The sequence below is a fragment of the Planotetraspora thailandica genome, from assembly GCF_016863335.1.
Taxonomy (GTDB): Bacteria; Actinomycetota; Actinomycetes; order Streptosporangiales; family Streptosporangiaceae; genus Planotetraspora; species Planotetraspora thailandica.
In genome coordinates, this window is sequence record NZ_BOOR01000041.1 from 1 (window position 1) to 52,512 (window position 52,512).

Annotated in this window: 43 protein-coding genes; 25 read left to right on the forward strand and 18 right to left on the reverse strand. The window is 71.3% G+C overall.

What is annotated here, in order from left to right; all coding sequences use genetic code 11:
* Nucleotides 1–332: 332 nt before the first annotated feature.
* Nucleotides 333–2,081 carry an alkaline phosphatase D family protein gene (locus tag Pth03_RS25585; RefSeq protein ID WP_373318594.1) on the forward strand — a complete coding sequence of 583 codons (1,749 nt, stop codon included), beginning with the start codon at nucleotides 333–335 and terminating at the stop codon, nucleotides 2,079–2,081.
* On the opposite strand, the gene Pth03_RS25590 is transcribed toward Pth03_RS25585, so the two are convergent.
* Both Pth03_RS25590 and Pth03_RS25595 read right to left on the reverse strand, forming a co-directional pair.
* Nucleotides 2,038–2,346 (reverse strand): anti-sigma factor family protein, encoded by a 309-nt coding sequence (locus Pth03_RS25590; RefSeq protein ID WP_203946932.1) that lies wholly within the window; start codon nucleotides 2,344–2,346, stop codon nucleotides 2,038–2,040. The two genes, Pth03_RS25585 and Pth03_RS25590, sit on opposite strands and share 44 nt — an antisense overlap.
* Nucleotides 2,343–3,014: an RNA polymerase sigma factor gene (locus Pth03_RS25595; protein ID WP_203946933.1), complete on the reverse strand. Its 672-nt coding sequence runs from the start codon at nucleotides 3,012–3,014 to the stop codon at nucleotides 2,343–2,345. The genes Pth03_RS25590 and Pth03_RS25595 overlap by 4 nt, the downstream gene beginning before the upstream one ends.
* Nucleotides 3,015–3,144: 130 nt before the next feature.
* On the opposite strand from Pth03_RS25595, the gene egtA reads away from it, so the two are divergent.
* From egtA to Pth03_RS25625, 6 genes are all read left to right on the forward strand, one after another.
* Complete coding sequence (gene egtA / locus Pth03_RS25600; RefSeq protein WP_203946934.1) at nucleotides 3,145–4,368, forward strand: ergothioneine biosynthesis glutamate--cysteine ligase EgtA; 1,224 nt, start codon at nucleotides 3,145–3,147, stop codon at nucleotides 4,366–4,368.
* Nucleotides 4,365–5,699 carry an ergothioneine biosynthesis protein EgtB gene (gene egtB, locus Pth03_RS25605; protein ID WP_239119358.1) on the forward strand — a complete coding sequence of 445 codons (1,335 nt, stop codon included), beginning with the start codon at nucleotides 4,365–4,367 and terminating at the stop codon, nucleotides 5,697–5,699. The genes egtA and egtB overlap by 4 nt, the downstream gene beginning before the upstream one ends.
* A complete protein-coding gene (gene egtC, locus Pth03_RS25610) occupies nucleotides 5,699–6,457 on the forward strand; it encodes an ergothioneine biosynthesis protein EgtC (RefSeq protein WP_203946935.1) in 759 nt (252 codons plus the stop codon). The genes egtB and egtC overlap by 1 nt, the downstream gene beginning before the upstream one ends.
* A complete protein-coding gene (egtD, locus tag Pth03_RS25615; protein ID WP_239119359.1) occupies nucleotides 6,454–7,425 on the forward strand; it encodes an L-histidine N(alpha)-methyltransferase in 972 nt (323 codons plus the stop codon). The genes egtC and egtD overlap by 4 nt, the downstream gene beginning before the upstream one ends.
* A gap of 250 nt (nucleotides 7,426–7,675) precedes the next feature.
* Nucleotides 7,676–9,964: a peptidoglycan recognition protein family protein gene (locus Pth03_RS25620; RefSeq protein ID WP_203946936.1), complete on the forward strand. Its 2,289-nt coding sequence runs from the start codon at nucleotides 7,676–7,678 to the stop codon at nucleotides 9,962–9,964.
* 157 nt (nucleotides 9,965–10,121) lie between these two features.
* Entirely contained in the window at nucleotides 10,122–11,156 is a 1,035-nt protein-coding gene (locus tag Pth03_RS25625; protein WP_203946937.1) for a serine hydrolase, read from the forward strand.
* Nucleotides 11,157–11,160: 4 nt separating this feature from the next.
* Here Pth03_RS25625 and Pth03_RS25630 read toward each other — a convergent pair whose 3' ends face one another.
* Nucleotides 11,161–13,149: a LamG-like jellyroll fold domain-containing protein gene (locus Pth03_RS25630; RefSeq protein WP_203946938.1), complete on the reverse strand. Its 1,989-nt coding sequence runs from the start codon at nucleotides 13,147–13,149 to the stop codon at nucleotides 11,161–11,163.
* Between the two features lie 122 nt (nucleotides 13,150–13,271).
* The gene (locus tag Pth03_RS25635; RefSeq protein ID WP_203946939.1) at nucleotides 13,272–15,236 is read right to left on the reverse strand and encodes a S41 family peptidase; all 1,965 of its coding nucleotides are present in this window, start codon (nucleotides 15,234–15,236) and stop codon (nucleotides 13,272–13,274) included.
* Nucleotides 15,237–15,428: 192 nt separating this feature from the next.
* On the opposite strand from Pth03_RS25635, the gene Pth03_RS25640 reads away from it, so the two are divergent.
* The 3 genes from Pth03_RS25640 (at nucleotide 15,429) to Pth03_RS25650 (ending at nucleotide 20,629) form a co-directional block, all read left to right on the forward strand.
* Nucleotides 15,429–16,535 (forward strand): F420-dependent hydroxymycolic acid dehydrogenase, encoded by a 1,107-nt coding sequence (locus tag Pth03_RS25640; protein WP_203946940.1) that lies wholly within the window; start codon nucleotides 15,429–15,431, stop codon nucleotides 16,533–16,535.
* A 719-nt stretch (nucleotides 16,536–17,254) separates the two neighbouring features.
* The gene (locus Pth03_RS25645; RefSeq protein ID WP_203946941.1) at nucleotides 17,255–18,337 is read left to right on the forward strand and encodes a sensor histidine kinase; all 1,083 of its coding nucleotides are present in this window, start codon (nucleotides 17,255–17,257) and stop codon (nucleotides 18,335–18,337) included.
* A gap of 444 nt (nucleotides 18,338–18,781) precedes the next feature.
* Nucleotides 18,782–20,629 carry an AMP-dependent synthetase/ligase gene (locus tag Pth03_RS25650; RefSeq protein ID WP_203946942.1) on the forward strand — a complete coding sequence of 616 codons (1,848 nt, stop codon included), beginning with the start codon at nucleotides 18,782–18,784 and terminating at the stop codon, nucleotides 20,627–20,629.
* 107 nt (nucleotides 20,630–20,736) lie between these two features.
* Here Pth03_RS25650 and pgm read toward each other — a convergent pair whose 3' ends face one another.
* A complete protein-coding gene (pgm, locus tag Pth03_RS25655; RefSeq protein ID WP_203946943.1) occupies nucleotides 20,737–22,377 on the reverse strand; it encodes a phosphoglucomutase (alpha-D-glucose-1,6-bisphosphate-dependent) in 1,641 nt (546 codons plus the stop codon).
* Nucleotides 22,378–22,532: 155 nt separating this feature from the next.
* Here pgm and Pth03_RS25660 point away from each other — a divergent pair, with 155 nt between their 5' ends.
* Entirely contained in the window at nucleotides 22,533–23,483 is a 951-nt protein-coding gene (locus Pth03_RS25660; RefSeq protein WP_239119360.1) for an MBL fold metallo-hydrolase, read from the forward strand.
* Between the two features lie 9 nt (nucleotides 23,484–23,492).
* Here Pth03_RS25660 and Pth03_RS25665 read toward each other — a convergent pair whose 3' ends face one another.
* From Pth03_RS25665 to Pth03_RS25675, 3 genes are all read right to left on the reverse strand, one after another.
* Entirely contained in the window at nucleotides 23,493–24,296 is an 804-nt protein-coding gene (locus tag Pth03_RS25665; RefSeq protein ID WP_203946945.1) for an SAM-dependent methyltransferase, read from the reverse strand.
* Nucleotides 24,297–24,369: 73 nt separating this feature from the next.
* Entirely contained in the window at nucleotides 24,370–25,410 is a 1,041-nt protein-coding gene (locus tag Pth03_RS25670) for a sensor histidine kinase (protein WP_203946946.1), read from the reverse strand.
* A 314-nt stretch (nucleotides 25,411–25,724) separates the two neighbouring features.
* Nucleotides 25,725–26,687 (reverse strand): glycosyltransferase, encoded by a 963-nt coding sequence (locus tag Pth03_RS25675; protein ID WP_203946947.1) that lies wholly within the window; start codon nucleotides 26,685–26,687, stop codon nucleotides 25,725–25,727.
* A gap of 354 nt (nucleotides 26,688–27,041) precedes the next feature.
* Here Pth03_RS25675 and Pth03_RS25685 point away from each other — a divergent pair, with 354 nt between their 5' ends.
* The 4 genes from Pth03_RS25685 to Pth03_RS25700 are packed head-to-tail and all read left to right on the forward strand — an operon-like array spanning nucleotide 27,042 to nucleotide 30,157.
* Nucleotides 27,042–28,052 carry a glycosyltransferase family 9 protein gene (locus tag Pth03_RS25685; protein WP_239119361.1) on the forward strand — a complete coding sequence of 337 codons (1,011 nt, stop codon included), beginning with the start codon at nucleotides 27,042–27,044 and terminating at the stop codon, nucleotides 28,050–28,052.
* Between the two features lie 35 nt (nucleotides 28,053–28,087).
* On the forward strand, nucleotides 28,088–28,540 hold the full coding sequence (locus Pth03_RS25690) for a MarR family transcriptional regulator (RefSeq protein ID WP_239119362.1): 453 nt from the start codon (nucleotides 28,088–28,090) through the stop codon (nucleotides 28,538–28,540).
* Nucleotides 28,537–29,367 (forward strand): ABC transporter ATP-binding protein, encoded by an 831-nt coding sequence (locus Pth03_RS25695; RefSeq protein ID WP_203946949.1) that lies wholly within the window; start codon nucleotides 28,537–28,539, stop codon nucleotides 29,365–29,367. Before Pth03_RS25690 ends, Pth03_RS25695 begins: the two co-directional genes overlap by 4 nt.
* On the forward strand, nucleotides 29,327–30,157 hold the full coding sequence (locus Pth03_RS25700) for an ABC transporter permease (RefSeq protein ID WP_203946950.1): 831 nt from the start codon (nucleotides 29,327–29,329) through the stop codon (nucleotides 30,155–30,157). The genes Pth03_RS25695 and Pth03_RS25700 overlap by 41 nt, the downstream gene beginning before the upstream one ends.
* Before the next feature lie 8 nt (nucleotides 30,158–30,165).
* On the opposite strand, the gene Pth03_RS25705 is transcribed toward Pth03_RS25700, so the two are convergent.
* Together Pth03_RS25705 and Pth03_RS25710 are read right to left on the reverse strand one after the other, a co-directional pair.
* Nucleotides 30,166–30,795 (reverse strand): TetR/AcrR family transcriptional regulator, encoded by a 630-nt coding sequence (locus tag Pth03_RS25705; protein WP_203946951.1) that lies wholly within the window; start codon nucleotides 30,793–30,795, stop codon nucleotides 30,166–30,168.
* 44 nt (nucleotides 30,796–30,839) lie between these two features.
* On the reverse strand, nucleotides 30,840–32,297 hold the full coding sequence (locus Pth03_RS25710) for an aldehyde dehydrogenase family protein (protein WP_239119363.1): 1,458 nt from the start codon (nucleotides 32,295–32,297) through the stop codon (nucleotides 30,840–30,842).
* 154 nt (nucleotides 32,298–32,451) lie between these two features.
* Between Pth03_RS25710 and Pth03_RS25715 the strand changes: the two genes are divergently transcribed.
* A complete protein-coding gene (locus tag Pth03_RS25715; RefSeq protein WP_203946952.1) occupies nucleotides 32,452–33,342 on the forward strand; it encodes a DMT family transporter in 891 nt (296 codons plus the stop codon).
* On the opposite strand, the gene Pth03_RS25720 is transcribed toward Pth03_RS25715, so the two are convergent.
* Nucleotides 33,296–34,372, reverse strand: a complete 1,077-nt coding sequence (locus Pth03_RS25720) for an MGDG synthase family glycosyltransferase (protein ID WP_239119364.1) — start codon at nucleotides 34,370–34,372, stop codon at nucleotides 33,296–33,298. The genes Pth03_RS25715 and Pth03_RS25720 overlap by 47 nt on opposite strands.
* Before the next feature lie 29 nt (nucleotides 34,373–34,401).
* On the opposite strand from Pth03_RS25720, the gene Pth03_RS25725 reads away from it, so the two are divergent.
* The 8 genes from Pth03_RS25725 to hpnH all read left to right on the forward strand — a co-directional run bounded on the left by Pth03_RS25725 (nucleotide 34,402) and on the right by hpnH (nucleotide 43,070).
* A complete protein-coding gene (locus Pth03_RS25725; protein WP_203946953.1) occupies nucleotides 34,402–35,115 on the forward strand; it encodes a polysaccharide deacetylase family protein in 714 nt (237 codons plus the stop codon).
* 322 nt (nucleotides 35,116–35,437) lie between these two features.
* Complete coding sequence (gene hpnC / locus Pth03_RS25730) at nucleotides 35,438–36,319, forward strand: squalene synthase HpnC (protein ID WP_239119365.1); 882 nt, start codon at nucleotides 35,438–35,440, stop codon at nucleotides 36,317–36,319.
* A 4-nt stretch (nucleotides 36,320–36,323) separates the two neighbouring features.
* Nucleotides 36,324–37,172 carry a phytoene/squalene synthase family protein gene (locus Pth03_RS25735; protein WP_203946955.1) on the forward strand — a complete coding sequence of 283 codons (849 nt, stop codon included), beginning with the start codon at nucleotides 36,324–36,326 and terminating at the stop codon, nucleotides 37,170–37,172.
* Entirely contained in the window at nucleotides 37,169–38,524 is a 1,356-nt protein-coding gene (hpnE, locus tag Pth03_RS25740) for a hydroxysqualene dehydroxylase HpnE (RefSeq protein ID WP_203946956.1), read from the forward strand. Before Pth03_RS25735 ends, hpnE begins: the two co-directional genes overlap by 4 nt.
* Nucleotides 38,521–39,534, forward strand: coding sequence for a polyprenyl synthetase family protein (locus Pth03_RS25745; protein ID WP_203946957.1), 1,014 nt, complete (start codon nucleotides 38,521–38,523; stop codon nucleotides 39,532–39,534). The genes hpnE and Pth03_RS25745 overlap by 4 nt, the downstream gene beginning before the upstream one ends.
* A gap of 1 nt (nucleotide 39,535) precedes the next feature.
* Nucleotides 39,536–41,434 carry a squalene--hopene cyclase gene (gene shc, locus Pth03_RS25750; RefSeq protein ID WP_203946958.1) on the forward strand — a complete coding sequence of 633 codons (1,899 nt, stop codon included), beginning with the start codon at nucleotides 39,536–39,538 and terminating at the stop codon, nucleotides 41,432–41,434.
* Entirely contained in the window at nucleotides 41,431–42,066 is a 636-nt protein-coding gene (locus Pth03_RS25755; RefSeq protein ID WP_203946959.1) for a phosphorylase family protein, read from the forward strand. Before shc ends, Pth03_RS25755 begins: the two co-directional genes overlap by 4 nt.
* Nucleotides 42,066–43,070 carry an adenosyl-hopene transferase HpnH gene (gene hpnH / locus Pth03_RS25760; protein ID WP_203946960.1) on the forward strand — a complete coding sequence of 335 codons (1,005 nt, stop codon included), beginning with the start codon at nucleotides 42,066–42,068 and terminating at the stop codon, nucleotides 43,068–43,070. The genes Pth03_RS25755 and hpnH overlap by 1 nt, the downstream gene beginning before the upstream one ends.
* On the opposite strand, the gene Pth03_RS25765 is transcribed toward hpnH, so the two are convergent.
* The 7 genes from Pth03_RS25765 to Pth03_RS25795 all read right to left on the reverse strand — a co-directional run bounded on the left by Pth03_RS25765 (nucleotide 43,036) and on the right by Pth03_RS25795 (nucleotide 51,070).
* Nucleotides 43,036–43,869, reverse strand: coding sequence for an SDR family NAD(P)-dependent oxidoreductase (locus Pth03_RS25765; RefSeq protein WP_203946961.1), 834 nt, complete (start codon nucleotides 43,867–43,869; stop codon nucleotides 43,036–43,038). The genes hpnH and Pth03_RS25765 overlap by 35 nt on opposite strands.
* A 23-nt stretch (nucleotides 43,870–43,892) precedes the next feature.
* Entirely contained in the window at nucleotides 43,893–44,714 is an 822-nt protein-coding gene (locus Pth03_RS25770) for a carbohydrate ABC transporter permease (RefSeq protein ID WP_203946962.1), read from the reverse strand.
* Nucleotides 44,711–45,676: a carbohydrate ABC transporter permease gene (locus Pth03_RS25775; RefSeq protein WP_203946963.1), complete on the reverse strand. Its 966-nt coding sequence runs from the start codon at nucleotides 45,674–45,676 to the stop codon at nucleotides 44,711–44,713. The genes Pth03_RS25770 and Pth03_RS25775 overlap by 4 nt, the downstream gene beginning before the upstream one ends.
* On the reverse strand, nucleotides 45,673–47,052 hold the full coding sequence (locus Pth03_RS25780; protein ID WP_203946964.1) for an ABC transporter substrate-binding protein: 1,380 nt from the start codon (nucleotides 47,050–47,052) through the stop codon (nucleotides 45,673–45,675). Before Pth03_RS25780 ends, Pth03_RS25775 begins: the two co-directional genes overlap by 4 nt.
* A gap of 26 nt (nucleotides 47,053–47,078) precedes the next feature.
* Nucleotides 47,079–48,146, reverse strand: coding sequence for a glycoside hydrolase family 99 protein (locus Pth03_RS25785; RefSeq protein WP_203946965.1), 1,068 nt, complete (start codon nucleotides 48,144–48,146; stop codon nucleotides 47,079–47,081).
* A gap of 267 nt (nucleotides 48,147–48,413) precedes the next feature.
* Nucleotides 48,414–50,135 (reverse strand): substrate-binding domain-containing protein, encoded by a 1,722-nt coding sequence (locus tag Pth03_RS25790; protein ID WP_203946966.1) that lies wholly within the window; start codon nucleotides 50,133–50,135, stop codon nucleotides 48,414–48,416.
* Between the two features lie 47 nt (nucleotides 50,136–50,182).
* Nucleotides 50,183–51,070: an NAD-dependent epimerase/dehydratase family protein gene (locus tag Pth03_RS25795; RefSeq protein WP_203946967.1), complete on the reverse strand. Its 888-nt coding sequence runs from the start codon at nucleotides 51,068–51,070 to the stop codon at nucleotides 50,183–50,185.
* Nucleotides 51,071–51,283: 213 nt separating this feature from the next.
* Here Pth03_RS25795 and Pth03_RS25800 point away from each other — a divergent pair, with 213 nt between their 5' ends.
* The gene (locus tag Pth03_RS25800) at nucleotides 51,284–52,363 is read left to right on the forward strand and encodes a Gfo/Idh/MocA family protein (RefSeq protein WP_203946968.1); all 1,080 of its coding nucleotides are present in this window, start codon (nucleotides 51,284–51,286) and stop codon (nucleotides 52,361–52,363) included.
* Nucleotides 52,364–52,512: the final 149 nt, after the last annotated feature.

A 52,512-nucleotide genomic window follows, 5' to 3' on the forward strand; every position in this document is an offset into this window, starting at 1 on the left:
CCGGGGACGGGGACCAGGACCGGGGACGGGGACCAGGACCGGGGACGGGGACCAGGACCGGGGACGGGGACCAGGACCGGGGACGCACTACGGATGCCCCATTGAGCCCGTGATCTCCCATGTTTTCACGCAAGCTATATCGCCATAAGAGACAACATTCCCTCCAACGGGCACACAAGGTGTTAGCAGCACATAAACCAATAAAGCCTATTAAAGTGCCAAAAATCCTGGCGCATAATCCAGATACGGCCCACACCTTGACCCATCCCCCTAATGAGCCATAAGGGGAGCGGCAAGACCATCGCCTCTTATATGACCTTTTGAGTTAACCGATGGGTCATGCCGCGCAGTCAGGCTACGGTGGTCCCTCCGGATCGCCCCAAGGAGCACCTGTGCCGCACCTCGATCGACGATCCTTCCTTGTCACCGGCCTCGCCGCGGGAGCGGTGGCGGCCGTTCCCGCGGTCGTCCCAACGGCCGCTTCCGCCGCGACCCCGCAGACCGTCCCGGCCGTCGGGAAGTCGCCTCGCGGACTGACGACCGACCCGTTCACGCTGGGCGTCGCATCGGGCGACCCCGACCCCACCGGCTTCGTGATCTGGACCCGCCTGGCCCAGACGCCGCTCGCGGAGGACGGCATGGGCGGCATGCCCCTGCGACCCTTCCCCGTGCAGTGGCAGGTGTACGGCGACGGGCGCTGCCGCCGCCTCGTGCGCGCGGGGGTGGCGGCGGCCGCGCCCGAGTGGGGCCACAGCGTCCACGTGGAGGTGGACGGCCTGGCCTCCGACCGCGACTACTGGTACCGCTTCCGCGTGGGCCCGTACGTGTCCCCCCTCGGCAGGGCCAGGACGGCGCCGCAGCCGTCGTCCTTCGGCGGCGCCCTGACCATGGCGTTCGTGTCGTGCGCGCAATATGAGCACGGCTACTTCACGTCGTACCGGCGGCTGGCGGAGGACCACCCCGACCTGGTGCTGCATCTGGGCGACTACCAGTACGAGTACACGAGGGACACCTACACCATTCCGGGCGGGAACGTCCGCGACCATGAGGGCCCGGAGACCGAGACTCTGGCCGGATACCGGCAGAGGCACGCCCAGTACAAGGCCGACCTCGATCTGCAGGCCGCGCACGCCGCAGCGCCGTGGCTGGTCGTCTGGGACGACCACGAGCTCGACAACAACTGGGCCGACGAGGTGCCGGAGCGGCCCGACCTGCCCCAGCCGAACTTCCTGGCCCGTCGTGAGGCCGCGTTCCGCGCCTACTACGAGAACATGCCGCTGCGCCGGGCCTCTGTGCCGCGCGGCATCGACATGCAGCTCTACCGGCGGATCCGGTGGGGCCGGATGGCCACCTTCCACATGCTCGACACACGGCAGTACCGCGACGACCAGGGGTGCGGAGACGGCTACGACGACTGCCCGGCGGCGGTCGACCCGGCGCGGTCGATCACCGGGGCCGCGCAGGAGGCCTGGCTACTGGACGGCTTCCGCAAGTCACGCGCCCAGTGGGACATCCTCGGCCAGCAGGTCTTCTTCGCCCAGCGGGACAACAACGCCGGGCCGGCGAAGGTGACCAGCCAGGACGCGTGGGACGGGTACGTCGCCTCGCGCAGCCGCATCACCCAGGGGTGGCTGGACGCCAAGGTGCGCAACGCCGTCGTCCTCACCGGGGACGTGCACGCGCACTGGGCCAGCGACCTCAAGCGTGACTACGACGACCCGACCGGCCCGTCCGTCGGGTCGGAACTGGTCACCACCTCGATCAGCACCGGCGGCGACGGCGCGGACTCCGACCCGGCCGCGCATCCGTACCTGGCGATCAATCCGCATCTGAAGTTCTACAACAACCAGCGCGGATACGTGCTCACCACGATCGAGCGAGACGCCCTGACCGCCGACTTCAAGGTGGTGCCGCGTGTGCAGACGCCCGGGTCCGAGGCGTACACGAAGGCCACGTTCGTCGTGGAGGACCGGGTGCCGGGTGTGCAGCAGACCTATCTGCGCCCGCTCGACCCGGTGCTGATGGCGGCGGCCGGTGTCACGACGAACCTGACAGTGGACCTGGAAACCCTGCGCCCCTGACGTCCTGAGAGCCCTCCGAGGGGGTCTCGTTGGCCGACCGGTCACGGAACGCGGCGAGCAGCGTCGCGGTGGTCCGGTCGGCCAGGCCGGGGCCGGGCAGGCGGCCGAGTTCGGCGATGGTGACGCGGATCTGCCGCAGGTAGACCTCGCAGCCGTCGCAGTCGGCGATGTGGCCGGTGAAGCGGTTCACATTCACGGTGTCGAGCGCCCCGTCAAGGTAGGCGGTGACTTGCTCGACGAACTCGTCGCAGCCCATCGCGCTCATCGTGTCGGCTCCTTGCCGGACGGTGCCGTCATGTACCGGTCCAGGGCGGACCGCAGCGAGGCTCTGGCACGGTGGAGGAGCACCCGCTGATTGGCGGCGGTGATCTCCAGGATCGCGCAGACCTCGTCGCTGGTGTACCCCTGCACATCACGCAACGTGATCACGACGCGCTGCCGGGCGGGCAGGTTGTCGAGCGCCTGGACGATGTGCTCGTGGACCTCGTGGGCGAGGATCTCCCCTTCTGGGGACGGCCACACGACCGGTGGTCGCCGCCTGGCATCAGGATAGGGACTTTCCGGGCCATGGAAGTCGATCGAGAGGCCGGCGTCGTTCTTCTCGGGGGTGAGGCTGGTCATCGGCACCGTGCGCGCGTCGCGTACGCCGCGGGTCTTGGCCTTGTTGATGACGATGCGGTAGATCCACGTGCGCAGCGACGACCGGGCCTCGAACCTGTCGATGCCGCGCAGAACCCCCAGCCACGCCTCCTGGACGACGTCTTCCGCCGCGTGGTCGTCGGCCACGTACGCGCGGGCGACCTGCAGCATCCCCGGCGACCAGGCCGACAGGAGGGCGGCGAACATCTCCTCGTCACCCAGGCGCAGCGCAGCGACCACGACGTCGTCGGCGGGAAGGGCGGGGCCAGGTGACTTCTGGTCGGCCTCGGGCATGTTCGCACTCTAATCGGACGGTCCGACACACTCGGCGCCCCACGGACACCGTTAATTAATCAGAAACCCCCGTAACGCCCGGCGGTCCTCCCGAGACCAAGGGGGCGTGCATCGGGGATCAGGGGACCGCATGGACGTCATCGGGTGTGACGACGCCTTCGAGCACGTCGCCACCACATGCCTGACGGCGAAGCCTCCCGGCACGGTCGGGGTGGAGCTGGAATGGTTCGTTCACGACGAGCGTGATCCGTACGCGGCGGTGGACCCGGGCCGGGTCGCGGCGGCGCTGCCCGCGGAGGCCGAGCTGGCGGGCCGCCTCACCCGTGAGCCGGGGGGCCAGGTCGAGCTCAGCTCGGCGGCGGCGCCCACGCTGGCTGACTGCGTGGCCTCGGCCTCCGCCGACCTGGGAAGGCTGCGGGCCCGTCTCGGAGACGCCGGGCTGCGCCTTGCGGGCGGCGGCACCGACCCGTGCCGTGCCCCCGTGCGGGTGGGCGAGGCTCCGCGGTACGTCGCGATGGAGACCTACTTCGACCGGGCGGGCCCGCACGGGCGCACCATGATGTGCGGCACGGCGTCGGTGCAGGTGTGCCTCGACGCGGGGCTGCGCGGCGACGGCCCGGCGGGGATGGCGCGGCGTTGGCGGGTGGCGCACGCCGTCGGTCCCGTCCTGGTCGGCGCGTTCGCCAGCTCGCCCCGGCACGCGGGCGTGCCGACGGGGTGGAAGTCGACGCGCCAGGCCGTATGGAACCGGCTGGACCGCCGCCGTACGGCCCCTCCTGCGCCGCCGCCCGACGGCGCCGACCCCGCCGAGGCGTGGGCCCGGTACGCGCTGGACGCGCCGGTGATGTGCGTGCGCGGCCCCGGGCCGTGGGAGGTGCCGCGGGGGCTGACGCTGCGCGACTGGCTGTCCGGTGCGGGCCCGCGTCCGGCGACGCGCGACGACGTCGACTATCACCTGACCACCCTGTTCCCGCCCGTACGGCCACGCGGCTGGCTGGAGCTGCGCATGATCGACGCGCAGCACGGCGACGACGGCTGGCTGGTGCCGCTGGCGGTCGCCACGGCGCTGCTCGACGATCCCGCGGCGGCCGAGACCGCGTTGGAGGCGACCGAGGCGTGGGACGCCTTCCAGCCGGAGCCGTGGCGGCGGGCGGCGGCCCTGGGGCTGGACGACCCGGGCCTGGCCCGCGCCGCCGCCGCGTGTTTCGCCGCCGCGCTCGGCGCACTCGCCCGGATGGACGCTCCGCGCGAGGTGCGCGCGGCCGTCGAGCGCTTCACCGACGTCTATGTCAGCCGCGGGCGCTGCCCCGCGGACGAGATCCGCGACCCGATTGGAACGGAGGCCGGAACATGACCGGCGACGAGACCCGTGCAGACATGCCTACGGATATACGCACACACGCCTACGAAAGGCTGACCGCCGCCCGCGACCGCAGCCTCCTGCTCACGTCGTGTGTCGGCGAGGACGACCTGGTCCGCCAGCATTCGGTGCTGATGTCCCCGCTCGTCTGGGACCTGGCGCACGTGGGCAGCCAGGAGGAGTTGTGGCTGCTGCGCGCGGTGGACGGGCAGGAGCCGATGCGCCCGGAGATCGACTCTCTCTACGACGCGTTCGAGCATCCCCGGGCGGAACGGCCCAGCCTGCCCCTGCTCTCCCCCGAGGAGGCCCGGCGGTACATCGCGACCGTCAGGGACCGGGTGGTGGGCCTGCTCGAACGTGCGCCGATCGAAGGCAGCCCCCTGGTCGAGCAGGGTTTCGCGTTCGGGATGATCGCCCAGCACGAGCAGCAGCACGACGAGACGATGCTGGCCACCCACCAGCTGCGTGCCGGTGCGCCGGTGTTGTCGGCGCCGCCGCCCGCCCCGAGCGAGGGCCGATGGCCGCGGGAGGTGCTCGTCCCGGCGGGGCCCTTCACGATGGGGACCTCGACCGAGCCGTGGTCGCTGGACAACGAGCGGCCCGCCCACCAGGTCGACGTGGCCGCGTACTGGATCGACACCGTCCCGGTGAGCAACGCCGCCTACCAGGCGTTCGTCGAGGCGGGCGGGTACGACCGGCCGGAGCTGTGGTCGGACCGGGGCTGGGCCCACCGGCAGGAGGCCGGGCTGACCGCCCCGCGCTTCTGGCGACGGGAGGGCGGCACGTGGGTGAGACGCCGGTTCGGGCACGTCGAGCCGGTGCCGGCGGACGAGCCCGTGGTGCACGTCTGCTGGTACGAGGCCGAGGCGTACGCCGCGTGGGCCGGTCGCCGCCTGCCGACCGAGGCCGAATGGGAGAAGGCTGCCCGGCACGATCCCCGCACCGGCCGCTCCCGGCGTTTCCCCTGGGGCGACGAGGAGCCGTCGGCCGAGCACGCCAACCTGGGCCAGCGCCACCTGCAGGCCGCCCCCGTCGGCGCCTACCCGGCCGGGGCCTCCGCGTACGGGGTGCGCCAGCTCATCGGCGACGTGTGGGAGTGGACCTCCAGCGACTTCCGCGGCTACCCGGGTTTCGCCGCGTTCCCCTACCGGGAGTACTCCGAGGTCTTCTTCGGCGACGAGTACAAAGTGCTGCGCGGCGGCTCGTTCGCCACCGACCCGGTCGCCTGCCGGGGCACCTTCCGCAACTGGGACTACCCGATCAGGCGGCAGATCTTCTCCGGGTTCCGCACTGCGCGCGACGCCGCCCCGGGCGAGGGCGCCTGATGTGCCGTCACGTCGCCTACCTCGGCGACCCCGTCTTCCTGCGCGAGGTCCTGATCGACCCTCCGTACGGCCTGCACCGGCAGGCGTGGGAGCCGCGCAGGCAGCGCCACGGCACCATCAACGCCGACGGCTTCGGCGTCGGGTGGTACGCCGAAGGAGACCCGGCTCCCGCCCGCTACCGCCAGGCGGTGCCGATGTGGACGGACGTCTCGTTTGCCGACGTGGCGCGGGTCACCCGGACGCGCGCCCTGCTCGCCGCGGTGCGCTCGGCGACCGAGGGCACCGCCCCCGACGCGTCGGCCGCCTGCCCGTTCGGCGACGGCCGTCACCTTTTCAGCCACAACGGCGTCGTGGAGGGCTGGCCGGGATCGGCCGCCGACCTGGCCGGCGCGCTTCCGCCCGCGCTGCTGCTGGACCTGCCGGCGCGCACCGACTCCGCCCTGCTGTGGGCGCTGGTCAGGCATCTGCTGGCCGGCGGCGCGAGCATGGCGGCCGCCCTGGCCGGCGCCGTTCGCGAGACCACGGCGCGTACGGCAGGCCGGCTCAACCTGCTGATCACCGACGGCACGTCGATCGCCGCCACGACGTACGGCGACACCCTGTCCTACCGGATGGACGGTTCCTCGGTCGTGGTGGCCTCGGAACCGTACGACGACGAGCCGGGCTGGGTCGACGTGCCCGACAAGAGCCTGCTCGTCGCCCGCCCCGGCGAGGTGTCGGTGCGCCCCCTCGACGCCGCGTCCTTGGAGGAGATGTGACCACGCTGACCATCGAGAACCACCTGGCCGCCGGCCATCTGGAGACGGCGCTGCGCGCCGACGTGCTGAACGGCCTGACGGCGACGCCTAAACGGCTCAAACCCGCCTGGTTCTACGACGCCAGGGGAAGCGAGCTGTTCGAGGAGATCACCCGGCTGCCCGAGTATTACCCGACCCGCGCCGAGCGGGAGATCCTCACCGATCACGCCGGCGAGATCGCCGCCCTGACGGGGGCGCAGACGCTGGTGGAGCTCGGCTCCGGATCGTCGGACAAGACACGGCTGCTGCTGGCCGCGATGCGCTCGGCCGGCACGCTGCGCCGTTATGTGCCGGTCGACGTCAGCGAGAGCGCCCTGGTCGGCGCCGCGCACGCGTTGCGCGCCGACCACCCGGGCCTGGCCGTACACGCCGTCGTCGCCGACTTCGGCGTGCACCTGGGCGTGCTCCCCCGGGGCGGGCGGCGGCTGGTCGCCTTCCTCGGCAGCACGATCGGCAACCTGGTGCCGGAGGAGCGTGCCGCGTTCCTCCACGACCTGTACGGCACGCTGTCGCCCGGCGACGCCCTGCTGCTCGGGACCGACCTGGTCAAGGACCCCGCCGTCCTCGTGGCCGCCTACGACGACGCCGCGGGCGTGACGGCGCGCTTCAACGCCAACGTGCTGAGCGTGCTCAACCGTGAGCTGGGCGCGGACTTCGACCCGGCCGCCTTCGCCCATCACGCGTTGTGGGATCCGGAGCGGGAGTGGATCGAGATGCGGCTGCGCTCGCTGCGGCAGCAGTCCGTGAAACTGCCCGAGGTGGACCTGGTGGTGGGCTTCTCCGAAGGCGAGGAGCTGCGTACGGAGATCTCCGCGAAGTTCCGCCCCGAAGGCGTACGCGCCGAGCTCGCCGCGGGCGGGTTCGACCAGCAGCGGTGGTGGACCGATCGGGCCGGCCGTTTCGGGCTGTCGCTGTCGTTCCGGAGGTGAACGAGCGCCGTCCAGTCAATATCGGCTATGTCACATCTTGAACACGGGGTCCGGTCGCAGGCCTGCCAGAGGGAATCTCCCGGCAGGCCTGCGACCAGGTCTTATTCCGCCACGACGATAAAGGGCTGATCGTCCTGCTCGATTTCATGCCCGCATGACGACCGAAATTTCGTGATAAACCAGGCAAGGCTGGGCGACCCCCCAGCCTTTTCTTTTGCCCCTGCGGTTTGGCTCCCCCGATCGGAGACTCATGAAGAGGCGTGTGATCGTTGCGCTGTGCGCGGCCGCCCCTGTGCTGGCCGGAACAGTAGCCTTCGCGATCATCGAAAACTCCACCGGCACGACGGCGACGCCGTCTCCACCCGATCCGGGGCAGGTGCGCACCCTGGCGCTGCGCGATGTCCCCTCCGGGCAGGGGGGCCGTCCGGTGAAGGGCATTCCGGCGGAGAGCACCAAGTCGTTCAGCCTGCTCGGAGTCTCGTGGAACGACTCCAAGCAGAAGATCGACGGAACGGTGGAGGTCCGGACGCGTGCCGCGGCCACCGGCGCATGGACGGCATGGGCCCCGGTCGAGGCCAATGACGACGACCTGCCCGACCCGGGGACGGAGCGGCGTCTGCGAGGGGCAACGGCTCCCCTGTGGGTAGGCCCCTCGAACGGCGTCGAGGTGCGGGTCACCGGGAAGAGCAACACCCTCCCTCAAGGGCTCCGCGTCGAGCTGGTCGATCCGGGCAACACCACGAAGAAGACCGGCGTGCACGCCGAAGGACAGCCGGGCGCCGACCAACTGGGCGACGTCACCCTCGCGGGAGCGGTCAGCACGACCGACACGACCACGCCCACCGACCCGGGAGCCGGCACCGACCCGGGAACCGGCACCGAGCCGAGCGCCCCCGAGCCGTCGGATTCGGCGACGCCGACCCCCACTGCGTCCGAGTCCGCGACCGCGACTCCCTCCGCGACGCCTTCTGCCTCCGTCACTCCGACCACGCCCTCGGCGACCCCGTCGACGTCTGTCACCCCGACGCCGACGCCGACCCCGACCGCCCCGGTGAGCACCGCACCGCGCCCGTCCATCATCAGCCGGGCCTCATGGGGCGCGAACGAGAAGCTGGTCAAGAACCCGCCCGCAATCGCCCCCGCGGCCAAGGTGGTCTTCGTCCACCACACGGACGGCGTCAACACCTACACCTGTGACCAGTCCCCGGCGATCATCCGGTCGATCATGCTCTACCACATCCAGTCAGAGGGCTGGGACGACATCGGCTACAACTTCCTGGTCGACAAGTGCGGCAAGATCTTCGAGGGCCGCGCCGGAGGCGTCGACAAGGCGGTGGTCGGCGCACACACCCTGGGCTGGAACACCGGCTCCGCTGGGATCGCCGTGCTCGGCAACTTCGTGTCGACCACACCGCCGGCTGCCGCCGTCTCCGCGGTGGCCCGGCTCGCCGCATGGAAGCTGGGTCTGAACCACGTGGACCCGACCGGCAAGACGACGATGACCAACTCTGGCGTCAAAACGTTCTTCAACATCTCCGGGCATCGGGACGGCTTCGCCACGGCGTGCCCCGGCCAGAAGCTCTACGACCTGCTCCCCTCGATCAGGACCACCGCCAAGCAGTGGGTCAGCCCGGCCACGTCGGTCTCCCTGAGCAGCATCAGTGGCTCCACCAAGGTGGGGTCGACGTTCTACACCAAGGGCACGGTCACGCTCGGCTGGGCGTCCAAGACGGCCGCGATCTCGCGGTATGAGGTTTGGGTCGACGACAAACGCGTCGCCAGTCTGAACGCCTCGACAACTTCGCGGAGCCTGACCCTCACCACCGGCTCGCACAAGGTGCAGCTGCGGGCGGTCAACATCAACGGCTCCACGGCGGCCTCGACGACCTACCCGGTCGTCGTGGACAAGACGGCGCCGACCTTCGCCACGGCCCCCTATCTCGCCATCCGGACCGGCACGATCAGCACGAAGGGTGTCATGCCGGTGGGCCTCCATTGGAAGGCCTCCGACAACACGCTGCTGCGCTCGCTCAAGATCACCTCGCCGTCCTCGGCCACGCTGACGACGACCGCGACGTCGTGGTCGTCCACCGCGAAGAACCTGTCGTCGACGGTGTGGTCGGTGGCGGCCGCGGACGCGGCGGGCAACTCCCGGACGTCGCCGATCACGCGAACCGCGGCCGTGGTCGGTGAGACCTCCGCCACACGCACGGGCAAGTGGAGCACGACGACCTCCAGCTCCTACCTCAGCGGCAAGGCCTTCTTCAGCTCCTCGAAGGGCGCCTCGGCGACCTACACCTTCACCGGGCGCTCGGTCGGGCTCATCGTCAAGCGGGCGACGAACGTCGGCGCGTTCAACGTCTACGTCGACGGTGTGAAGACCGCGCTCGTCGACACCAGGGCCTCGTCCACGGTCTACCGCAACATCGTCTGGACGAAGACCTGGACCACGAGCGCCAAGCACACCGTGAAGATCGTCGTCGCGGGAACCTCCGGACGCCCGACCATCGCCACGGACGGCATCGCCTACATCAAGTAGCCGGTGGGGGCATCGTCTGCGCCACGCGGGCGATGCCCCCTTGTCCGGCTTGATAGACGTGAGGTCTCAGTTTCTTCACGTGTTGATGGGACAAAGGCCAGCAAACTTGTAGACGGATCCAAGGTTCAGTCAATATCCGTCTATAAACCTGTTTGGTATGGCATTCGGGCGGCTTCGAGGCGGTGCAGAAGCCGCTCTGCGGCCTCTCCTCCGGCACCGACTGGTCCTCCGTACGGCGGTCGTGGTGGTCGTGGCCGTCTGCGTGGTCGTGAGCACCGTGTGGTTCGCGGCGGCGCGCTCACGGACGACGGGCGCGTCCTCAGCCGCCGCGTTCGTCCCTGTCTCGTCACCGTCCGCCACGCCGAGTCCACCCCCCAGCCCTTCTGCGGTTCCGACTCCCAGCCCGTCGCCGACTCCGAAACCCACCTTCACGAAGTCGGCCCGCAAGAACCTCACCAAGCGCCTCGGGGCATACCTCGACGGCCGATCCGGCGAACTCTCCGTACAGATCGAAGACCTGAAGACCGGCCTCTCGTACGGTTACAACACCAAGCAGCGGCATGCCACCGCCAGCATCGTGAAGGCCGACATCCTCGTGACGCTGCTCCTGCGCGCACAGCGGGACAAGCGCGGGCTCAACGCGAACGAGCGGGCCCTCGCCAAGCGGATGATCACCGCCAGCGACAACGACGCGGCGACGGCGCTCTGGAACGAGGTCGGCGGCTCGGCCGGGGTGGCCGCCGCCAACAAGAAGCTGCGCCTTCGCAACACCGCCCCCGGTCCCGCCGGCTACTGGGGCGCCACCATGACGACGGTGGCCGACCAGATCCGCCTGCTGAAGACGCTCACCTCGGCCAAGAGCCCGGTCAACGCGAAGAATCGTGCGTACGCGCTGGACCTGATGGGCGACGTGCTCTCCTCGCAGGACTGGGGGGTCAGCGCCGCCGGTGGCCGGGGGGACACGACGGCGCTGAAGAACGGCTGGCTCCCCCGCGCCGTCGACGGCGGCCTGTGGACCATCAACAGCATCGGCAGAGTCCGGGGCGACGACCACGACTACCTGATCGCCGTCCTGACCACCCGCGACCACTCCATGGGCGACGGCATCGCCACGGTCGAGCACGTCTCCGAAATGGTCGGCGACGCCCTCTCGAAGGCGATCTCAACGTCGACCGCGCCGAAGAACCCGTGACCTGCTACGGGACGCAGGTCGGAGATCCGGAGTCGTCGGACGGCCGGACCACGAACACGTCCGTGCCGAGCAACTCGCCGCTGATATCCAGCTCTATGCTTCCGGACAGGGGACACGCGCCGTCCTTGACGGCCGACAACGTGTAGTGCCCCTCGGGGAAGCCGGTGAAGTCGTATGCGCCGTCCGGACCGGTGACCATCGACAGACCGCCCGGCTCCAGCGTCACGGTCGCCCCTTCCACCGGAATGAACGTGTCGACGTCCCACACCGTGCCGGACACTCTGATCACGCTCTTCACCGTGTAGTCACCCTGTGTCAGGGGCGATCGCCGGCCTCCGTCGTCCTCGGCCGCGGCGAAGATCGTCCGCCTCCCGGCCGCGCCCGGGTCGATCGTCACCGTCGCCGAGCCTTCAAGGGCACTGATTTCGCGCTCCAGGGCGAGACCGTCCACGGAGTAGCGGAATTTCGTCACGTTCGTGTCGTCCCCCGCGTCGAACCGTACGGTCAACCGTCCGCCTGCCGGCACGGTGCTCCCCTCCGGGAACGAGATCCTCGGTGGGAGGGGCGCCGCGAAAGCAGCCAGATTCGCGGCTGTCTCGGCATAGCCGTACACGCGTACGTCGTCCACGGCACCGCCGAGGAAGCCGGCCGCTGCGCCTGCGGCCTTGGCACGGCCGAGGGCGACCGGCCCGGTGGCGTCGAATCCCCCGGTGAGGGTCGCGGTGGCGCTCTGCTGGACGCCGTTCACGTAAAGGCGCAACTGCCGCGTGGCCGAGTCGTACACGCCTGCCAGGTGCGTCCACCTGCCCGCCTCCGGAGCGGCGTCGGAGGACACGATCGCCGAGGCGGGATCGTCGATGTCGGAGCCGGCCAGCCGGAACGTCCACCGGCCGGTCGAGCCCGAGTAGCCGAGCACGTAGGCGGAGGTGCGGGTGCCGTCCGCGGACACGGCGGCCACGTCGTCGCCGCCGGTGGCGGCCAGCTTCACCCGTGCGGTGACCGTGAAGGTGCGGTCGGTTCGCACGGGCGTCATCGCCTGGGTGTCCGGGTCGGGCGCGAGCACCGGGCCCGACGTGGCGGCGAACGCCGACGTGCCGTTCAGGGAGAGCGCCTCGCCGACGTCCGACCTGCCACCGGTCCTGGTCGCGCCCCCAGACAGCACAGCCGTGTTGCCGTGCCTGACGTCCACGGCGTCGCCCCCAGGCTCCTCGAACGTCCACTCCGCCGCGGCACCGGCCGGTGCCCGGACGCTGAAGGTGTACGTGAAGGGGGTCGACAGCCTGCCGGCCCGGTCCTTGGATCGCACGAACAGTCTGTTGGGGCCGTCGTGCGTTGGCGTCACCGTCACGGATGCGCCGTGGTCGCCGGCGCGCGCAGGGACGGTCTCGCCCCCAACCACTCCCGAGTCAAGGGTGTACGCGTACGCGACCACGTCTTCGGCCTGGGACGCCGGCGGGACGATCTCGAAGACGCCGGCCACGCCGGTCCCGCCGCTCGGGCGGCCGACCGGGTAGTCGTCCGACGTCACCCCGCCCGGCGCGGGCGGCGGGGTCATGTCGACCGTGAACTCGCACCTGTCCGACCACGGGCTGAAGTGTGTGCCGTCGAAGGTGCGCGCCTTCCAGGCGTACGAGGCGCCGTCGGTGAGCCTGTCCGCCGGTATCGTCGCGGAGACCGTGGCCGGATTGCCGGACAACCTCGACACCGTGTCGGTCTCGTTCGGGCTTCCGCCGACCGGCCACCAGGAGAACGTGCTGGTCAGCATCTGCAGCCCGGCGTTCGGATGTGTCTGCACCGCTGCCAGCGTCGGCGTGGTGGTCAGCACATAGGGACGGGAGTCCCCGGTGGCGCAGGGCTTGCCGTTCGAGAGCAGACCGGTCGGCGCCGGTCCACGCTCGACAGCCGCCTGGGCAGGCAGAGCCGTACCGACAAGAAATGCCGCGGCGGCGAGTGCCACGGAAACGCCTGCCAGGCGGTGCCGTAAGAAGCGCATGTCAACCTCTTGACTCGATCATGTAAGGCGAACGCTCTGATCGTAAAGAGGATGATCAACAACACAAAGTGAATATTCCGGAAGCTTCCAGGCATCCCGATCCTTGCCGCACCACCGTCCGGTCAGGAACGGAGACGGCTCATGGCACCGGTCCGCACGACGGTGGGGCGGCCGGTGCCGTCCGCCTTGAACCGCAGGTTCCGCGCGGCGGCGAGTACGGTGCCGTCGAAACCGAGCAGGCGGACCAGCACCTCCGGGGCCCGCGGCAGTGTGAAGGAGACCGTGGTCGTGCCGTCGGCGACGGGGGTGATCGCGACCGGGCGGTCGGCGGCGTAGACGTCGATCCCGGTGAGCGCCCGTGTCGTCAGCGTCAGAGTGAGGCGGGAGCCGTCGACGGCGACGTCGTCCACATCGAGTGTGCGCGGCCTGCCCTCGCGCAGCAGGGCGATCGCGGCCGCCATGAGATCGGCGTTGTCCTCCAGCAGGTCGCGCCTGGTGAGCCGGTGCACGTCGTCGGGCACGACGCCGAAGTCCTCGATGACCTGTCCCTCGCGACGTCCCACCCGGAGCGTACGGCGGATCGACAGGCGGAAGTCGGCGCCGCCGGGCAGCGGCCGGAGTGGACCGCCCGGCCAGTCCCGCGACATGGCGGAATGCGTGCGGACCTCCGCACCACCCGCGCCGGTCGCCGTGTCGACCCCGAGCACCGGGCCGACCCGGTTGTCCTGGAATCCCGCGGCGAAGGTGTCGGTGGCGCTGTAGCAGAGCGCGTCGGTGACCAACACCACCGGCCCGTGGTAGAGCTGGCCCGCCGTGTTGATGAAATCGGCGGGGTCGAGGGGGACGCCGCTGGAATACTGCGCGCCGGTCAGCACCGACTCGGCGATCGAGTCCCGCCACGGCACCATCTCGTCGAGCGCCTCGGCGAAGGCCGCCGTGGTGGGGGTGCACACGAACTGGGCCAGGCCGGGGGCGATCCGGTTGGGCGTGAACATCTGCAGGAGGTATTCGGCCGCGACGACGAACCCGCCGCCGTTGTCGCGGACGTCGACGATCAGGCCGTCCTTCGGCATCAGCTCCAGGAGCCGCGCGACCTCGTCGAGGAAACCGATGATGTCGTCGACGACGTCGCCGTCGGCCTTCAGGTCCTCCACGTGGAAGGAGAAGATCCGCAGGTGGCCGAACTCGCGGCCGTCGCCGGCCCGGACGATCCTGGCCCTGAGCTCGGGCCTCGTGGTGGCGATCTCCTCGCTCCCGGCTCGCGCCGACGCCGCGAACAGCCGCTTGCGCATCCGCTGGGCGAGCGTGGTGCGCAGGTCGAATCCCACCGCCGTGGGCACCGTCCCCGCCGAGGCCGGGCCCACGGCGCTGGGCTCGGCGGCGAGCAACCGGCGCAGGTCGTCGATCGAGTCGAAGACCCGCCACGGGATGCGGACGTCGCGGCCCTCGCCGGCCTGGGTGACGTACCTGAGATCGACCCAGTCCTCGTCGAGCATCGACGACGTGACGAACGGGCGAATCGCCATCGCCTGCAGACCGCGCGCGTCCCGGGCGGCCGAGTTGCCGCCGAACTCCCGCTCGGCGTTCCTCGCCACGGCCATCTCGATCGGCATGCCGTTCCAGTGGGTGACCTCCACGCCGGGGACGAGGTGCTCGTCGCCGGTCAGCTTGCCGTACCGGGCGGTGACGAGGTGGCGGGCCGTCTCGCCGTCCCAGCAGCGCTCGAGGCGGATGCCGAGGAAGGCGACCGGCCCCTGGTACGCCTCCGGCAGGACGTATTCGGTGTGCCCGTCGCGGAGCTGGGTGAAGATCTTGACGAGCTCGGCGTGGAAGGCCGCGTCGGACAGCGTGGGAAGCCGCCCGCGCAGCAGGCGAAGTCGCTGGCCCGGGTCGATGGCGTACATCGCCCGCTTGTGCGGCAGATGCGCGTAGAGGCCCTCGATGACCACGGCGGCCTGGTCGATCAGGAGCCGCCGGTCGGCCAGGGTGAGCGGGCTCGTCTGCACGGCTTTGCGGATCTCCGGCATCTCGTGGACGGCGCCGAGCGTGTGGTCACCGGCCAGGCCGAGCATGGGAATCGATGACATGGCCACCCCCTTTTTCAAGGGAGGCTAGGCCGACGTGTCCCCGCCCGTCCCGGCTACGCCCCGTGACGGACCATGTCATGCCTGATCAGCACCGCGGCATTACCCCAGTGTCTTTTATCACCTTTTATGCCGTTTGTTCGTTTTTCGAGGGGGTATGGGGCGACGATCTCCTGCCAATCCCGGGAGGCATACATGAGCGGAGACGAGCACGGCCTGACCAGGAGGGAGTTCTCCCTGCTCGGGGCCGCGGCGCTCGCCGGCGCGGGCGTCCTGCGCGGCGCGCCTTCGCCTCGGACGCCCGTTCATTCGACGCCGTCGGCCGCACCGGTCGGGTTCATCCTCGGGCACGAGCAGTTCCGCACACAGGACCTCGTGCGCTTCGCCGAGCAGGCCGACCGCGCCGGGTTCGGCTACGTCTGGACGAGCGACCACTCCCACCCCTGGCAGGACAATGAGGGGCACTCCATGTTCCCCTGGCTGACGCTCGCGCTGATCGGCGACCGGACCTCGCGGGTGACCTACGGGACCGGGGTGACCTGCCCGCTCTACCGCCACCACCCCTCGCAGGTGGCTCAGGCCTTCGCCTCGCTCGGCATCCTGACGCCCGGCCGGGTCTTCCTCGGCGTCGGCACCGGGGAGGCGCTCAACGAGCTCGCCACGACCGGGCATTTCGGGCGCTACCCCGAGCGCCACGACCGGCTGATCGAAGCGATCGGGCTCATCCGCAGGCTGTGGACCGGCGAACGGGTGACGCACAAGGGCCGCTACTACCGGACCGACCAGTTCAAGCTATACGACCTGCCCGCGCAGCCGGTGCCGATCTACGTCGCCGCCAGCGGGCCGAAGAGCGCCTATCTGGCCGGGCGGTACGGCGACGGCTGGGTGGTGCAGTCGCACGACATCACCGACAAGCGCATGCGCGACGCGTTCGACCAGGGCGCTCGCGCCGGCGGGAAGGACCCCGACACGATGCCCAAGCTGGCCGAGACCTGGGTCGTGGTCGGCGGGAAGGACGACGCCGAATACGCCGCACGGCAGTGGCGGTTCACCGTACACGGGTTCGGCGACCTGATCTACCAGCCCAATCCGGTGACGATCCAGCGACTGGCGGAGCAAAGGTGGCCGTTGTCCAAGGTGTACGCGAACTGGCCGCGTGGCACGGATCCGCAGGTGCACGTCACGGCCGTGCAGCGCCTGCTCGACGCCGGGGCCACACCTTTCATCCACGCAGGCCAGGCCGACCAGTCCAAGGTGATCGATTTCTACTCCCGCGAGGTGCTCCCCCACGTCCACCGCTGACTCCCCCACCCCCCCTTGGGCGTGATCATGCAGAAGTTCGGGGAAAGGCCCCTTCACCTGCGCGGACCCCGTTCGTGATCATGCAGAAGTTCGGCGATCGGCCATCTGACCTGCCCATTCTCATTTCGTGATCATGCACTAAATATGAAAATCGAACCGTCCTTCCGAGCGATTAGGTTTCGTGATCATGCATGGGGCGCGATCAGTGCACGATCACGACATACATCTCCGCTGCTCAGGTGCCACGTGGGCGAACTTCTGCATGATCACGAAATACGTTTTCCCAGGTCGCGGGGCATGCCACCGAACTTCTGCATGATCACGGCCACCGGGGGGCCCGTGGTCACAATCCGGGGGCCCGTGACCACAACTCGGGGGGCCGTGACCACAACCCGGGGGCCCGTGGTCACAATCCGGGGAGCCCACCCCCTCGCCACTCCTTGGCATCTATGGGCGGGCTGGGGCTTGCATGACTGTGATCGCTAACATGAAAATGGTGCATTGGGGTTGTCTTGCGACTAGGTGTAACGCAACCACCCATAAGTCACATTTAGTCCATACAGTTATGAAATGGACTTCAGCGGATCTTCTGGCCTTCGTGCCCGGCATTCGGTCTCCCTGTGGATCGTTCGCCCGAGCCTGTGCCAGAGCCCGCTTCAGCAGGCGTGCACCACGGCGCTCACGCGGACGCATCGGCACGAAGGACGGTGAACCACCCCATGCTTCGTGTCGCGGTGCGCAGAAGGGGGCAGCGATGTCCCCTGTCGCTGCGGCTTCGCTACACGCTGATCGCCACGTTGTCGTCGTTTCTCGTGCTCACGGGGACGGGCGCGGCCCTCGACCTCGCCGTACGCCACCGCCCGCCGACACCGCCCCTGTTCGCCGACTACTCGCTGGAATTCTGGATCGCCGTGGGAGCCCTCGTGATTTTGTCAGCGGTCACCTGGCTGACCTGGAAGATCGTCGACAGGTCCCTGTGCGCGATGAAGCAGATCCGCGCACGGCTATGCGCGATCACTCCCGACGACCTGAGCCTGCGGCTGCCCCAGCCGCCCGGCCAGGACGAGATCGCTCTGCTCGTGATGTCGGCCAACGACGCCCTCGACCGCATGGAGGGCATCGTCGAGCAGCACCGCCGCTTCACGTCCGACGCCTCCCATGAGTTGCGGCTGCCCATGGCGGGCATGCGCCTGCGACTGGAGGACGCGCTGGCCGACCCGGACGAGGGCAACGCCTACGAGGCCATCCGGGCGGCGCTCACCAGCATGGACCGGCTCCAGGCGATCATCGACGACCTGCTGGTCCTCGCCCGCATCAGCGCGGAGAAGTCCCCCGTGACGGAGGTCGTGGACCTGGACGCCCTGATCGCCGAGTCGGCGGCCGGCCGTACCGGGCGGGTTCCCGTCTCCGTCCACGTGACGGGAGGCGCACAGGTCCACGGGTCGCCGGTGCAGTTCTATCGGATCATGGAGAACCTGCTCAACAACGCGCAACGGCACGCACGGAGCCGGGTCGACATCACCGTGGACGCGGAGGACGAGCAGGTCGTCGTCACGGTGTCCGATGACGGGGACGGCATCGATCCCAAGGATCACGAGCGTGTTTTCGAACGTTTCACCAGGCTTGATTCCGGCAGGTCGCTCGATCCCGGCGGCAGCGGGCTCGGCCTGGCGATCTCACGGGAGATCGCCGAGGCCCACGGGGGCACGCTGCGGTGCGAGGACGCGCAAGAGGGCGCCCGGCTCGTCCTGAGGTTGCGACGCCTCGTGGGCGAGCCGGCCGACCCGGTGGTCGCGGCCTGATCAGACGCAGGCGCCACCGACGTCGCCGAGGCAAACGCCTTTCGACCAATCGGCTGTCCAGCCCGACGGCACGGAAGTGCGGAAGTCGCGCCGGTGGCAGGCGCCGTTCAACACGAGTAACACGGAAATCGCTGCGCCTCAGAAAAGGCGATAAATGCGCATGCCGTCACTTCCCCCAGCCGAAGCCGAACCCTCGCCGATGCCGATTCGCATCAGCCGCATCGCCCGGCTGGGGGGACGAAAGTCCGGGTGCCACGACGCTGACTCCGGCCGCACGGGGGAATCGCACAACGCCGAGTCGGATTCTCCGACGCCGCCAAGAATGGTCTAAACCATATTCGCGCACTCCCGCGAATACGTTCGGGTGAACCTCTTGTAACCCATTTGTGTGCGTGATGCGATACGTCCCAAGTCAGGTGTCGCCCCCCACACAAAGGCTAATTCATGACGAAAGCCGACATACTGCACGAGCGTTCTTCGATCGAGGCGCAAATCCGTGACCACACCCTCTGCACCCGGCTTCAGGACATCGCCGACGCCCATCCCGACGCCCCCGCCTATTCGATGCGGGTCGGCGACGGCTGGGAGACGCTGACCTTCGGCCAGGCCCGGGCCGAGGTGCTCGCGATCGCCTCCGCCTTCGCCGCGCTCGGCCTGGAGGCGGGCGAGACGGTGTGCCTCATGATGGTCAACCGTCCCGAGCACGTGCTGGCCGACCTCGGCGCCGTGCACGCCGGGGCCACCCCCATCTCCGTCTACGCCACGCTCGCCCCCGAGCAGGTCTCCTACATCGCGGCCGACGCGCACGCGAAGATCGCCGTGCTCGGCGGCGCCGCCGAACTCGCCCGCTGGCAGCACACGCTGGAGGTCTCGCCCGATCTGACCAAGGTGATCGTGCTCGACCCGGAGGCGTGCCCCTCGGGCGACCGCTTCCTGACCTGGGACGCGTTCGTCGCCCTGGGCAGGGAGCGGCACGCGGCGGACCCGTCCGTGGCAGAGGACCGCCTGCGTGCCGTACGGCCGGGCGACACGGCGACCGTGCTGTACACCTCGGGCACGACCGGCAACCCCAAAGGTGTGCCGCTGACCCACAGGAACATCTCCTACGAGGTCGCCTCCATCGAGCAGACCTCCAGCCTGCCCGACTTCGGGGCACAGATCTCCTACCTCACCTACGCCCACATCGCCGAGCGGGTGCTGAGCCTCTACCTGCCGCTCTTCAAGGGCTCGCACGTGCACTTCTGCCCCGACCTGACCCAGCTGAGCACGGCGCTGCGCGAGGTGCGGCCCGTGCTGTTCTTCGGCGTCCCGCGGGTCTGGGAGAAGATCATGGCGGGGCTGCTCGCGGTCATGGCGGCCCAGCCGGAGGAGCAGCAGGCGCAGGTCAGGGCCGCGATGGCCGCGGGCGTGGCCTATATCGAGGCGGGCCAGAACGGCGCGACGCCCTCCCCCGAGATCGTCGCGGCCTACGAGAAGGCCGACGCCGCCCTGCTGTCACTGGCCAGGTCGCTGATCGGCTTCGACCGCGCGCTGTGGTTGTCGTCGGGCGCGGCGCCCCTGTCCATCGAGGTGCAGCGCTTCTTCGCCGGGCTCGGCCTGAACATCCTCGAGGTGTACGGCATGACGGAGACCACCGGCGCCTGCACGGTCAACACGCCGAACAGGTACAAGCTCGGCACGGTCGGCCCGGCGCTGCCCGGCATCGAGATCAGGATCGCCGACGACGGCGAGATCCTCATGCGCGGTCCCATCGGGACGGGCGGCTACCTCAACCTGCCGGAGGCCACCGCCGACCTGATCGACGAGGACGGCTGGCTCCACACCGGCGACGTCGGCAGCATCGACGACGACGGGTTCTGCCGGGTCGTCGACCGCAAGAAGGAGCTCATCATCACCTCCGGCGGGGAGAACATCTCCCCCGCCAACATCGAGAACCTCCTCAAGGAGCACCCGCTGGTCGGCCAGGCCCTCGCCTTCGGCGACCGCCGGCCGTACCCGGTCGCGCTGATCACACTGGACGGCGAGGCCGCGCCCGTGTGGGCGCACGCCCGCGGCCTGAGCTTCACCGGCCTGGCCGACCTCGCCGAGCACCCGGAGGTGCTGGCCGCGGTCGAGACCGTGGTCGCCAAGGCCAACGAGCGCCTCGCCCGGGTGCAGCAGATCAAGAGGTGGAAGCTGCTGCCCGTCGAGTGGTCGACCGAGACCGAGGAGCTCACGCCGAAGTTCTCGCTGCGGCGCAGGATCATCCACAGCAAATACTCCGACTCGATCGAACTGCTCTACACGGACTGACCGCCACACCGGGCCGCCGCGAGGCGCAGGCGGCCCGGTGTCCACCGAGGCATGGGCCCGCTCAGGCGAACGCGCGCACGTCGAGGCCCCAGGCGATCAGTGGAGGATCAGCCGGACAGTGCCCCGTCCACCAGCGCGCGCGCCTCCTCCTGGACCCGGGCGAGATGGTCCGGGCCGTTGAACGACTCGGCGTAGATCTTGTACACGTCCTCCGTGCCGGAGGGGCGCGCGGCGAACCACGCGTTCGCCGTGCCCACCTTGAGACCGCCGATGGCCGCTCCATTGCCGGGAGCGGACGTGAGCACCTCCGTGATCGGCTCCCCGGCGAGCGTGCCCGCAGTGACCTGATCCGCGGACAGCCTGCCCAGCACCGCCTTCTGCTCCCGGGTGGCGGGCGCGTCGACCCGGGCGTAGGCGGGGTCGCCGAACCGGGACACCAGATCCTGGTAGTGCTCGCTCGGCGAGCGGCCGGTGACCGCGATGATCTCCGACGCCAGCAGGGCCATGACGATGCCGTCCTTGTCGGTGGTCCACACCGAGCCGTCCCTCCGCAGGAACGAGGCGCCCGCGCTCTCCTCCCCTCCGAAGCCCAGCGAGCCGTCGAGCAGCCCCGAGACGAACCACTTGAAGCCCACCGGCACCTCGACCAGACGCCGGCCCAGGTCGGCCGCGACCCTGTCGATCATGCTGCTGCTGACGAGGGTCTTGCCGACCCCGGCGTCGGCGGCCCAGCCGGGCCTGTTGCCGTACAGGTAGGAGATCGCGACGGCGAGGTAGTGGTTCGGGTTCATGAGGCCGGCGTCGGGGGTGACGATGCCGTGCCTGTCGGCGTCGGCGTCGTTGCCGGTGGCCACGGAGAAGGAGTCGCGCTTGCCGATCAGGGACGCCATCGCGTACGGCGAGGAGCAGTCCATTCTGATCTTGCCGTCCCAGTCGAGGGTCATGAAGCGCCAGCTCGGGTCGACGAGCGGGTTCACCACGGTGAGGTCCAGGCCGTACCGGTCGGCGATCTCGGCCCAGTAGGCGACGCTGGCGCCGCCGAGCGGGTCGGCGCCGATGCGCACGCCGGCGTCCCGGATCGCGTCCAGGTTCACGACCGACCCGAGGTCGCCGACGTAGGCCGCGAGGAAATCGTGGCGGCCGGTCGTGGCCGCCTCCAGCGCCCGCGCGTACGGGATGCGCCTGACCTCCTTCAGCCCGTCGGCGATCAGCGCGTTGGCGCGGTCCTGGATCCACGAGGTCGCGTCGGTGTCGGCGGGCCCGCCGTTCGGAGGGTTGTACTTGAACCCGCCGTCGGAGGGCGGGTTGTGCGAGGGGGTGACGACGACGCCGTCGGCGAGGCCTGCCGTACGGCCGCGGTTGTAGGTGAGGATCGCGTGGGAGACGGCCGGCGTCGGCGTGTAGCCGTCCCGGCTGTCGATGAGCACCGTGACGCCGTTGGCGGCGAAGACCTCCAGGGCGGACACCCGGGCGGGTTCGGACAGCGCGTGGGTGTCGGCGCCGAGGAACAGCGGCCCGTCCACACCCCTGCTCGCCCGGAACTCGCAGATGGCCTGACTGGTGGCGAGGATGTGGTCCTCGTTGAAGGCGACGTTGAGCGCGGAGCCCCGGTGCCCCGACGTGCCGAAGGCGACCCGCTGCCCGGCCTGCTCGGGATCGGGGTGGAACGCGTAATAGGCCGTGACCAGGCGGGCCACGTCGACGAGGTCGGAGGGTTGCGCGGGCTGTCCGGCGCGGATGTCGACCATGGGCTTTCAGGCTCCTGCGTTCGCCGATGGGACGGGGGCATCCGCAAGTCTGCCCCATGACGGGCGGTTCTCCCCTACCGGCCACGGGCGATCATCTGACCAGGCCATATGGTGTTCCCTGCCCAAAACGCACGACTGACGAGAAGGACCGCCCAGTGACATCGACCCACGCCGGAGCCGGCTCCGCGCCGGAGGCCGCAGCCCTGCACGAGATCGTCGACGGCGTTCACGCCTGGGTGCAGCCGGACGGCACCTGGTGGATCAACAACGCGGGCGCGGTGAGCGGCCCCGGCGGGACCATCCTCGTCGACACCTGCGCCACCGAGCAGCGCACCACCCGCTTCCTCGCCGCCGTCCGCGCCGCCACCGGCGACGCACCGCTGACCATGGCGGTCAACACCCACCTGCACGGCGACCACACGTACGGCAACAGCCTGCTCCCCGACACGACCGTGCTGATCGGGCACGAGGCCATGCGGGAGGGCCTGCTGGCCGACCCGATCATCGACGGCTGCCCGCCGGTATGGCAGCCCGTGCCCGACTGGGGCGATGTCACCCGCCGGGTGCCCTCGGTCGTCCTGCGCTCGGACCTCACGGTGTTCACCGGATCCCGCCGGGTCGACCTGCTGCACCCGGAATACACCGCCCACACGCCGGGCGACGTGGTCGCCTGGCTGCCCGAGGAGCGGGTGCTGTTCACCGGCGACCTGATCTTCAACGGCATCACGCCGATGGTGCTCATGGGCTCGGTCGAGGGCGCGATCAGGGCGCTCGGCTGGCTCGCCGGCTTCGACGCCGACCACGTCGTGCCCGGCCACGGGCCCCTCATCGGGCGGGCCGACCTGCCCGGCGTCCTGGCCGGGGTGGAAGGCTACCTGCGGCTGGTCCAGGAGACCGCGCAGGCGGGCATCAAGGACGGCCTGACGCCGCTGGAGGCCGCGCAGCGATGCGACCTCGGCGCGTACGCGAACTGGCCCGACGCGGAGCGGCTGGTGCTCAACCTGCACCGCGCCTACACCGACACCGCGGGAGCGCCGTTCGACCTCATGGCGGCCATCGGCGACGCCGTACGGTTCAACGGCGGCCCCATGGCCAGCGCCGTCTGAGACCGGACGTCAGCGCAGGAGACCGACGCCGCAGAACCCGTCGATGCCGGGGAGCTTCTCGAGCTTGGGATCATCCGCCTCGGGCCGCCACTCGCCCGTGGAGACGAGACCGGGCTCGAGCAGCTCGAACCCGTCGAAGAAGCGCAGGATCCCGGCGCGGGGCCGGGGCGTGGCCGAACCCGCGCTGGTGCGGCTGTAGATCTCACGGCCTTCCTTCAGCCTGCCGTCGTCGAGATCGCCGAAGGACAGGTGGCTGATCACCAGGGCGCTGCCCGGGGCGAGCCGGTCGCGCAGCGTGCGCATGGCGCGCTCGGCGAGCTCGTCGTCGGGCACGAAGTGCAGCACCGCCACGAGGAGCAGGCCCACCGGCCGGTCGAAGTCGATGTGCGCGAGCAGCCGCGGGTCGTTCACGATCGCGTCGGGGTCGCGCAGGTCGCCGTCCAGCACGACGGTCTGCGGGTTGTCGGCCAGCAGCGCCCTGCCGTGGCTGAGCACGATGGGGTCGTTGTCGATGTAGGCGATCTTCGAGTCGGGAACCTCCCGCAGCGCCACCTGGTGCACGTTCTCCTGGGTGGGCAGCCCGGCGCCGATGTCGAGGAACTGGCGGATGCCGAGGCCGGTGAGCAGGCGCACCGCCCGGCTGAGGAAGCGCCGGTTGGCCTGCACCCCTTCCCTCACGTTGGGGGTGAGCTCGATGAGCTTGTCGGCCGCCGCGCGGTCGGAGGCGAAGTTGTCCTTGCCCCCGAGGAGGTAGTCGTAGATCCTGGCCACGCTCGGGACAGCCGGGTCGACTCCGACCGGTGCCTGTTCCATGTACGACCGCCCGTTCTCCGCTCGATGTTGATCTCAACCTAACCGATGAATCCTGATTTATCTGGATAACGATTTAGTTTTTGATCATGGACTCACGAGCACGGCCGGAGTGGGGGATGTGGGCTGTCAGCGCGAAGCCCCCCTCCTCGGTGCGATTCCAGGCGAGCCGGCCCCCGACCAAGGTGACCCGCTCCCTCAGGCCCTCCAGCCCGTATCCCGACTCGCCTAGGTTCAGCGTCGTCCGGGGCCGCGGCTCCTCGTCCGCGGCGTCGTTGACGACGGACACGCTGGTGACCTCGCCCCTGGTCTCGCAGGCCACCCGCACCATCGAACCCGGGGCGTGCTTGCGCACGTTGTTGAGCCCCTCCTGGACGATCCGGTAGCACGCGTGCGCGGCCTGTCGCGGGAGCCCCCGGTCTGCGACGTCGAGGGACAGGCTGATCCGCAGGCCGGTCGCGATGCCCTCCTCGACCAGCTGCGGAATGCCGTCCACCCCCAACGCGGACGCCGGAACCTCGCCCCGGCGCAGCGTGGTGAGCAGCTCGCGCATCTCGGCGAGGGCCCGCACGCCCTTGTCCTCGATGCCCCTGGCCAGCTTGCGTATCTCGCCGGAATCCTCGTTGTCCTGGATGACGCCGGCATTGAGGACCATCACGGTCACCGCGTGGGTCACGGTGTCGTGCAGCTCGCCCGCCAGGCGGCGGCGCTCTCTGGACGCGGCCCGCTCCTCACGCAGCCACTGGTCCTCGATCATCGCGCGGTATCCGCGCACCCAGCCGCCGATCACGGCGGGAAGGTAGACCAGCGCCACGGCGCGGACGGCGTCCACCCACAGCAGATGCCCGAGGGGGTGACTCAAGCCGCTCATCACCAGGTAGCCCAGCGCCATGCCGCCGGCGACCGGCCTCCAGCAGCCGACCGTGCGGTGCGCCGTCATGGAGTAGGCGGCGACCGTCAGCGGCAGAAACTGGCCCGTGACCGCGAGGCAGATCAACGCCGTGGCGACCGCGGGCCATGCCGTACGGCGCCGCCACAACATCGCCGCCGACGCGGCGACGGCGGAAAGGACCGCGAACCAGCGAGGCGCGGTCAGCCAGGACGGCCCGGACGCCATGAAGGCGAGTGGAAGGCTGCAGACCAGGACGGCCAGCCCGAGCGATATGTCGACGATGGCGTCGTAGTGACGATCGGCAAAGTCTGACCATGAATTCCGGTTGTATCTCGTTTTTTGCCCCCTAGTGCTGTTTCCGGATCTTCAAGCGAGCGGTGGACGGCGACCTGCCCGCCCCTTTCGCCGCGGCGGCGAAGTTTCCCGAAACATCGCCGCCCCCTGCGGTGGTTTCACATACTTTGCCCGCTTTAGACCGATTCCGTCCGCTGAGGAGTACCCACGATAACCCGCCCCTAACCTGGTAAAACGCACGCGTGCTACTTGATCCGCCCCGCGGCGACGTCGTCGAGGGTCTGATCCCAGTCGGACAGGAATCGGCCGAGGTCGTAGCGCGCCAGGGCCGCAGCCCGCGCCGCCTTGCCGACCTGTACGGCGAGCTCCGGGTCGGCGGCGAACGCCCGCAGGGCGGCGACGAGCGTGGGGACCTTCGTCGAGACGACCCCGGCCTCCGGCGGGACGGCCTCCACGGCCTCCGTCGTGGCCAGCGCGACCACCGGCATGCCGAGCATCATGGCCTCGATGAGCGAGAGCCCGAGCGAGGTCCATCGGTAGGGGTGCAGGTAGACCCGCCTGCGGGCCAGCGCGGCGTGCATCGCCTCCCGGGGCAGGTCCTCGAACGCCTCCATCCGGCCGGGAACGCCCAAGGTGGCGGGCAGGCGGGTGACCCTCATGCCGAAGACGTCGAGCGGCGCGGCGACGGCGAAGGCGGGCAGCAGGTCGGTTCCCGCCACCCGCCACCTCCTGACCGGCTCGTTGACCACCACGCCGGCCCGGGGCAGTTCACCGCTGTAGCGGTAGCCGGGATCGACGACGCCGTGCTCGATCACCCGGGTGGGCGCGTCTCCCGCATCCCAGAACAGGTCGTTGAAACGCGTGACGTGGACCAGCGGGATGTCGCCGCGGCCGGCGAGGGGGTGGCGCGCGTTCGGCACGTCACCCCCCGGGGTGTTGTGCTCGACATAGACCCCCGGAACGTCGCGGCCCAGCCACTCGCGGGCCAGATCGATCTCGTGCGGCCGCTGGTAGACGGCCACGTCGACGTCGAGCCCGCGAAGCCGGTCGAAGGACACCTCGCGGGCGTTGGCCGGCCACGGGAACGTCCGCGCCCTGCCGCGCCCGTCGGGCCCCCGGCCGGGGACGAGCGGCACCAGGTATTCATGCCCGCCGCGCACGAACGCCGTGGTCCATGAGCCGTGCACGTGCCACACGAGGACTCTCATCGCCGTCCCCCAACGCTCCTCCTGGTCTCGTCGGCCCACGGCTACCCATGACCCATCAGGGCAAACGCGCGGATTATCACGCTTCGTGACGGTTCTCTAGGACACGCCCTCTCCACATCGACTTCTCCGCAAAAGACCGTTTGGAAGCGCTCCGCTCGGTAACCACTCGATCAGGCGTGACGGAGGTCTTCCGATGCGGATTCTGGGGATCAACGCCATATTCCATGATCCGGCGGCGGCGCCGATCGTGGACGGACAAGTGATCGCGGCCGCCGAGGAAGAGCGCTTCAGCCGTCGCAGGCACGGCAGGCGCCCGGTTCCCCTCTCCGCCTGGGAGCTCTCCGAACGGTCCGCGTGGCAACTGCGGGAGTCGGACCTGCGGCCCTGCCGTACCTGCGGGAGTCGGAGGGCACGGTGGTGACGCGCGCGCCGGCGCTGCTGGTGCTGCGCGGCCTGGGACTCGGCGACGTGCTCACGGCGGTCCCCGCGCTGCGGGCCCTGCGCCGCGCCCACCCCCGTCACCGGATCGCGCTGGCCGCGCCCGCCGTCCTGACGGGCCTGCTTCCGCTGATCGGCGCCGTGGACGAGGTCGTCGACGTGCGCGGGCCGGGGCCCGTGCCGTTCCACGCGCCGGACATCGCGGTCAACCTGCACGGACGCGGGCCTGAGAGCATCAGGGCGCTCCTCGCGACCCGGCCGGGGAGACTGCTCACCCACGCCCACCCGGAGGTGCCCGGATCCGAGGGCGGCCCGCCGTGGGACCCCGAGGCGCACGAGGTCAGGCGATGGTGCTCGCTGCTCGGGTGGTACGGCATCACCGCCGACCCCGGCGACCTCATGTTGCGGCGCCCCGGGGCCGACGGCCCGGGTCCGTGCGGCGAGGCCGAGGTGATCGTCCATCCGGGCGCGGCGGCGGGGGCGAGGCGGTGGCCGCCCGACCGGTTCGCCCGAGTAGCCGCCGAGCTGGAAAGACGCGGCCGCAGGGTCGTGATCACGGGCGGCCTCCATGAGCGGGCGCTGGCCCACGGCGTCTGCGCACTGGCCCGCCTGCCCGCCGACCGGATGCTGGCCGGGCTGACCGGCCTGCCGGAACTGGCGGCGCTCGTGGGCCGGGCCGCGCTCGTCGTCTGCGGGGACACCGGGGTGTCCCACCTCGCCGCGGGACTCGGCACGCCGTCCGTCGTGGTGTGCGGGCCGGTGTCCCCGGTGTTGTCCGGGCCTCCCGACCATCCGCGGCACATCACGTTGTGGGCGGGCCGCACGGGTGACCCGTACGGGGGCGTGCCGGGGCCCGGCCTGCTGGCGATCGGGGTGTCGGAGGTGCTCGACGCGGCCAGGCAGCTGCTGGAGGTGCGGGCAGGGTAGCAAAATACCTCTTAAGCAGAGGTATAGTGACAATTGTGACCACAGACGCCGCCACGGCAGACGAGGTGATGGCGCTCATCCAGGGGCTGCGCCGCGTCGTGCGCCGCCGCCTGCGAGCCGAGCTGCCCGGGCCGCCGTTACGCGGCGGACAGGTGGAGCTGCTCCAGCTCGTCGAGTCCGAGCCCGGCATCGGCGTGGCCGCCGCCGCACGGGCGCTGCACCTCGCGGGCAACTCGGTCAGCACCCTGGTGAACCAGCTCGTCACCGCCGACCTCCTGCTCCGCCAGGTCGACCCCGCCGACCGCCGCGCGGCCCGACTCTTCCTCACCGACGCGGCCGCCGCCCGCCTGGCGCGCTGGCGCGACACCCGCAGCCGGCTCGTCGGCGACGCCTTCTCCGGGCTCACCGACGCCGAGGCGGCCACCGTGACGGCCGCGCTCCCCGCCCTGCGCCGGCTGCTCGACGAACTCGCGGAAGGACAGGCATGACCTCACCGCTCGCCTCAGACGAAACGCCTGCCGTGCGGTGCGTGGGGCTGCGCCGGCGGTTCGGCGACACCGTGGCCGTCGACGGCCTCGACCTGGAGGTGCGGCGCGGCGAGGTCTTCGGCCTGCTCGGCCCCAACGGCGCGGGGAAGACCACGACGATCCGCATGATCACCACGCTTCTGCCGGCCCCGGTCGGCGCGATCCAGGTGCTCGGCCGCGACGTCGCACGGCATCGTACGGCGGTGCGCCGCCTGATCGGCTACGTGCCGCAGCAGCTGTCGGCCGACGGGACGCTGACCGGCAGGGAGAACGTCACGTTGTTCGCCCGGCTCTACGACCTGCCGCGGGCCACCCGTACCGCCCAGGTGAACGCCGTCCTGGAGGAGATGAACCTGTCGGAGGTGGCCGACCGCCCGGCCAAGACCTATTCGGGCGGCATGGTGCGCCGCCTGGAGCTCGCCCAGGCCCTGGTCAGCTCGCCCCAGCTGCTGATCCTCGACGAGCCGACCGTCGGGCTCGACCCCGTCGCCCGCGACGGCGTGTGGGACAGGATCGACGCCATTCGCGCCGCCACCGGGATGACCGTGCTGGTCACGACACACGCCATGCAGGAGGCCGACGAGCACTGCGAGCGGGTGGCCCTGATGCACCGGGGGCGCATCCGCGCGGAGGGCTCCCCGGGCGAGCTCAAGGGGGCCATCGGCCCCGGCGCCACCCTGGACGACGTCTTCCGCCACCACACCGGCAACGCCCTGACCGGCGAGAACGAGAACGGAGGTATGCGCGATGTCGCTGCTGCCCGTCGCACCGCCCGCCGCGTCGGCTGACGCCGAGCCGGGGCCGTTCGCCCTGGCCCGCACCTTCGCCTCACGGATCGCCACGACCTGCCTGGTGGAGCTGCAGAAGCTGCGGCACGACCGCACCGAGCTGGTCACCCGGGCCATCCAGCCCGCCCTGTGGCTGCTGGTCTTCGGCCAGGTCTTCACCCGCATCCATGCGATCCCGACCGGGTCCACGCCCTACCTGGACTTCCTCGCCCCGGGCATCCTCGCGCAGTCCGCGCTGTTCATCGCGATCTTCTACGGCATTCAGATCATCTGGGAGCGCGACGCGGGCGTGCTGGCCAAGCTGCTGGTGACCCCGACCCCGCGGATCGCGCTGGTGGGGGCCAAGGCGTTCGCTGCCGGAGTGCGGGCCGTCGCCCAGGCCGTCGTCGTGCTCATCCTCGCGCTGATCCTGGGCGTCCACCTGGCCACCAACCCGCTCAAGCTCCTCGGCCTCGTCGTCGCGCTGCTGCTCGGGTCGGCGTTCTTCTGCTGCCTGTCGATCACCATCGCCGGGCTGGTGTTGTCCAGGGACCGGCTCATGGGCATCGGCCAGGCCATCACGATGCCGCTGTTCTTCGCCTCCAACGCGCTCTATCCCGTGCAGCTCATGCCGGGCTGGCTGCAGGTGGTCAACCACATCAACCCGCTGAGCTACGAGGTGGAGGCGCTGCGCGGGCTGCTCGTGGGCACCTCGGCCCGGCTCGCGCTCGACTTCGGCGTGCTGCTGGTCGCCGCCTTCGCCATGATCGCGATCGCCTCGGCCCTGCTCCCCCGCCTGGCCCGCGGCTGAGCCTTCCGTCAACCGGCCTGGCGGTGGTAGACGCCGAACCAGTGCTGGCCGGCGAGCTCGCGGGCTACCGAGGCGTCGGCGGCGGCGTCGCCCATCGCGACGTGGCGGCCGATGACCCGCTCCCCGCCCCAGACCATCACCCGGCCGGCGGTCACCGGGTCGAAGTCACCTGCCGTACGGCCGGCCCGCTGCTCCTCCGCCACCACCTCGGCGACGCGCCCGGCGAATCGGGCGAGTTGCCCCTCCCAGTAGTCGCGCACCTCCGGGTCGTAGGCCGAGGTCTCGGCGATCGCGGCCAGCACCTCGGCGTTTTCCCGGTAGAAGCGCACCATGGCCTCGTAGTTGGCGGCGAGCCCGTCCAGGCCGCCGCCGGGGCCCGTGGGCGTCCAGCTCGCCCCCAGGTCGTAGATCCGCTGCTTCAGCTCCCCGGCCAGCTGAAGCAGCAGGTCCGACTTGTTGCGGAAGTACAGGTAGAACGTGGAACGGGCGACCCCGGCCTCCTCGGCGATCTGCTGCACGCCGAGCTCGGTGAAGCCGGCCCCACGCGCGAGCAGCCGCCTGGCGGCGGAGACGACCTCGGCTTCGACGGCGGCCCTGCGGTCGGGTTCGCGTGCGGGACGCCGGGTGATCGAGGGCATACCGGGATCCTAGGCAACGCCTCCGGCCCGCCGTACGCCGCCCGTCAGCGCGCCCGGTGGATGAGCTTGATGTCGGTGAACCCGTCCAGGCCCCACAGCCCGCCCTCGACGCCCAGCCCGCTCCACTTGACGCCGGCGAAGGGCTGGCCCGCGGACAGCGCCGTATGGGTGTTGACCCAGCTCATGCCCGACTCCAGCCGGGCGGCGACGGCCGTGGCCCGGTCGGCGTCGCCGCTCCACACCGAGCCGCCCAGCCCGAAGGTGCTCGCGTTCGCCCGGGCCAGGGCGTCCTCGACGTCGTCGAAGGCGATGACCGGCAGGGCCGGGCCGAACTGCTCCTCGTCGACGATGCGCACGCCGTCGCCGACGCCCGTGAGGATCGTCGGCTCGAAGAAGTAGCCCGGGCCCTCGATCGCCTTGCCGCCCGCGGCGGCGACGGCCCCGCGGGCCAGCGCGTCGGCGACGAGCTCGGCGACCCGGTCGCGCTGAGGGGCGTTGTTGATCGGGCCGAGCTCGGTGGCGGGATCCGCGCCGTCGCCCACCTTCGCCGCGCGAGCCCGCTCGGCGAGGGCGTCGACGAGCGCCGGAAGCACCGAGCGGGCCGCGTAGACGCGCTTGGGGGCGACGCACACCTGGCCGGAGTTGGAGAAGGCGGTGGCGAACAGCCGCTCGGCGACACGGCCGGGATCGGCGTCGTCCAGCACGATCGCCGCGTCGTTGCCGCCGAGCTCCAGCGTGAGCCGCTTCAGGTCGGCGGAGGCGGCCGCGGCGATCTTCTTGCCGGTCGCGGTCGAGCCGGTGAAGCTGATCTTGCGAGTGAGCGGGTGGGCGGTCATCGCGGCGCCGATCTCGCCTCCCCCTGTGATCACGTTGAGCACCCCGGCGGGCGCCACCGCGCGCAGCGCCTCCCCCAGCATCAACGTCGACAGCGGGGTGAAGGGAGACGGCTTCCAGACGACGGTGTTGCCGGCGCGCAGTGCGGGAGCCACCTTGGCCACCCCGATGGTGATGGGGAAGTTCCACGGGGCGATGGCGGCGACCGGGCCGAGCGGCCTGCGCACCACCTCGACCAGGGCGTCGCGGTCGTCGCGGATGACCTCGCGCTCGCGCTCCAGGTCGGCGTAGTAGCGCAGCCAGAGCGCCGCCGTCCGCAGCTCACGCTGCGACTCGCTCAGCGGCTTGCCCTGCTCGGCGGTGAGGACCGGCGCGACGGCCCCGGCCGCCGCGTCGACCGCGTCGGCCATGGCCCGCAGCGTGGCCCTGCGGGCGTCCTCGTCGGCCCGCCAGTCCGGGAACGCACGCGCCGCCGCGTCGAAGGCCGCGTCGACGTGCTCGACGGTGGTCTCGGGCGCGGTCGCGAACGTCTCCCCGGTGGCGGGGTTGATCACGTCGAAGGTCTTCTCCGCGGTAACGGCGTCACCGTCGATGGTCAGGGTCGTCGGGGTCTGTGTTGCTGGGGTCTGGGCGGTGAACGGGGACATGTGCGTCTCCAAGTCAGCCATGCACGACAAAGCAGTACAAAAGGTACATGACACTATGTCCGACACAGTGTCCGATACCGGCTTTCTGAGGGAAGGCGCAGGTCAGCACTCGTGACGTCGGCGTCCTGCGGGTATCGCTACAGCGAGGCGGACGGGCGAAACCGGGGGGCGCATCATGATCGCTGTTCCTCTCGCACTGCTCGCGGCCGTGTGCAACGCCCTCGCGTCCGTGCTCCAGCGATATGCGGCGAGGGCGGCGCCCGAGAGCGAGGCGTTCCGGCTGACGCTCATGTTGGACCTGATCCGCCGGCCCGCGTGGCTGCTCGGCATCCTGTGCCTGATCGGCGGCTTCATCTTCCAGGCCACCGCGCTGGGCTTCGGCGGGCTCGCACTCGTGCAGCCCCTCCTCGTGGTGGAGCTTCCCGTCACGATGATCATCGCCGCCCGGCTGTTCGGGATCGACCTCGGCGGCCGGTCGTGGCTGGCCGTCATCGCGCTGACCGCCGGACTGGCCGTCTTCCTCATCGCAGCCGCTCCTTCGAACGCCGACCGGACGCCCGGCCTGTTCGGCTGGATCAGCTCCGCCGTGGTGACCGCGGGGCTGATCGTCGCGGCGGTGACGGTCGGCGTCGCCAGCGGCGGCAACCTGCGCGGCGTGATGCTGGGCTTCGCGACCGGGCTCGGTTTCGCCTACACGGCGGTGCTCATGAAGAACACCATCGACGTGCTCGAAGGCGACCCGCCCGCCGTGCTGCGCTCATGGTCGCTCTACGTCATGATCGCCACGGGCCTGTGCAGTGTCTTCCTGCTCCAGAACGCCCTGCAGCGCTCCACCCTGGTCGCCGTGCAGCCCGCCCTCACCGTGACCGACCCGGTGGCCAGCACCGGCTACGGCGTGGCCCTGTTCGGCGAGGACATCCGCACGGGCCCGTGGGCGGTGCCCGAACTGGTGGGCGTGGGCCTGATCCTGCTCGGCAGCGTGCTGCTGTCGCGGTCGGAGGCCATCAGGGCCCACCACGTCACCCGGGCGGGCCGCACACGAGAGTCTCGGCGGACGCGGCGCTGAACAGGGCGGCGCCCCTGGCGACCAGCGCGGCGCGCTCGGGGGTGCCGTCGAGCCGGTCGAGCGCCTCGACGAGCTCGGCGGCGCTGCGGGCGTAGACGCTCAGCCCGGCCCGCGCCATGGCCAGGGCGCCGTCCCGGCCGTGGCCGGGAATCGGCTTGTAGGACACCACCGGAACCCCTGCCGCGAACGCCTCCCTGCAGGTCAGGCCGGCCGCGTTGTCGACCATCGCGTACGCCGCGGCGAACACGTCGGTCATGTCGTCGCGCCAGGCGAGCGCGAGGCCCGGCCCGGCGCTGCGCAGGCGGCGCAGCAGCCGTCCGTTGCGCCCGCACAGCACGACCGGGCGATAGCGGCCCGTCGCCGCGAGCACCCGGGCGGTCGCCTCGACCCTGCCGACTCCCCACGACCCGGCCGACACGAGCACCGGCCGCTCGCCGTCGCACGGGCCGATCGGGCAGGCCGCCGGCGGCCGCCTGGCGAGGAACTCGGGCCGCACGAGCGGGGCGTGCAGGTCGGCGGGCCGGCCGGTCGCCGCGGCGACGGCACGCGCCGAGGCCGGGTCTCCGCACAGGTACCGGTCGGTGCCGGGGTGCAGCCACAACCGGTGCGCGGCGAAGTCGGTGACGAGGACCACGCTCGGCACGGGCAGCCGGTCACGCTCGCGCAGGTGCCCCGCGATCTGGGCGGCCAGGTGGAAGGTGGAAACCACCGCCTCCGGCCGGCGGTCGCGGACGAGCTCGCCGAGCCTCCCTGCGGCCAGCACGGTCAGCGGCGAGGTGGAGGGGGCACGCCCGGAGACGAAGAACACCTTGTAGACGGCGGCGTACAGCCAGGGCGCCGAGCCGATCATCGCCCCGTAGCCCCGGCGCAGGCCCGTCCCGAGGCCCATCGGCAGCAGCCGCAGCACGTCGACCACCTCCGCCTCGACGCCGCCGGCCGCGAGGCGGCGGGCCAGCTCGGCGGCGACGCCGTCGTGGCCCGCGCCCATGCCCGCGCTGAGGATGAGGATCTTCCTTCCCGTCGGAGTCACCGGCACCTCCCCTGAGAACAATCCAGGTGATGACGCGCGCCGCCGCCGTGGCGCTCGGGCTCGGCGGTGCGGCCCTGCTGCACGTGGGCCCGGGCGTGACCTGGATTCCCGCCGTACGCCGCCTGCTGCCCGCCCTGTCGGGCCGGGGGGCGCCCGGCCATGTCGCGCTGACCTTCGACGACGGGCCCGACCCGCGCACCACGCCGTTGTTCCTCGACGCGCTCGACCGGCTCGGCTGCCGGGCCACGTTCTTCATGCTCGGGGAGATGCTGGAGCTCCACCCCGGCACCGGGCGCCGCGTCGCCGAGGCGGGCCACGAGGTCGCCGTGCACGGCTGGCGGCACGACTACACGCTGCGCACTCCGCCCGGCCGCGTCTCCGCCGAGATGGCCCGTACGGCCAGGCTGGTGCGGGCCGTCACCGGAGCACGGCCGGCGTGGTACCGCCCGCCCTACGGCGTGCTCAGCGCGGAGGCCCTGGTGGCGGCCCGGTGGAACGGGCTGCGCCCGGTCCTGTGGACCGCCTGGGGCAAGGACTGGACGCCCCGGGCCACGCCGGAGTCGGTGCTGGCGACCCTGGCGCCCGGCCTTCGCGGCGGAGCGACACTCCTGCTGCACGACACCGACCACACCTCGGCGCCCGGCTCCTGGCGTGCTGCGCTCGGCGCGCTCGGACAACTGGTCGATCACTGCCGCTCCGCGGGCCTTCGCGTCGGCCCTCTGGCCGAACACGGCATCGGCTGACGTCGGCCCGGGTCCTACCCGGGGCCGCATGGCCGTACGAGCGGGCGCCGTTCATGCGCGCCAAGCTTTTACCTCAAGGCAAGACGGCAAACTCGCGGAAAAGCACGACTATTTCCGGACCTCTCGCGACAATGAGGATTTTTACCTTTCTCGACCCCGGTCGGCAGGGACAAATATTTCCCCGCAAACAGCGGCCACCTGCGTAAAGTCACCCGGCTCGCATGCATGTTTTGTGGTGAATCGCGAGGGAGATCCTTGAGTCATGTTGTCGGGGGGAGGCGGTCTTCGCCACTTTCTCAACCTCCGTAATGCCCGCGGTGTTGTGAGCAATACCGGAAATGTCCGCGGCGACGGGACCGGTGAGAACAGTGGCGATGCCAGCGACGTGTGCCAGGCGGCGCCGGTGCGGCGGGAGAACTTCCCCGTCGCCTCCCGGCTGCTTCCGCGCAGGTACCGCCGCCACCTCATCGCGGCCTACGGCTTCGCCCGCTGCGTCGACGACATCGGCGACGAGGCCGAGCCCCGCGACCGCCTGGGCCTGCTCGACGCCATCGACGCCGACCTCACACGCATCTACGACGGCGGCGAACCGCGCCTGCCCGTCACCCAGGCGCTCGCGCCCACGATCGACGCCTGCGCCATCCCCGCCGCGCCGTTCCATCGGCTGGTCGAGGCCAACCGGCGCGAGCAGACCGTGTCCCGCTACGACACCTACACCGACCTGCTGGCCTCCTGCGAGCTGTCGGCCAACCCGATCGGCCACATCGTGCTGCACATCTTCGGCATGGCCGTACCCGACCGGCTGGACCTGTCCGACCGGATCTGCTCCGCGCTCCAGATCATCGAGCACTGCCAGGACGTCGGCGAGGACCACGCGCGGGGCCGGATCTACGTCCCGCAGGAGGATATGCGGCATTTCGACTGCGTCGAGGCCGACCTCGCCGCCCGCTCGACCTCCCCGTGCGTGCGCAGGCTCATCGCCTTCGAGTCCCAGCGTGCGGCGCGACTGCTCGACTCCGGGGCGCCGCTGGCCGGCACCCTCGGCGGTTTCGCCAGGCTCGCGGTCTCCGGCTACATCGCGGGAGGCCGCGCCACCGCCGCGGCGCTCGAACGCGGCCGATACGACGTCCTGTCGACCCGAATCCGGGCGCACCGCGCCCGGTTGCTGACCACGTGGCTGCGCGTCCTCGCGAGAGGGAGGTGAGCCGGTGGACACATCCGACGCCTACCGGCAGTGCGAGCAGATCGTCCGGTCCCGCGCCCAGAACTTCGCCTACGGCATCCTGCTGCTGCCGCCTGCCAAACGGCGCGCGCTCAGCGCCGTCTACGCCTTCGCCCGCAGAATCGACGACATCGGCGACACCCCGGGGCCCGTCGAGGAGCGCATGGTGGCGCTGTCCGACGAGCGGGCCCGGCTGGGCGCACCGCCGGACGGCGACCCGGTCCTGACCGCGTTGTACGACGCGGCCGGGCGCTTCCCCATCCCGCTCGACGCGTTCAACGAGCTCATCGACGGCTGCGCCGCCGACGTCAGCGGCACCTCCTACCGGCGTTTCGACGATCTGCTCTCCTACTGCCGGCACGTCGCGGGCTCCATCGGACGGCTCTCGCTCGGCGTCTTCGGATCGGCCGACCCGGCCGCGCCCAAGACGGCCGACGCGCTCGGGGTGGCGCTCCAGCTCACCAACATCCTGCGCGACCTGTACGAGGACCGGCTCGCCGGGCGCGTCTACCTGCCCGCGGAAGACCTCGACCGGTTCGGCTGCACCCTCGCCCTCGACCACGCGGGACGCTTCACCGACCCGCCGGAGCGGCTGGCCAACCTGGTCCGGTTCGAGGCCGACCGGGCGCTGGGCTGGTACGCCGACGGCATGCGCCTCATCCCGATGCTCGACCGGCGAAGCGGCGCCTGCACGGCGGCGATGGCGGGCATCTACCGCCGGCTGCTCGGCCGCATCGCCGCCGACCCGGCGAGCGCGCTGAGAAAACGGCTCTCGCTCGCCCCCTGGATTAAGGCCATGGTGGCGGCCCGCGCCGTCGCGGGGGCGGGCCGGTGACCGAATCGGCTGCTCAGGCGCGGGTCGCGATCGTCGGCGGAGGGCTCGCGGGGATCACCGCGGCCCTCGCCCTGTCCGAGGCGGGGATCCCCGTCACGTTGTACGAGGCGCGGCCGCGGCTCGGCGGAGCCACGCACTCCTTCGAGCGCGCCGGCCTGGTCGCCGACAACGGCCAGCACGTCTTCCTCCGCTGCTGCACGGCCTACCGGGGGCTGCTCGACCGGCTGGGCGGCGCCGGGAGCGTGCGCCTCCAGGACCGGTTCGACGTGTGGGTGCTCACCCCGGAAGGACGCCACGGCCGGCTGCGGCGGTCCGCGTTGCCCGGGCCGTTCCACCTGCTGCCCGCCCTCGCGACGTATTCGCTGCTGCCTCCGGCCGACCGGCTGCGGGCGATGCGCGGCTCGCTCGCCCTGCGCCGGCTCGACCCGGCTGACCCGCTGCTCGACCAGGTCGCCCTCGGCGGCTGGCTGGCCGCACACGGACAGGGGGAGGCCTCCCGCAGGGTCCTGTGGGACCTGTTCACCGTCGCGGCGCTCAACGTCGGCACCGACGAGGCCGCCCTCGGCGCGGCCGCGATGGTCTTCCGTACGGCACTGCTCGGCCGGGCGGGCGCCGCCGACATCGGCATCCCGACGGTGCCCCTCGGTGAGCTGCACGGCCTGGCGGCGCGCGTGGCGATCGAGCGCGCCGGCGGCGAGGTGCGCATGCCGGCGAAGGTCGAGGCGATCGAGCCGGGGCCGTCGATCGTCGTCGACGGCGTCAGGATCGAGGCGTCCGCCGTGATCGTGGCCACGCCGCACGAGCAGGCGGCCCGGCTCGTGCCCGCCGACGCCGCGCCCGGCCGCGAGCGCTGGACGGGCCTGGACGGCAGCCCGATCGTCAACGTGCACGTCGTCTACGACCGGCCGGTCACCCGCCTGCCCTTCGCGGCGGTGACCGGCTCGCCGGTGCAGTGGTTCTTCGACAAGACCCGGGCGGGACGGGTGCGGCGCGGGCAGTACCTCACCGTGTCGGTCTCGGCGGCCCGCCGCTGGATCAACGCCTCGACCGCCGAGGTCCGCGCCGCCTTCCTGCCCGAACTGGCCCGGCTGCTGCCCGACTCGCACGGGGCCCGGGTCACCGACTTCTTCGTCACCAGGGAGCGGCGCGCCACCTTCAGGCAGAGCCCCGGCAGCGGAGAGCTGCGCCCGGGGGCCGTGACCGGCTGGCCCGGTCTCTACCTCGCCGGCGCGTGGACCGCCACGGGCTGGCCCGACACCATGGAGGGCGCCGTGCGGAGCGGGCTCACGGCGGCGGGCCTCGCCCGGCGCCATCTGGAGGGATCCAGGCGGCGCGGGGAGGCGGTCCGATGACCGCGGTGACGCCGCATTCCGTCTCGGCCGCCCGGACGCTGGTGGAGCCGGTGCTGCGGGAGGCCGTCGGCCGGCTCGACGCGCTGTCGGCCAGGGTCGCGGCCTATCACCTGGGGTGGGCGGACGCCGCCGGGCGCAGCACCGGCAATGGAGGCAAGGCGCTGCGCCCGGCCCTGGCCGTGTTGTCGGCCCGCGCGGCGGGAGCGGCCGGGGAGCGCTGCCTGCCGGTGGCCGCCGCGGTCGAGCTCGTGCACGCCTTCTCGCTGCTGCACGACGACGTCATGGACGGCGACCCGACCCGGCGGCACCGGCCGGCCGCCTGGACCGTCTTCGGCGACTCGGCGGCCATCCTCGCCGGGGACGCGCTGGTCACGCTGGCGGGCGAGCTGGTGCTCGAGGAGGACACCCCGGCGCGCGTGCGCGCGGCCCGCTGCCTGGTCTCCGCGACGCAGCGGCTGATCGCCGGGCAGGGCCGCGACCTGGAGTTCGAGCGGCGGGCCGACGTGACCCTCGAGGAATGCCGCCGGATGTCGGCCGACAAGACCGCGGCGCTGCTGTCGTGCGCCTGCTCGATCGGCGCGATCGCGGCGGGGGCGCCGGAGCCGCTCGTGACCGCCCTGGCGGCCTTCGGCGCCGAGACAGGGCTGGCCTTCCAGCTCGTCGACGACCTGCTCGGCATCTGGGGCAGGCCGGAGGCGACGGGCAAGCCGGTGCTGTCCGACCTGCGCAGCCGCAAGAAGACGCTGCCGGTGGTCGCCGCGCTGACCAGCGGAACCCCCGCAGGGGACACCCTCGCCGGGCTGCTCGCCCGGCCGGAACCGCTGCCCGAGTCCGTCCTGAGCATGGCCGCCCGGCTGGTCGACGAGGCCGGCGGCCGGGCGTGGGCGGAGACGGAGGCCAAGCACCGGCTCGACGCCGCCGAGCGGCACCTCGCCGAGGCCGACATGCCGGCCGAGGTGCGCGCGGAGCTCCTGGAAATCGCCCACTTCATCACTTCACGGGACCACTGACATGACCACCGCCCCGGAGACACCGCTCGCGTCCGGAGTCGAGCAGACGCTCGGCGCGGCCTGCGACCACCTGCTCGCCCTCCAGTCTCCGCAGGGCTGGTGGAAGGGCGAGTTGCAGACCAACGTCACCATGGACGCCGAAGACCTGCTGCTGCGCCAGTTCCTCGGCATCAGGACCGAGGAGGACACGGCGGAGGCCGCCCGCTGGATCCGCTCCCAGCAGCGCGAGGACGGCACCTGGGCCAATTTCCACGGCGGCCCTGCCGACCTGTCGACCACCGTCGAGGCCTACGCCGCGCTCCGCCTCGCCGGCGACCCCGCCGACGCCGCGCACATGAAGGTCGCGGCCGCGTTCGTGCGGGAGTCGGGCGGCATCGAGTCCAGCAGGGTCTTCACCCGCATCTGGCTGGCCCTGTTCGGCAAGTGGTCGTGGGACGACCTGCCGGTGCTGCCCCCGGAGATGATGTTCCTGCCGTCGTGGTTCCCGCTCAACGTGTACGACTGGGCGTGCTGGGCCAGGCAGACCATCGTGCCGCTCACGATCGTCAGCGCACGGCGGCCGGTGCGGCCCCTTCCGATCGACCTCCCCGAGCTGTGCACCGGCCGGGCGCCCCGGCGGGCCCGCGGCGGCGGCTGGGACGCCGCGTTCACCGCCCTCGACCACGTTCTCCACCGCTACCAGCGCCGGCCGATCCCCGGCCTGCGGCACGCGGCGATCAGGCGCGCCGCCGACTGGATCGTGGCCAGGCAGGAGCCCGACGGGTCGTGGGGAGGCATCCAGCCGCCCTGGGTCTATTCGCTCATCGCGCTCAACCTGTGCGGATACGGCATCGACCACCCCGTCATGGTCAAGGGCGTGCGCGGACTCGACCGCTTCACGATCCGCGACGAGGGCGGGCGCAGGCTCGAAGCGTGCCAGTCGCCCGTGTGGGACACCGCCCTGGCGGTCAACGCCCTGCTCGACGCCGGCCACCCGGGCGACCACCCCGCGATCTCCCGTGCCGCCGAGTGGCTGCTGGACGAGGAGATCAGAGGCCCGGGCGACTGGTCGGTGCGGCGACCATCGCTGCCCCCCGGCGGCTGGGCGTTCGAGTTCGACAACGACGGATACCCCGACACCGACGACACCGCCGAGGTCGTGCTCGCGCTGCGGCGGGTCAGCCACCCCGGCGCGCGGCCGGCCATCGACCGGGCGATGCGGTGGATGTCGGGCATGGTGTCCCGCGACGGTGGATTCGCCGCCTTCGACGCCGACAACACCCGCGAGCTGTGCACCCGGCTGCCGTTCTGCGACTTCGGCGCCGTCATCGACCCGCCGTCCGCCGACGTCACCGCGCACGTCGTCGAGGCGTTGGCCGCCGAGGGCCGGGCCGCCTCCCCCGTCGCCCGCCGGGCCGTCGTGTGGCTGCTGAAGGCCCAGGAACCGGACGGATCATGGTTCGGCCGGTGGGGCGCCAACCACGTGTACGGCACCGGGGCCGTGCTGCCCGCGCTCATGGCCGCCGGGGTGCGGCCGGACGCCCCCTGCGCACGGCGGGCGGTGACCTGGCTGACCAGGCACCAGAACGCCGACGGAGGATGGGGGGAGGACCTGCGCTCCTACGCCGACCCCGCGTGGATCGGACGGGGCGAGTCGACGCCGTCGCAGACGGCGTGGGCGCTGATCGGTCTGCTGGCCGCCGGGGAGGCCGGCACGACGGTGGACCGGGGCGTCGACTGGCTCGTGCGCGAGCAGCGCTCCGACGGCACGTGGGACGAGGCCTTCTTCACCGGAACGGGCTTCCCCGGCGACTTCTACATCAACTACCACCTTTACCGGCTGGTCTTCCCGATCAGCGCTCTCGGGCGCTACATCAGCCTCCACGGGGTTCCGGCCGGAGACGGCCAGGTGACGTCATGACCAGTCTCATCGTCTGCGCCCTGGGCATCGAGGCCCGGGCGGTGCGCCGCGGCCTTCCACCCGACGGGGTGACCGTGCTCAGGACCGGGATGGGGCCCCGCCGGGCGGAGCGGGCCGCGGCCTGCCTTCCCCCGGCCTCCGCCGTCGCCGTCACCGGTTTCGCCGGCGCCCTCGACGACGGCCTCGACCCCGGGGACGTGCTCGTGGCGAGCGAGGTCAGGTGGCGGGACCTGGTGGTCCCGTGCCCGTCGGCCCCCGACGTCGCGGCCCGGCTGGACGACGCGGGCCTGGCCGTACGGACCGGGCCGCTGATCACCTCGTGGTACGTCGTCACCGGACGGGACAGGCGGGCCCAGTGGGGGCGGTCGGGCGCCCGAGCCGCCGACATGGAGAGCGGGCCGCTGGCCGTGGCGTGCGAGGACCTCCCGTTCGCGGTTGTGCGGGTCGTCGTCGACACGCCGGCAAGCCCGCTGCTGGGCTTCGCCACCGTCGCCCACGCCCTGACCGCCCGGCGCACGCTGACCCGCATCGCGCCCGTGCTCGCCGCCTGGGAGGCACGGGCCGGCGGGCAGGCCCGAGCCGCCCACGCGGACGTCCCGCGCAAGGCCGAACAGAAGGAGGGCCGGCCCTGATGCCCATGCCAATCCGCCAGAGCCTTCGCGTGAGCGGCTACATCCTGAGCCAGAAGCTGCGCGGGCGTGAGAAGTTCCCGCTGATCGTCGAGCTCGAGCCCCTGTTCGCCTGCAACCTCGCCTGCGCCGGCTGCGGCAAGATCCAGCACCCGGCCGAGGTGCTCAAGCAGCGCATGCCGGTCGAGCAGGCGATCGCCGCCATCGAGGAGTGCGGCGCGCCGATGGTCTCGATCGCGGGCGGCGAGCCGCTCATGCACCCGCAGATCGGCGAGCTCGTCGAGGAGCTCGTCGACCGGAAGAAATACGTCTACCTGTGCACCAACGCGCTGCTCATCCCCCGGAAGATCGACCAGTTCACGCCGTCGGAGTACTTCGCGTGGACGGTCCACATCGACGGGCTGCGCGAGCGGCACGACGCGTCGGTGTGCAAGGAGGGCGTGTTCGACGAGGCCGTGGCCGCCGTGCGCGAATGCCAGCGCCGCGGCTTCCGCGTGACCACGAACACGACGTTCTTCAACACCGACAGCCCGCGCACGGTCATCGAGGTGCTCGACTACCTCAACGACGACCTCCACGTCGACCAGATGATGATCTCTCCGGGGTACGCCTACGAGAAGGCGCCCGACCAGGACTGCTTCCTCGGCGTGCGCGAGACCCGCGAGCTGTTCCGCAAGGCGTTCGCCGACGGCAACCGGCGCAGGTGGCGGTTCAACCACACGCCCCTGTTCCTCGACTTCCTCGAGGGCCTGACCGACTTCCCGTGCACGGCGTGGGCCATCCCGTCCTACTCCCTGTACGGCTGGCAACGCCCGTGCTACCTCATGTCGGACGGCTACGCCCAGACCTACAAGGAGCTGGTCGAGGAGACCGACTGGGACACCTACGGCCGGGGCAACGATCCGCGCTGCGCCAACTGCATGGCGCACTGCGGGTACGAGCCGACGGCCGTGTTCGCCACGCTGGGCTCGCTCAAGGAGTCGATCCGGGCGCTGCGCGGCGGCTGACCCGCCCGGGCATGCCGACGCGGCCCGCCAGCGCGCGGAACGGCCCGGGGAAGGCGCCGCGCAGCCGGGCGGGCAGGCGCAGCCACCCGGGGACGTAGCACTCGGGCCTGTCCCGTTCGACGGCCCTGACGATCGCCCGGGCGACCCGCTCGGGTGGGATCGGCGCGGGCCTGCGCCGCCCGTACGGCACGCCGCGGCGGGCGAAGAACGGCGTGTCCACCACGCCCGGGACCACCACCGTGACGCCGATCCCCCGACCGCGCGTTTTGGCGCCCGCCAGGCCGTCACGCGCGTCGCCGTACGCCTCGGGGTCGCGCAGCTCGTACCTCAGGGCCTCGGCGAAAGCCATGAGCCCCGCCTTGGCCGCCGAATAGACCGCCTCGTCGCGCACGCCCACGGCCCCCGCGATGGACGCCACGAAGACGAGCCGGCCGCCGCCGCGCCCGATCATCTGGGGCAACAGGAGGCGGGCCAGCTGCACGGGCGCGACCAGGTCGACCGCGATGAGCCGCTCGACCGCCTCACCGGGCATCCGCGCGACCGGTCCCGACCATCCCTCCCCCGCGTTGTTCACCAGGACGTCGACCGGACCGGCGTCCGCCGCCAGCCCGGCGACGTCCCCCGGAAGGTCGGCGGTGAGGATCTCGCCGCCCGTACGCGCCGCGACGGCGGCGAGGCGCTCCTCGTCCCGCCCGGCCAGAACGAGGCGCGCACCCCGCCCGGCCAACGCGACCGCGGTCGCCGCGCCGATGCCGGACGACGCGCCCGTGACCAGCACCCGGGCTCCTTCGAGTCTCATGTGCTGGGTGTACCCGTCCGGGCTCAGCCCTTGATCGCGCCGACCAGCCCGTTGACGAAATACCGCTGAAGCAGCAGGAACAGCACGATGACCGGAAGCACGATGATCAGCGAGGCCGCCATCACCTCGTTGTAGCGGGGCACCTCGCTGGAGATCAGCGACTCCAGGCCGAGAGGCAGGGTGTAGCGCGATGGATCGGAGATCGACACGCGGGTCAGCACGTACTCGTTCCACGTCGGCACGGCCGTGAGCACGGCGACGGCGACGTGCGCGGGCTTGGCCAGCGGCAGGTAGACCGACGCGAAGATGCGCAGCTCACTCGCGCCGTCGGCGCGGGCCGCCTCGCGCATCTCCCGCGGGATGGCGCCATAGGCGTTGGTGAGCAGGAGCACGGTCAGCGGCGCGGTGCCGTTCACGAAGGGCAGCACCAGGCCGATGTGCGTGCCGAGCACGCCGAGCTGCTTCTCCAGGATGACGACCGGTAGCAGCATGGTGATGCCGGGCACGAACAGCAGCGACACGAAGAACCAGAACAGGATGCGCCGCCCGGGGAAGTCGAGCACGGCGAAGGCGTAGGACGCCAGGCTGTAGACGACCAGCACGCCGAGCACCGTCATGGCGGTGACCTTGAGGCTGTTGAGGAAGTAGTCGAAGAAGTGCAGCCGGCCCCAGGTCTGCACGAGCGTGTCGAAGCTGAACGAGCGGGGCAGGAAGCCGCCCTCCAGGATCTCGCTCCTGCTCTTGAAAGCCCCCGAGGCCATCCACAGGAAGGGATACAGGCTGATCAGCGCGTACAGGAACAACGCGGCGAAGGACACCGCCCTGGCCGCGCGCCGCCCGGTCACCGCACCCTCCGCAACATGCGCGCGTTCAGCAGGGCCAGCAGCACGGCTCCGGCGAACAGCATCCAGCCGAGCGCGCTGGACACGCCGAGCGTCTGGGCCAGGCCCTTGAAGAACGCCAGCCGGTAGGCCATCAGCCCCAGCACGTCCGTGTGCCCGCCGGGGCCGCCGCGCGTCATGACCAGGAAGATCTGGAACCCGTGGAGGGCGTCGCGCACGCCGAGCAACACGATCGCGGCGGTGATGGGCCGCAGCAGCGGCCAGATCACCCGGCGCAGGACATGGCGGGGAGCCGCCCCGTCGATCTGCGCGGCCTCGAACAGGTTCGGATCGATGGCCTGAAGGCCGCTCAGGTAGAGCAGCGTCGCGACCGGCACGGCCGACCAGACGAGGATGAGGATCAACGTGGGCAGCGCCGTGTCCGGGTTGCCGAGGAAACCCTGCGGCTGCGCGAGCGTGCCGAGGCCGAGCGAACGCAGCAGCGTGTTGATCGCGCCGTCGGGCTCGAGCACGTACCGCCAGGCGAAGTAGACCGCGATGCCGGTGGTGACGTACGGCAGGAAGTAGATCGAGCGCAGGATCGCACGCAGCCGCCTGATGGAGTTGAGCGCGACGGCGAGCGGCAGGGAGATCGCCACGGTGAGCAGCGGCACGGCGATCATGACCTGCAGGGTGTGGCCCCCGGCTCGCCGCAGCTCGGGCGCGAGCACCGGGTCGGCGTAGAGCAGGTCGAGATAGTTCTGCACCCCCACCCAGGTCCAGGTCGGGGTGAAACCGTTCCACTTGGCGAAGCTCAGCGCGAGCCCGCTGCCGATCGTGTAGACGCCCATGACCGCGAACAGCGCGACCGCGGGCAGCACGAACGCCCACCCCGTGAGCCAACCCGGCCAGTGCCGGGGCGACCGGGTCCGGGACGGCCGCTTGTCCAGCCGTCCCGGGTGGTCCTTCACGGCGAGCGAGCTCACTCGGTGACCTTCCACATCGAGCCCATGATCTTGTCGAGCTCGGTTCCGGCCTGCTGCGGCGACACCTCCTGGAGCGGTGTCAGCCTGACCATCAGGTCACCCGGCTTGACCTGGTCGTAGTCGGAGGGGAAGAAGCTCACGTCGGCGGCGTCGTACATGCTGTCCGGCGAGCCGGTGAAGTACTTCTGCAGCGCCGCCAGATCCGGGCCGAGCAGCGACTCGGCCTGGGTGCCGAGATCGGTCGCGGGCAGGTCGAGCGACTCCTTGGCGACGGCGCCCGCCCCCTCGGGGGAGGTGAGCCAGTCGATCCACTTGACGGCGGCGGCGCGGTTGTCCGTCGTGGACGTGACGCCGAGCCCGGTCAGGGCCAGCGGCGCCATCGAGATCTCCTTGTTCACGCCCTCGGCCGACGGGGGAATCGGGAAGGTGAGCACCTTGTCGGGCGACATGCCGTTCTGGCCGAGGAACGCCATGGTGAACGTGCCGCCGACGTCGAAGGCCGACTTGCCCTGCGCGAAGGCGATGTCGGCCTCGTCGATGCCGAGGGTGGTCGTCCCCGGCATCCAGTACGGCGTGAGCCTGCTGAACGCCTCGAGTGTCCTGACCCCGTCGGGGGAGGCGAAACCCTGCGCGGCGCCTTTGGCGAACAACGCCTGGAACCGGTCCTTGCCGAGGTAGGCGTGCGCGAGCGGCTGGTAGATCCAGTTGTAGCCGGTCTGGCTCACCTTGAGCCCGAGGGACAGGCCGCCTTCCTTGGTGTCCTTCCCGGTGGTGGCCTTCAGCGCGTCGAGGAACTCCTCCCACGTCTTGGGCGGCGTGTCCGGGTCGAGACCGGCCGCCTTCAGCTTGTCCTTGTTCGCGTAGACGATCCCGAAGGCGCCCGCGGTGAAGCCCACGCTGAACCGCTGGCCCGCCTTGGCGCTCTTGAACGGCGAGTCGCTCGCCGCGTCGTCGATGCGCTGCTGCGTCATGACGCCGCTTTCGCGGGTGGTGGGCAGCAGTCGCTGCTTCCACGCGTCGTTCACGTCGCCCTGCAGGTCCTGCAGCAGGCCGGAGGCCCCCATCTCCAGGTCCTCACCGCCGGCGTGGACCTCCAGCACGTCGGGCAGGCCGCCCGTCTGCGCCGCGCTCTGCACCTTGCTGACGAACACGTCGTCGGGAGTGACCGCCTCCACGGTCACGCTGATGCCGGTCTCGCTCTTGAACTGGGCGGCGACCTTGTTGAGCGCGTCGGCGTGCAACTTCTTGAAGGTCCACATCGTCAGGGTCTGCGCGCCGCCCTGCTGCTGCTCACCACCGCCCCCGCACCCGGCCACGGCCATTCCCACCACGAGCGCCACGGCCGCGCCGAGCGCCCTCCTGTGCGCTGCTCTCATCTCGTCTCTCCCTCTTTCGGGTACGGCTAGCGCAGCCGCTCGAAGGCCTTGACCCAGAACTTGGTGCGGTCGAGATAGGCCGTCTCGGCCGCCTTCCCGTGCTTGCCGTACGCGCCGGAGAAGGTCTGGTAGCCGAAGCCCGCCGGGGGCGTGCTGGATGCCGGCTCGATGGAGCTGCCCTCGTGCCACTCGTTGAAGGAGGTGACCGACACCCACGTGGGGTCGCCGCCGATCACCGGGTCGAGGGCGTTGGACCACTCCTTGTCGTAGGTGGCGCCGCCGTCGCGGCCGAGCGTGGGCGTGGTGTTGCCCGGCACCGCGCGGTCGTCGACATATCCGGGAGCGACCGACGGCGCCCAGATCAGGCCGTGCTCCTTGGCGTAGGCCCCGGCCTCCTTCCAGCCGGGGGCGGTGGCGCCCGCGATGCCGTCGTAGGTGTACATGCCGGAGAAGTGCGCGATCTTGGAGGCGTCCGTGGTCTGCGCGAGGATGACGTTGTCCCCGTTGACCTGGTCGAGCGCCGTCCAGTCGGCGATCTGCAGGCTCCAGAAGACGTAGAACACCGGCCGGTCGCCCTGGTCGGGGGCGCGGAAGAACGCCGGGTGCCCGCCGTAGGCCTGGTCGATGTAGGCGATGTCGGCGACGACCGACTCGGCGGTGCGGCCCTCGTACGGCTCGATGTGCCAGGCCACCTTGATGCCCCGCTTGGCGGCGGCGTCGAGCACTCCCCGGGCCATGCGGTCCTCGTAGCTGCCGCGGCCCCACCAGCTGTAGACGATGACGCCCGCGCCGCTGCGCTGGATCCACTTCATGTGTGCGGCGACGGCGCCGTCCACGTCGCCGGAGTCGTAGGCGCCGAGCGCCGGGTAGAGGTCGGCTCCGACGTCCTGCGGCGGTGTGTGGCCGCCCTGCTGCCAGTGCCGCCACTCGCCGCCGACCTCGGGGTTTCCGTACCACGGGTAGTAGAAGAGGTGGACCTTGGTGGAGAGCTTCGCGGCCTCGGCCTCCGAGGCCGGCGGTGCCCACAGAACGCACAGGAGCGTCAAGAGCGCCGCGATGAACGCGGAGTTTCGACGTTTTGCACCGGCTGTCATCGGTGTCCTTTCGTCACTGGGTGGGGGTGGATCACGTGTGCCGCCAGTGGAGCGCGAAAGAGCCGCCGACCTGGCCCTTCACACCGGTTCGGTGTTATGCGCAAAACGTTAAGATTGATCCCGAAATCTACACGCAACACAGGGACTGTCAAGGGTGCATGTGGATGTAACCTGACGGCCGCAGTCATGATCGCGGCCGCGGGGCGCCGGTCCTGCGGCGATCGAGCCGGCTCTCGGCGCGTCCGCCGGAGACCCGGCGCAGTGCCCTCAGGTCGAGCGGCGGACGACCAGCCGCGCGGGGATGACCACCTCGCGGAAGCCCCCGGCCTCGCCGTACAGGCGGTCGAGCAGCAGGCGGGCGCACGCCTGGCCGATCTCGCGCGCCGGGTTGGCCATCGTGGTCAAACCTGGCGATATCAGACCGGCGGCCTCGATGTCGTCGAAGCCCATGACCGCCAGGTCGTCCGGCACGCGCAGCCCGCGTGCGAGGGCCGCGTCGACGGCCCCGATCGCCATGATGTCGTTGGCGCAGAGCACCGCGTCGGGCCGGTCGGGCAGGTCGAGCAGCCGGACCGCGCCCTCCGCGCCGCCCGTCCTGCTGAAGTGCGTGTGCACGACCAGGCCCGGGTCGGCGGGCACGCCTGCTTCGGCCAGCGCCGCGCGGTAGCCCGCCACCCGTTCGGCTGCGGGCCCCTCCGGCTCGGGGCCCTCGGCTCCCGAGCCGCCGACGAACGCGATCCTGCGGTAGCCGCGCGACAGCAGGTGGCGGGTGGCCTCGGCGGCACCGCCCTCGTCATCGCTGTGCACCACGTCGACGCCGTCCTGGACCAGCCGCCCGCCGAGCCGTACGACGGGGATGCCCGCCTCGATCGCCGGCAGCAGGTCTTCCGCGTGGGTGTGGAAGACCGCGAACGCCAGCGCGTCGACCTGCCTCGCGATCATCTGCTCGATCGCCGCCCGCTCCATGTGCCGGTCGCCGTCGGTGTTGCTGATGATCTGGTCGTAGCCGGCCGGCCCGAGCACGTCCTGGATGCCGCGGGCCAGCGCCGGATAGAAGGGGTTGGTGATGTCCGGGATGACCAGCCCGATCGTCTGGCTCCTGCTCGTGCGCAGGCCGCGGGCGAGCACGTTGGGGCGGTAGCCGAGCCGTTCGATGGCGTCGAGTACCCGCCGCCGGGTCGTGTCGGCGACCGGACGGCGGCCGTTGAGCGTGTGCGACACCGTGGTCGCGCTCACCCCGGCGAGTTCGGCGACACGGGTGATGCTCGGCCGCTCCCCCCGCGAGCCGGCGGGAACGTTCCTCCCGCGGACAGGAGCGGGCGTCCCGGGCATCGGTCCGGCCTTCTCCTGCCGCGGCCGCTCCCCGGGGGCGACGGCGGCGAGGGCCGCGATGAGCCGCCGCCTGCCCGCCGCGGCCGCGTCCGGCGGGGACGCGCCTGCCGCGATCTCGGTCAGAATCGACTCCCACACCTCGCGCACCGCGGCCAGCACGACCGCCGCGACCACGCCGGGCGTGAGCGTGCTCCCTGTAGCTGCGCCCTCTGCGTCGATCACGGCGGACAGGTCGCGCTCCCAGCCCGCGAACAGCTCCCTGGCATACGACCGCAGCGCCGCACTCCGCACGTATGCACGCGCCCACGTCGCCGGGTCCGCCGTCCCGGTCGCGGGGCCGGTCGCGGGGCCGGACGGGGGGTCCGGCAGGAGCCCGGCCATGGCCTCCGCGAGAGCGACCCCGGCCGAACGTTCCCGGGCGAGCGCCGCCGGCTCGCCGCGCAGGAGGGGCTCCCCGGTGAAGAACAGCTGCTCCTTGGCCGCGAAGTGGTTGAACACCGTCTTCGCCGAGACGTCGGCGGTCTCCGCGATCTCGGCCACCGTCACCGCGTCGAACCCGTGCTCCGCGAACAGCCCGAACGCCGCCGCGACGATCGCCTGGCGGGTCTGGGCCTTCTTCCGTTCGCGTCGCGCCGATGAGGGGCCTTCGGATGACATGTCCGGGATCCTACATTTGATGACTCCTTATGCTCACTGTAAAAGTCCTACGAGGCCTCCCCCTCCACGAGGGGATACGCCGTCACCGGATACCGATGCCGCGCGCGGAAGCCGAGGAGCCGCTCGGCCACCCCGAGGTCGATCGGCGCGGCCCGGCCCGGGATGGGCGCACGGCGCTCGGCGTCCGGATGGAACCGGCCGAGGAGTTCCTCGGTCGGCCGGTCGGCCAGCGTGTCCGGCGCGGTGACGAAGACCACCTGGCAGCCCTCGACGGGCCGGGTCAGCCCGAGCCAGCATGCGTGGGCCGCGTCGCGGGTGTCGAGGTAGGTCCACAACTCCTTGGCCCCCGAGCCCGGGTCGCCGGCGTAGCGGGCGGCCGTCTTGTCGAACTTGTCTCCGGGACCGCCGAGCAACGGGAAGCGCAGCGCGACGACGGCCATCGCGTGACGGCGGGCCATCATCGCCGCCGTGGCCTCGTCCGCCTGCTTCGACAGGCCGTACGGATCCTCGACCTGCAGCGGCAGGGCCTCGTCGACCGGCACGTAGGCGGGATGCAGCGCCCTGCCCGCCCAGGGCAGGCCGAGCACGGAGAAGCTGCTCGCGACCACCGCTCTGCGCACGCCCAGCACGCCGGCCTCCTCCAGCACGACGAACGTCGCGCGCGTGTTGCCGCAGAAGACCTCCTCCGGGGTGCCGAGGGTGGGCGCCGGGATCGCGGCGAGGTGGGCGACCGCGTCGACCCCGTCGAGCGCGTCGCGCACGACGTCCGGGTCACCGGCGTCGCCGACCACCACCCGATCGGCGGTCGTGCCGCCCGGGTCGTGCAGGTCGAGCGCGGTCGCGGGCACTCCCCGCTCCGCCAGCAGGCCGAGCACCGCCCGTCCCAGCCTGCCGGCCGCGCCGGTCACCAGCACGCGACGCGGTTGGTCGGTCATGCGTTCCCCTTTCAGCAGCCTGTTGATCGCAAAACGATTTGCCCGCCCGTGAAGGATGACCCTGCCGGATGGCCGTGTCAATGCCGTTGTCAATGCGGTGCCGGATGGACGACCCCGGGCCGCACTCTGATAGAAGTGGCCCGGTTGCATGGCCTTTTTTCGCCATATGGGGCCATATGGGCTCATATGGGCAGTTAACGGCGAGCGGGAGACATGGTGGTCGCACAGAAAGCGGGCCGGTTCGGGCTGGTGGGCAGCGGATGGCGTTCGGAGTTCTTCGTGCGCCTGGCGCGGCAACTGCCCGAGCGGCTTTCGGTGTCAGGAGTGGTGACGAGGTCGGCCGAGCGGGGAGCCGAGGTCGAGGCGGCCTGGGGCGTCCCGTCCTACCGTTCCGTCGGCGAGATGGTCGCGGCCGAGCGCCCGGAGTTCGTGATCCCGTCACTGCCCTGGCAGGTCACGCCCAGCGCCATCAAGGAACTCGTCGCGCTGGGGGTCCCGGTGCTGACCGAGACTCCCCCGGCCGCCGACCTGGAGGGGCTGGTCGACCTCTGGGCGGCCGTCGGCTCCAGTGGGCTGGTTCAGGTCGCCGAGCAGTACCTCCACATGCCCGGCCACGCCGCGCGACTGGCCCTGCTGCGGGAGGGCGTCATCGGCCAGGCGACGTCGGTGCAGGTGTCGTCGACGCACCTTTACCACGCGATCTCACTGATCCGCCACATGCTGGGGGCGGGCTTCGGGGAGACCACGGTGACCGCGCGCTCGTTCACCGCCCCGCTGGCCGACCCGCTGTCACGGGACGGCTGGAGCGGTGACGCCACACCGAAGGAGGCGACGACGACCATCGCCACGCTCGAATTCGCCGAGGGGATGGGGTTGTACGACTTCACCGACAACCAGTGGTGGAACCCCCTCCGTGCCCGGCGCATCGTGATCCGCGGCTCCCTGGGGGAGATCGTGGACGACGACGTCGTACGGCTGACCGACCCGAAGACACCGGTGCGGTCGCACCTGACTCGGCGGCAGACCGGCATCGACCTCAACCTCGAAGGCGTCGGCCTCGACCACATCAGCTTCGACGGACGGGTGGTCTACCGCAACGAGTTCCCCGGTTTCTCCGACGACGACCTGGCCGTGGTCTCCCTGCTGAGCCAGATGATCGACTGGTGCCGGGGAGAGGCTCCCGAGCCCTACCCCCTGGCCGACGGCTGCCAGGACCACGCGCTCTCCCTGGCCATCGAAGAGTCCCTGGCCAAGGGAGCCGGCGTCACCGTCCACCCCCAGCCCTGGGCCTGACCCTTGTAGTGAGCGGGCGTGGCCATGATCATGCAGGGCGCCATGGCCGTGATCACACACCCCTTGGCCGTGATCACACACCCCTTGGCCGTGATCATGCACCCCTTGGCCGTGATCACACACCCCTTGGCCGTGATCATGCACCCCTT

Excerpts from the sequence above, each read along its gene's own strand:
- Pth03_RS25585 (WP_373318594.1), top strand. The coding sequence starts at position 333 with ATGGGTCATGCCGCGCAGTCAGGCTACGGTGGTCCCTCCGGATCGCCC.
- Pth03_RS25590 (WP_203946932.1), bottom strand. The coding sequence starts at position 2,346 with ATGAGCGCGATGGGCTGCGACGAGTTCGTCGAGCAAGTCACCGCCTAC.
- Pth03_RS25595 (WP_203946933.1), bottom strand. The coding sequence starts at position 3,014 with ATGCCCGAGGCCGACCAGAAGTCACCTGGCCCCGCCCTTCCCGCCGAC.
- egtA (WP_203946934.1), top strand. The coding sequence starts at position 3,145 with ATGGACGTCATCGGGTGTGACGACGCCTTCGAGCACGTCGCCACCACA.
- egtB (WP_239119358.1), top strand. The coding sequence starts at position 4,365 with ATGACCGGCGACGAGACCCGTGCAGACATGCCTACGGATATACGCACA.
- egtC (WP_203946935.1), top strand. The coding sequence starts at position 5,699 with ATGTGCCGTCACGTCGCCTACCTCGGCGACCCCGTCTTCCTGCGCGAG.
- Pth03_RS25620 (WP_203946936.1), top strand. The coding sequence starts at position 7,676 with ATGAAGAGGCGTGTGATCGTTGCGCTGTGCGCGGCCGCCCCTGTGCTG.
- Pth03_RS25625 (WP_203946937.1), top strand. The coding sequence starts at position 10,122 with ATGGCATTCGGGCGGCTTCGAGGCGGTGCAGAAGCCGCTCTGCGGCCT.
- Pth03_RS25630 (WP_203946938.1), bottom strand. The coding sequence starts at position 13,149 with ATGCGCTTCTTACGGCACCGCCTGGCAGGCGTTTCCGTGGCACTCGCC.
- Pth03_RS25635 (WP_203946939.1), bottom strand. The coding sequence starts at position 15,236 with ATGTCATCGATTCCCATGCTCGGCCTGGCCGGTGACCACACGCTCGGC.
- Pth03_RS25640 (WP_203946940.1), top strand. The coding sequence starts at position 15,429 with ATGAGCGGAGACGAGCACGGCCTGACCAGGAGGGAGTTCTCCCTGCTC.
- Pth03_RS25645 (WP_203946941.1), top strand. The coding sequence starts at position 17,255 with ATGCTTCGTGTCGCGGTGCGCAGAAGGGGGCAGCGATGTCCCCTGTCG.
- Pth03_RS25650 (WP_203946942.1), top strand. The coding sequence starts at position 18,782 with ATGACGAAAGCCGACATACTGCACGAGCGTTCTTCGATCGAGGCGCAA.
- pgm (WP_203946943.1), bottom strand. The coding sequence starts at position 22,377 with ATGGTCGACATCCGCGCCGGACAGCCCGCGCAACCCTCCGACCTCGTC.
- Pth03_RS25665 (WP_203946945.1), bottom strand. The coding sequence starts at position 24,296 with ATGGAACAGGCACCGGTCGGAGTCGACCCGGCTGTCCCGAGCGTGGCC.
- Pth03_RS25670 (WP_203946946.1), bottom strand. The coding sequence starts at position 25,410 with ATGGCGTCCGGGCCGTCCTGGCTGACCGCGCCTCGCTGGTTCGCGGTC.
- Pth03_RS25675 (WP_203946947.1), bottom strand. The coding sequence starts at position 26,687 with ATGAGAGTCCTCGTGTGGCACGTGCACGGCTCATGGACCACGGCGTTC.
- Pth03_RS25695 (WP_203946949.1), top strand. The coding sequence starts at position 28,537 with ATGACCTCACCGCTCGCCTCAGACGAAACGCCTGCCGTGCGGTGCGTG.
- Pth03_RS25700 (WP_203946950.1), top strand. The coding sequence starts at position 29,327 with ATGTCGCTGCTGCCCGTCGCACCGCCCGCCGCGTCGGCTGACGCCGAG.
- Pth03_RS25705 (WP_203946951.1), bottom strand. The coding sequence starts at position 30,795 with ATGCCCTCGATCACCCGGCGTCCCGCACGCGAACCCGACCGCAGGGCC.
- Pth03_RS25710 (WP_239119363.1), bottom strand. The coding sequence starts at position 32,297 with ATGGCTGACTTGGAGACGCACATGTCCCCGTTCACCGCCCAGACCCCA.
- Pth03_RS25715 (WP_203946952.1), top strand. The coding sequence starts at position 32,452 with ATGATCGCTGTTCCTCTCGCACTGCTCGCGGCCGTGTGCAACGCCCTC.
- Pth03_RS25725 (WP_203946953.1), top strand. The coding sequence starts at position 34,402 with ATGACGCGCGCCGCCGCCGTGGCGCTCGGGCTCGGCGGTGCGGCCCTG.
- Pth03_RS25745 (WP_203946957.1), top strand. The coding sequence starts at position 38,521 with ATGACCGCGGTGACGCCGCATTCCGTCTCGGCCGCCCGGACGCTGGTG.
- shc (WP_203946958.1), top strand. The coding sequence starts at position 39,536 with ATGACCACCGCCCCGGAGACACCGCTCGCGTCCGGAGTCGAGCAGACG.
- Pth03_RS25755 (WP_203946959.1), top strand. The coding sequence starts at position 41,431 with ATGACCAGTCTCATCGTCTGCGCCCTGGGCATCGAGGCCCGGGCGGTG.
- hpnH (WP_203946960.1), top strand. The coding sequence starts at position 42,066 with ATGCCCATGCCAATCCGCCAGAGCCTTCGCGTGAGCGGCTACATCCTG.
- Pth03_RS25765 (WP_203946961.1), bottom strand. The coding sequence starts at position 43,869 with ATGAGACTCGAAGGAGCCCGGGTGCTGGTCACGGGCGCGTCGTCCGGC.
- Pth03_RS25780 (WP_203946964.1), bottom strand. The coding sequence starts at position 47,052 with ATGAGAGCAGCGCACAGGAGGGCGCTCGGCGCGGCCGTGGCGCTCGTG.
- Pth03_RS25785 (WP_203946965.1), bottom strand. The coding sequence starts at position 48,146 with ATGACAGCCGGTGCAAAACGTCGAAACTCCGCGTTCATCGCGGCGCTC.
- Pth03_RS25790 (WP_203946966.1), bottom strand. The coding sequence starts at position 50,135 with ATGTCATCCGAAGGCCCCTCATCGGCGCGACGCGAACGGAAGAAGGCC.
- Pth03_RS25795 (WP_203946967.1), bottom strand. The coding sequence starts at position 51,070 with ATGACCGACCAACCGCGTCGCGTGCTGGTGACCGGCGCGGCCGGCAGG.
- Pth03_RS25800 (WP_203946968.1), top strand. The coding sequence starts at position 51,284 with ATGGTGGTCGCACAGAAAGCGGGCCGGTTCGGGCTGGTGGGCAGCGGA.